This window comes from Novosphingobium sp. ES2-1 (assembly GCF_015169775.1).
In the GTDB taxonomy this organism is placed as follows: domain Bacteria; phylum Pseudomonadota; class Alphaproteobacteria; order Sphingomonadales; family Sphingomonadaceae; genus Novosphingobium; species Novosphingobium subterraneum.
The window spans coordinates 114706-169681 of record NZ_CP063449.1; the positions used below are offsets into that span (position 1 = coordinate 114706).

General features: G+C 63.3%; 62 protein-coding genes and 2 pseudogenes (2 of these 64 running past the window's edge). 24 read left to right on the top strand and 40 right to left on the bottom strand.

Annotated features, from left to right (window positions below; genetic code table 11):
* The 4 genes from ppdK to IM701_RS21205 all read right to left on the bottom strand — a co-directional run.
* On the bottom strand, window positions 1–99 hold the start of the coding sequence (ppdK, locus tag IM701_RS21190) for a pyruvate, phosphate dikinase (RefSeq protein ID WP_193829265.1). Its footprint begins 2568 nt before the window's first position; 99 of the gene's 2667 nt are visible here — the first part of the coding sequence; its start codon is at window positions 97–99; its stop codon lies off the left edge, out of view.
* Window positions 100–171: 72 nt separating this feature from the next.
* The gene (locus IM701_RS21195; RefSeq protein WP_193829260.1) at window positions 172–1269 is read right to left on the bottom strand and encodes an NAD(P)-dependent alcohol dehydrogenase; all 1098 of its coding nucleotides are present in this window, start codon (window positions 1267–1269) and stop codon (window positions 172–174) included.
* A 41-nt stretch (window positions 1270–1310) separates the two neighbouring features.
* Window positions 1311–1835: an aromatic-ring-hydroxylating dioxygenase subunit beta gene (locus IM701_RS21200; RefSeq protein ID WP_066762449.1), complete on the bottom strand. Its 525-nt coding sequence runs from the start codon at window positions 1833–1835 to the stop codon at window positions 1311–1313.
* 25 nt (window positions 1836–1860) lie between these two features.
* Window positions 1861–3240 carry an aromatic ring-hydroxylating dioxygenase subunit alpha gene (locus IM701_RS21205; RefSeq protein ID WP_011906634.1) on the bottom strand — a complete coding sequence of 460 codons (1380 nt, stop codon included), beginning with the start codon at window positions 3238–3240 and terminating at the stop codon, window positions 1861–1863.
* A gap of 137 nt (window positions 3241–3377) precedes the next feature.
* Between IM701_RS21205 and IM701_RS21210 the strand changes: the two genes are divergently transcribed.
* A complete protein-coding gene (locus tag IM701_RS21210; protein WP_010890881.1) occupies window positions 3378–4307 on the top strand; it encodes a DMT family transporter in 930 nt (309 codons plus the stop codon).
* Between the two features lie 62 nt (window positions 4308–4369).
* On the opposite strand, the gene IM701_RS21215 is transcribed toward IM701_RS21210, so the two are convergent.
* The 7 genes and pseudogenes from IM701_RS21215 to IM701_RS21235 form a co-directional block, all read right to left on the bottom strand.
* Entirely contained in the window at window positions 4370–5899 is a 1530-nt protein-coding gene (locus IM701_RS21215; RefSeq protein WP_010890882.1) for a DHA2 family efflux MFS transporter permease subunit, read from the bottom strand.
* A 6-nt stretch (window positions 5900–5905) separates the two neighbouring features.
* Window positions 5906–7051, bottom strand: coding sequence for an EmrA/EmrK family multidrug efflux transporter periplasmic adaptor subunit (locus IM701_RS21220; protein WP_010890883.1), 1146 nt, complete (start codon window positions 7049–7051; stop codon window positions 5906–5908).
* Window positions 7048–8187, bottom strand: a complete 1140-nt coding sequence (locus tag IM701_RS21225; RefSeq protein ID WP_370584393.1) for an efflux transporter outer membrane subunit — start codon at window positions 8185–8187, stop codon at window positions 7048–7050. Before IM701_RS21225 ends, IM701_RS21220 begins: the two co-directional genes overlap by 4 nt.
* The gene (locus IM701_RS22325; RefSeq protein ID WP_370584394.1) at window positions 8171–8407 is read right to left on the bottom strand and encodes a hypothetical protein; all 237 of its coding nucleotides are present in this window, start codon (window positions 8405–8407) and stop codon (window positions 8171–8173) included. Before IM701_RS22325 ends, IM701_RS21225 begins: the two co-directional genes overlap by 17 nt.
* A gap of 82 nt (window positions 8408–8489) precedes the next feature.
* Window positions 8490–8645: a hotdog fold thioesterase gene (locus tag IM701_RS22045; protein ID WP_230487979.1), complete on the bottom strand. Its 156-nt coding sequence runs from the start codon at window positions 8643–8645 to the stop codon at window positions 8490–8492.
* Window positions 8646–8744: 99 nt separating this feature from the next.
* A complete protein-coding gene (locus IM701_RS22050) occupies window positions 8745–8906 on the bottom strand; it encodes a hypothetical protein (protein ID WP_230487980.1) in 162 nt (53 codons plus the stop codon).
* A pseudogene (locus IM701_RS21235) lies at window positions 8903–9794 on the bottom strand (alpha/beta fold hydrolase). The gene IM701_RS22050 and the pseudogene IM701_RS21235 overlap by 4 nt, the downstream one beginning before the upstream one ends.
* Before the next feature lie 246 nt (window positions 9795–10040).
* On the opposite strand from IM701_RS21235, the gene IM701_RS22055 reads away from it, so the two are divergent.
* From IM701_RS22055 to IM701_RS22335, 5 genes and pseudogenes are all read left to right on the top strand, one after another.
* Complete coding sequence (locus tag IM701_RS22055) at window positions 10041–10316, top strand: MarR family transcriptional regulator (RefSeq protein WP_230488005.1); 276 nt, start codon at window positions 10041–10043, stop codon at window positions 10314–10316.
* A 225-nt stretch (window positions 10317–10541) separates the two neighbouring features.
* Window positions 10542–10820, top strand: a complete 279-nt coding sequence (locus IM701_RS22330) for a DUF2062 domain-containing protein (RefSeq protein ID WP_370584398.1) — start codon at window positions 10542–10544, stop codon at window positions 10818–10820.
* Between the two features lie 344 nt (window positions 10821–11164).
* Entirely contained in the window at window positions 11165–11458 is a 294-nt protein-coding gene (locus IM701_RS21250; protein ID WP_011906631.1) for a hypothetical protein, read from the top strand.
* Window positions 11459–11537: 79 nt separating this feature from the next.
* The gene (locus tag IM701_RS21255) at window positions 11538–11906 is read left to right on the top strand and encodes an RNA polymerase sigma factor (protein ID WP_143004974.1); all 369 of its coding nucleotides are present in this window, start codon (window positions 11538–11540) and stop codon (window positions 11904–11906) included.
* A 57-nt stretch (window positions 11907–11963) separates the two neighbouring features.
* A pseudogene (locus IM701_RS22335) lies at window positions 11964–12056 on the top strand (hypothetical protein); the annotation flags it as partial.
* A 159-nt stretch (window positions 12057–12215) separates the two neighbouring features.
* On the opposite strand, the gene IM701_RS21260 reads toward IM701_RS22335, so the two are convergent.
* Complete coding sequence (locus IM701_RS21260; protein WP_039336903.1) at window positions 12216–13103, bottom strand: recombinase family protein; 888 nt, start codon at window positions 13101–13103, stop codon at window positions 12216–12218.
* A 323-nt stretch (window positions 13104–13426) separates the two neighbouring features.
* Here IM701_RS21260 and IM701_RS21265 point away from each other — a divergent pair, with 323 nt between their 5' ends.
* The gene (locus IM701_RS21265) at window positions 13427–14290 is read left to right on the top strand and encodes a hypothetical protein (RefSeq protein ID WP_230487981.1); all 864 of its coding nucleotides are present in this window, start codon (window positions 13427–13429) and stop codon (window positions 14288–14290) included.
* Between the two features lie 6 nt (window positions 14291–14296).
* Here the strand turns inward: IM701_RS21265 and IM701_RS21270 are convergent, their stop codons facing one another.
* The 3 genes from IM701_RS21270 to IM701_RS21280 all read right to left on the bottom strand — a co-directional run bounded on the left by IM701_RS21270 (window position 14297) and on the right by IM701_RS21280 (window position 17123).
* Window positions 14297–14575 carry a WGR domain-containing protein gene (locus IM701_RS21270; protein ID WP_011906627.1) on the bottom strand — a complete coding sequence of 93 codons (279 nt, stop codon included), beginning with the start codon at window positions 14573–14575 and terminating at the stop codon, window positions 14297–14299.
* Between the two features lie 127 nt (window positions 14576–14702).
* Window positions 14703–15686, bottom strand: a complete 984-nt coding sequence (locus tag IM701_RS21275) for a ParB/RepB/Spo0J family partition protein (protein ID WP_010890895.1) — start codon at window positions 15684–15686, stop codon at window positions 14703–14705.
* A gap of 231 nt (window positions 15687–15917) precedes the next feature.
* Window positions 15918–17123 (bottom strand): AAA family ATPase, encoded by a 1206-nt coding sequence (locus IM701_RS21280; protein WP_011906626.1) that lies wholly within the window; start codon window positions 17121–17123, stop codon window positions 15918–15920.
* A 553-nt stretch (window positions 17124–17676) separates the two neighbouring features.
* Here IM701_RS21280 and IM701_RS21285 point away from each other — a divergent pair.
* Window positions 17677–18981 (top strand): replication protein RepA, encoded by a 1305-nt coding sequence (locus tag IM701_RS21285; RefSeq protein ID WP_010890897.1) that lies wholly within the window; start codon window positions 17677–17679, stop codon window positions 18979–18981.
* A gap of 193 nt (window positions 18982–19174) precedes the next feature.
* Here the strand turns inward: IM701_RS21285 and IM701_RS22060 are convergent, their stop codons facing one another.
* Window positions 19175–19318: a hypothetical protein gene (locus IM701_RS22060; RefSeq protein WP_156135851.1), complete on the bottom strand. Its 144-nt coding sequence runs from the start codon at window positions 19316–19318 to the stop codon at window positions 19175–19177.
* A 168-nt stretch (window positions 19319–19486) separates the two neighbouring features.
* On the opposite strand from IM701_RS22060, the gene IM701_RS22065 reads away from it, so the two are divergent.
* From IM701_RS22065 to IM701_RS22070, 3 genes are all read left to right on the top strand, one after another.
* On the top strand, window positions 19487–19897 hold the full coding sequence (locus IM701_RS22065; protein ID WP_230487982.1) for a toprim domain-containing protein: 411 nt from the start codon (window positions 19487–19489) through the stop codon (window positions 19895–19897).
* A 68-nt stretch (window positions 19898–19965) separates the two neighbouring features.
* Window positions 19966–22437 (top strand): strawberry notch-like NTP hydrolase domain-containing protein, encoded by a 2472-nt coding sequence (locus tag IM701_RS21295; protein WP_230487983.1) that lies wholly within the window; start codon window positions 19966–19968, stop codon window positions 22435–22437.
* Complete coding sequence (locus IM701_RS22070) at window positions 22367–23164, top strand: hypothetical protein (protein ID WP_230487984.1); 798 nt, start codon at window positions 22367–22369, stop codon at window positions 23162–23164. Before IM701_RS21295 ends, IM701_RS22070 begins: the two co-directional genes overlap by 71 nt.
* On the opposite strand, the gene IM701_RS21300 is transcribed toward IM701_RS22070, so the two are convergent.
* Window positions 23151–24290, bottom strand: a complete 1140-nt coding sequence (locus tag IM701_RS21300) for a Fic family protein (protein WP_010890900.1) — start codon at window positions 24288–24290, stop codon at window positions 23151–23153. The two genes, IM701_RS22070 and IM701_RS21300, sit on opposite strands and share 14 nt — an antisense overlap.
* A gap of 236 nt (window positions 24291–24526) precedes the next feature.
* Window positions 24527–24955 carry a toll/interleukin-1 receptor domain-containing protein gene (locus tag IM701_RS22075; RefSeq protein WP_230487985.1) on the bottom strand — a complete coding sequence of 143 codons (429 nt, stop codon included), beginning with the start codon at window positions 24953–24955 and terminating at the stop codon, window positions 24527–24529.
* Between the two features lie 219 nt (window positions 24956–25174).
* Here IM701_RS22075 and IM701_RS21315 point away from each other — a divergent pair, with 219 nt between their 5' ends.
* The 6 genes from IM701_RS21315 (at window position 25175) to IM701_RS21340 (ending at window position 29371) form a co-directional block, all read left to right on the top strand.
* The gene (locus IM701_RS21315) at window positions 25175–25588 is read left to right on the top strand and encodes a TIR domain-containing protein (protein WP_193829184.1); all 414 of its coding nucleotides are present in this window, start codon (window positions 25175–25177) and stop codon (window positions 25586–25588) included.
* Window position 25589: 1 nt separating this feature from the next.
* Complete coding sequence (locus IM701_RS21320; RefSeq protein WP_193829185.1) at window positions 25590–26162, top strand: hypothetical protein; 573 nt, start codon at window positions 25590–25592, stop codon at window positions 26160–26162.
* A gap of 11 nt (window positions 26163–26173) precedes the next feature.
* The gene (locus tag IM701_RS21325; protein WP_193829186.1) at window positions 26174–26647 is read left to right on the top strand and encodes a hypothetical protein; all 474 of its coding nucleotides are present in this window, start codon (window positions 26174–26176) and stop codon (window positions 26645–26647) included.
* A 305-nt stretch (window positions 26648–26952) separates the two neighbouring features.
* Window positions 26953–27864, top strand: coding sequence for a HEPN domain-containing protein (locus tag IM701_RS21330; RefSeq protein WP_193829187.1), 912 nt, complete (start codon window positions 26953–26955; stop codon window positions 27862–27864).
* Between the two features lie 282 nt (window positions 27865–28146).
* Window positions 28147–28560, top strand: coding sequence for a single-stranded DNA-binding protein (locus IM701_RS21335; protein ID WP_193829188.1), 414 nt, complete (start codon window positions 28147–28149; stop codon window positions 28558–28560).
* 580 nt (window positions 28561–29140) lie between these two features.
* On the top strand, window positions 29141–29371 hold the full coding sequence (locus tag IM701_RS21340; protein WP_193829189.1) for a hypothetical protein: 231 nt from the start codon (window positions 29141–29143) through the stop codon (window positions 29369–29371).
* Window positions 29372–29553: 182 nt separating this feature from the next.
* Here IM701_RS21340 and IM701_RS21345 read toward each other — a convergent pair whose 3' ends face one another.
* On the bottom strand, window positions 29554–30234 hold the full coding sequence (locus IM701_RS21345; protein WP_193829190.1) for a hypothetical protein: 681 nt from the start codon (window positions 30232–30234) through the stop codon (window positions 29554–29556).
* Window positions 30231–30725 (bottom strand): RNA polymerase sigma factor, encoded by a 495-nt coding sequence (locus IM701_RS21350; RefSeq protein WP_193829191.1) that lies wholly within the window; start codon window positions 30723–30725, stop codon window positions 30231–30233. Before IM701_RS21350 ends, IM701_RS21345 begins: the two co-directional genes overlap by 4 nt.
* A 77-nt stretch (window positions 30726–30802) precedes the next feature.
* Here IM701_RS21350 and IM701_RS21355 point away from each other — a divergent pair, with 77 nt between their 5' ends.
* Both IM701_RS21355 and IM701_RS21360 read left to right on the top strand, forming a co-directional pair.
* Window positions 30803–32023: a S8 family serine peptidase gene (locus tag IM701_RS21355; RefSeq protein WP_193829192.1), complete on the top strand. Its 1221-nt coding sequence runs from the start codon at window positions 30803–30805 to the stop codon at window positions 32021–32023.
* 102 nt (window positions 32024–32125) lie between these two features.
* Window positions 32126–33049, top strand: coding sequence for a hypothetical protein (locus IM701_RS21360; protein ID WP_193829193.1), 924 nt, complete (start codon window positions 32126–32128; stop codon window positions 33047–33049).
* 91 nt (window positions 33050–33140) lie between these two features.
* Here the strand turns inward: IM701_RS21360 and IM701_RS21365 are convergent, their stop codons facing one another.
* Window positions 33141–33365, bottom strand: coding sequence for a hypothetical protein (locus tag IM701_RS21365; RefSeq protein WP_193829194.1), 225 nt, complete (start codon window positions 33363–33365; stop codon window positions 33141–33143).
* A 447-nt stretch (window positions 33366–33812) separates the two neighbouring features.
* On the opposite strand from IM701_RS21365, the gene IM701_RS21370 reads away from it, so the two are divergent.
* Window positions 33813–34082 carry a hypothetical protein gene (locus IM701_RS21370; RefSeq protein ID WP_193829195.1) on the top strand — a complete coding sequence of 90 codons (270 nt, stop codon included), beginning with the start codon at window positions 33813–33815 and terminating at the stop codon, window positions 34080–34082.
* 663 nt (window positions 34083–34745) lie between these two features.
* Here the strand turns inward: IM701_RS21370 and IM701_RS21375 are convergent.
* Together IM701_RS21375 and IM701_RS21380 are read right to left on the bottom strand one after the other, a co-directional pair.
* Entirely contained in the window at window positions 34746–35201 is a 456-nt protein-coding gene (locus IM701_RS21375) for a bacterioferritin (protein WP_193829196.1), read from the bottom strand.
* 256 nt (window positions 35202–35457) lie between these two features.
* Window positions 35458–37584 (bottom strand): TonB-dependent siderophore receptor, encoded by a 2127-nt coding sequence (locus IM701_RS21380; protein ID WP_193829197.1) that lies wholly within the window; start codon window positions 37582–37584, stop codon window positions 35458–35460.
* 108 nt (window positions 37585–37692) lie between these two features.
* On the opposite strand from IM701_RS21380, the gene IM701_RS21385 reads away from it, so the two are divergent.
* From IM701_RS21385 to IM701_RS21395, 3 genes are all read left to right on the top strand, one after another.
* Entirely contained in the window at window positions 37693–38835 is a 1143-nt protein-coding gene (locus IM701_RS21385; protein WP_193829198.1) for a PepSY domain-containing protein, read from the top strand.
* A 427-nt stretch (window positions 38836–39262) separates the two neighbouring features.
* Window positions 39263–39895, top strand: a complete 633-nt coding sequence (locus IM701_RS21390; protein ID WP_193829199.1) for a DUF1326 domain-containing protein — start codon at window positions 39263–39265, stop codon at window positions 39893–39895.
* Window positions 39896–40007: 112 nt separating this feature from the next.
* Window positions 40008–40706: a DUF2182 domain-containing protein gene (locus tag IM701_RS21395; protein ID WP_230487986.1), complete on the top strand. Its 699-nt coding sequence runs from the start codon at window positions 40008–40010 to the stop codon at window positions 40704–40706.
* Here IM701_RS21395 and cobU read toward each other — a convergent pair.
* From cobU to cbiE, 15 genes are read right to left on the bottom strand one after another with little or no spacing between them, the layout of a single operon-like run.
* Window positions 40693–41199, bottom strand: coding sequence for a bifunctional adenosylcobinamide kinase/adenosylcobinamide-phosphate guanylyltransferase (cobU, locus tag IM701_RS21400; protein WP_264424787.1), 507 nt, complete (start codon window positions 41197–41199; stop codon window positions 40693–40695). The genes IM701_RS21395 and cobU overlap by 14 nt on opposite strands.
* Complete coding sequence (locus IM701_RS21405) at window positions 41192–42655, bottom strand: cobyric acid synthase (RefSeq protein ID WP_193829201.1); 1464 nt, start codon at window positions 42653–42655, stop codon at window positions 41192–41194. The genes cobU and IM701_RS21405 overlap by 8 nt, the downstream gene beginning before the upstream one ends.
* Window positions 42655–43596, bottom strand: a complete 942-nt coding sequence (cbiB, locus tag IM701_RS21410) for an adenosylcobinamide-phosphate synthase CbiB (protein ID WP_193829202.1) — start codon at window positions 43594–43596, stop codon at window positions 42655–42657. The genes IM701_RS21405 and cbiB overlap by 1 nt, the downstream gene beginning before the upstream one ends.
* Complete coding sequence (gene cobD, locus IM701_RS21415; protein ID WP_193829203.1) at window positions 43589–44569, bottom strand: threonine-phosphate decarboxylase CobD; 981 nt, start codon at window positions 44567–44569, stop codon at window positions 43589–43591. The genes cbiB and cobD overlap by 8 nt, the downstream gene beginning before the upstream one ends.
* Window positions 44566–45282 (bottom strand): adenosylcobinamide-GDP ribazoletransferase, encoded by a 717-nt coding sequence (cobS, locus tag IM701_RS21420; RefSeq protein WP_193829204.1) that lies wholly within the window; start codon window positions 45280–45282, stop codon window positions 44566–44568. Before cobS ends, cobD begins: the two co-directional genes overlap by 4 nt.
* On the bottom strand, window positions 45279–45845 hold the full coding sequence (locus IM701_RS21425) for a histidine phosphatase family protein (RefSeq protein ID WP_193829205.1): 567 nt from the start codon (window positions 45843–45845) through the stop codon (window positions 45279–45281). The genes cobS and IM701_RS21425 overlap by 4 nt, the downstream gene beginning before the upstream one ends.
* Window positions 45842–46858, bottom strand: coding sequence for a nicotinate-nucleotide--dimethylbenzimidazole phosphoribosyltransferase (gene cobT / locus IM701_RS21430; protein WP_193829206.1), 1017 nt, complete (start codon window positions 46856–46858; stop codon window positions 45842–45844). The genes IM701_RS21425 and cobT overlap by 4 nt, the downstream gene beginning before the upstream one ends.
* Window positions 46855–47262: a DUF1636 domain-containing protein gene (locus tag IM701_RS21435; RefSeq protein WP_193829207.1), complete on the bottom strand. Its 408-nt coding sequence runs from the start codon at window positions 47260–47262 to the stop codon at window positions 46855–46857. Before IM701_RS21435 ends, cobT begins: the two co-directional genes overlap by 4 nt.
* A gap of 25 nt (window positions 47263–47287) precedes the next feature.
* Window positions 47288–47935 (bottom strand): 5,6-dimethylbenzimidazole synthase, encoded by a 648-nt coding sequence (gene bluB / locus IM701_RS21440; RefSeq protein WP_193829208.1) that lies wholly within the window; start codon window positions 47933–47935, stop codon window positions 47288–47290.
* The gene (cobO, locus tag IM701_RS21445) at window positions 47932–48561 is read right to left on the bottom strand and encodes a cob(I)yrinic acid a,c-diamide adenosyltransferase (protein WP_230487987.1); all 630 of its coding nucleotides are present in this window, start codon (window positions 48559–48561) and stop codon (window positions 47932–47934) included. The genes bluB and cobO overlap by 4 nt, the downstream gene beginning before the upstream one ends.
* Window positions 48548–49315: a precorrin-6A synthase (deacetylating) gene (gene cobF, locus IM701_RS21450; protein WP_193829209.1), complete on the bottom strand. Its 768-nt coding sequence runs from the start codon at window positions 49313–49315 to the stop codon at window positions 48548–48550. Before cobF ends, cobO begins: the two co-directional genes overlap by 14 nt.
* Entirely contained in the window at window positions 49312–50637 is a 1326-nt protein-coding gene (locus IM701_RS21455) for a cobyrinate a,c-diamide synthase (RefSeq protein ID WP_193829210.1), read from the bottom strand. The genes cobF and IM701_RS21455 overlap by 4 nt, the downstream gene beginning before the upstream one ends.
* Window positions 50634–51419, bottom strand: a complete 786-nt coding sequence (gene cobM, locus IM701_RS21460) for a precorrin-4 C(11)-methyltransferase (RefSeq protein WP_193829211.1) — start codon at window positions 51417–51419, stop codon at window positions 50634–50636. The genes IM701_RS21455 and cobM overlap by 4 nt, the downstream gene beginning before the upstream one ends.
* Window positions 51416–51781, bottom strand: coding sequence for a cobalamin biosynthesis protein (locus IM701_RS21465; RefSeq protein WP_193829212.1), 366 nt, complete (start codon window positions 51779–51781; stop codon window positions 51416–51418). Before IM701_RS21465 ends, cobM begins: the two co-directional genes overlap by 4 nt.
* Complete coding sequence (gene cbiE / locus IM701_RS21470; protein ID WP_193829213.1) at window positions 51778–52986, bottom strand: precorrin-6y C5,15-methyltransferase (decarboxylating) subunit CbiE; 1209 nt, start codon at window positions 52984–52986, stop codon at window positions 51778–51780. The genes IM701_RS21465 and cbiE overlap by 4 nt, the downstream gene beginning before the upstream one ends.
* Between cbiE and IM701_RS21475 the strand changes: the two genes are divergently transcribed.
* Window positions 52985–53746 (top strand): cobalt-precorrin-6A reductase, encoded by a 762-nt coding sequence (locus IM701_RS21475; RefSeq protein WP_193829214.1) that lies wholly within the window; start codon window positions 52985–52987, stop codon window positions 53744–53746. The two genes, cbiE and IM701_RS21475, sit on opposite strands and share 2 nt — an antisense overlap.
* On the opposite strand, the gene cobJ is transcribed toward IM701_RS21475, so the two are convergent.
* The gene (gene cobJ / locus IM701_RS21480) at window positions 53710–54486 is read right to left on the bottom strand and encodes a precorrin-3B C(17)-methyltransferase (protein WP_230487988.1); all 777 of its coding nucleotides are present in this window, start codon (window positions 54484–54486) and stop codon (window positions 53710–53712) included. The two genes, IM701_RS21475 and cobJ, sit on opposite strands and share 37 nt — an antisense overlap.
* Window positions 54483–54976, bottom strand: the 3' portion of a protein-coding gene (cobI, locus tag IM701_RS21485) for a precorrin-2 C(20)-methyltransferase (RefSeq protein ID WP_193829216.1). 244 nt of this gene lie beyond the right edge of the window; only the last 494 of its 738 coding nucleotides appear in the window; the start codon falls outside the window, past its right edge — the gene reads right to left on this strand; it ends in the stop codon at window positions 54483–54485. Before cobI ends, cobJ begins: the two co-directional genes overlap by 4 nt.

A 54976-nucleotide genomic window follows, 5' to 3' on the forward strand; every position in this document is an offset into this window, starting at 1 on the left:
CTCGGCGAGGTTGGCCCCTTTCCCGCCCAAGACGCGCTTGTCGAGACCAATCTGACCTGCGACCAGAACGCCGGAACCGAAGGAAAACACACTCGACATTGTTAAATTCCTGAGGTCCAAGTGCAGGTCCAAGGCGGCGCAATTCGATTGGTGCGCCGCCCCAAAAGCGATCTACATTTTGAGAATGGCCTTGATCGCCTTGCCGGTCTTTTCGGTATCCTCGACGGCCTGGTTGATCTGGTCGAGATCATAGAAGGTGCAGAGCTTCTCGAACGGGAACAGCCCGGCCTTCTGCATCGCAATCAGTTGCGGGATGAAGACCTGCGGCGTGCTCGATCCTTCGACTACGCCGCGCAACTTGCGGCCAAACAGCATGTTGTTCATGTCTAGCGAAAATTCGGTGCCCAGCTTCGCCCCGCCGACCACTGCGGTTTCACCCATGTTGTGCGTGCTGTCCACCGCCGAGCGCAGCACCGCTGGAATGGCGGTGGTATCCATGGCATAGTCGGCGCCGCCACCGGTCATCGCGACGATCGCTTCCTGAGCGTTAACCGTGTTGGCGTCGATCACATCGGTGGCGCCCAGTTCACGCGCCAGTTCCAAGCGGCCTGCGTTGCGGTCAACCGCGATGATCTTGAGGCAGCCCGAGGCCTTGGCGGCCATCACGGCGCTGAGGCCGACCGACCCGACCCCGAAGATCGCGATCGAGGAGCCAGGTTCGGGACAAAGCGCATTGAGGATGCTGCCCGCCCCGGTCTGGATGCCGCAGCCCAGTGGGCCCAAAAGTTCGATCTGTGCGTCGTCGGCAACCTTGACGCAGTTGTTTTCCGACGCGATCGAATAGGTCGCGAACGAGGATTGCCCGAAGAAGCAGGCGTTGACTTCTTGGCCGTTGCGGGTGATCGGCGTCGAACCATCCAGGCGGCGGCCCATGAAATTGAGCGGGAACAGGCTCGGACAATAGGCCTGATGGCCCTTGAGGCACGATGGACAGGTGCCGCAATAGCTGAAGGAGAGCACGACCTTGTCGCCTGGCTTGACAGTGGTCACGCCGCGGCCGACCTTTTCGACAACGCCCGAACCTTCATGGCCCAGCACCACCGGCAGCGGCGTCGGGTAATATTGATCGCGAACCGTCAGGTCGGTATGACACATGCCAGCTGCGGCAACCTTGACCAGCACTTCGCCGTCGCGCGGATCCTCGATAGAGACGTTATCCAGAACGAATTCGCCGCCCTGACGCTCGATTATTGCCGCGTATGCGTCCATTTTTGCTCTCCCGTTTGCGATTTCCAGTCGATCGAATTTGCTTATACGAAGAAATAGAGATTCTTGTCCTGCACGACGCGCGCGTCGATATTCAGCTTCCTGCTGAATACCTTGAAGCCGCTGTCAGTTTTCCGCAGCTTGTCTTCGCGTCCCAGCGTGTGCACGTAAACTTCGCTCTGTCGGCGATTGCGGTGCACCAGAACATTAGAGAAGACCTCGAATTCAAACGGTGCAATTTCGAATGCTTCGACATTGGTGACGAAATAGCGGATACGTGATGGCGGATCTTCCATCCATACCTGACCCGTCAGCAACCGGTCGACCCGCTGCTGCAGCTCGGCATAGTCATCGTTGTAGATTGCGGCATCCCCCGGGGTTGGATCCGGGCGGCGGTCACGTGCGAACCGCTGTTCGTAAACTGGCATCCAGTAATGGATATCTTCGGCGATTACAGTATCGAACCATTCGCGATATTGCTGGTTTTGCAACATCCGCACCTCGGCGGAATAGTGACTGACGATGGCATGATGCAGTTCCATGCCTACGGGCTTGCGTGTTTCGGTCATCTTGCGGTCCAGATTGCTGTCGGGATCAGTCTTGCGGCTCGGCTTGCTTCGCCGACAGACGTTCAGGCCAGAAATTACGGTTGGTCCACATTGCATCCCAGGTATCGTCATTGGCCCGGATGGCGGCCCAATCTGGCGCATCGAGCATTTCTTGCCAGAAACGATAAAAGCCTCGATACGAGGTTTCGCCGATGAAGCTGACCCCGACAATTCCTGGATAGACGGGGTGCGGCCCTTCGCGGTCCTTGCCCATGCTCGAATTCATCCGCCCCTTGCGGGTGATGATACCGTTGTTGTTGTAGGTGGCCGACGACATGTTTTCGCCATCGTCGCTTTCGAGCGTTCCCGCCGTACCAAATGAACGGATCGCTTCGCGCTGGATCGACCGCTTAGTTTCGGTGTCGGCATTCTTCGGTACCATGGTATAGGTCCAGACCTCGATTTCATGCGGCCCGCGCGGATGCCAGATCTTGAAGGTGTTGGTTCCGTAGAGGAACGAACAGTTTGGGAAGATCGACGTATTCCAGTGACCGACATAGAGCCGTTCGCGCTCCGGCCCGAATTTTTCGCGAATTCCGCCCCGCGTCTCCTCGAGATATTTGACGTACCCGTCGCGCTTGACGTGGATCGCAGTCGCCGCGTTATCGATCAGGCCAAACCCGTGGCCATGCCGCATGGTGAATTGCAGACCAAGGTCGTCAAACGGCATGTCGGCGCGATTGCCCGACAGGCCAGCCAGCTCGCCCCCGATCATCTGGAGAGCGGCGGCATGCGTCCAGCCCACGTGATACCCATCGCCGACGAAGTTCTCGGTCGGGACTTTCCAATTGCAGGCGAGGGTGCTCTTCAACGGCGGCCCGAGCAGTTCCAGACCACCGTCCGGACCGTCCCAGATCGTATCGAGGTACCAGCAGAAGTCCCCCAAATAGTCCTCAAGCGAGGGCGCTTCGGGATCATGGCAGCCGAAGATGAAGCCCTTGTAAGTTTCGACCCGGATCGGCGCGAGCCCCAGCTTGGATTTGTCGAGATCGCTGTGATAGCACCGCTCTTCCATCGGAACATCGACGAGCGAACCATCCTGACCGAAAACCCAACCATGATAATTGCACACGAACGCCTTGGCGCTGCCGCTGTCGGCATGACAGATCTGGTTGCCGCGGTGAGTGCAGGAATTGATGAACGCCTTCAGCGAACCGTCCGGCTGCCGCGACAAGATGACACGGTCTTCTGCCATGTACGTCGTAATGAAGTCGCCCGGTTTGGGAACTAGCGAATCATGTCCGAGCATGAGCCAGCATCGCGAGAATATCCGCTCCAGCTCCAGCTGATAGACGTCCTGATCCCAGAACACCCGGCGAGACTGGCTCGCGTTGGCATTATCGACGAGTGCCGCCGATCCATTCATCGCATCGCTCCCATGCTTTTTGTTCCGAGTGCTGCATAGTCGATTCGTGCTATACATGCAACGCGATGCACCATATGCAAAACCTACCGTTGGCGCAAGGACGATTCTCAAGCCGCGTTTCTGGGGAGAATTTTAGGTTGCAAGATGCCGACCGCAACACGTCCAGCATCCTGGGTCTTGTGTCCAGGCTCTGGCAATCACCAGCCCTGTTGCTGTGTCTGGCCTCGTTCTTTTGGGCCCTGAATCCGATCGTCGGGCGGGCGGCCAAGGACTTGCTCTCACCCGTGACGCTGGCGTTCTGGCGGTGGGTGGTGGCGCTGGTCTTCGTGCTCCCGTTCGCTTGGCGACACCTCCGCGACGACCTGTCCGCCATTGTCGGCGGCTGGCGGTTCCTTGGGCTCCTCGGGGCCTTAGGAGTGGGGCTGTTTTCCTTTCTCGTCTATCAAAGCTTGCAGTTCACCACCGCGACCAACAATCTTCTATTGCAATCGACCATGCCGGTGATGACCCTGCTCATGCCAGTTGTGCTGTTTCGGGAGAGGGTGCACCCGATCCTTCTCGTTTGCGCACTCCTTTCGATCACCGGAATCGCGTGGATCATGACCAAGGGGCATCCCGACTATCTGCGCTGGGATGCGCTGAACCGAGGCGATCTGCTCGCCATCATTGCGGTTTTTCTCTATTCCGCCTATGCTACCTTCCTGCGCCGCGCACCGGCGATGCACCACCTCAGTTTGCTGGTTGTCCTGTTCGGGGTAGGGATCGCGGCTTTGAGTGTGCCCTATGCCTGGCACCTCTGGTGGGCTGGCCTGACCGTGGCTTCACCCGCGGCGCTCGCATCCCTGCTCTATGTCGGGATATTTCCTTCGCTGCTGTCCTACGCGCTGTTCAATCGCGCGGTCGCCTTGGTCGGCTCGGGCCGTGCGGGGGTCTACATGAACCTGCCATCAGTGTTCGGGGTCCTGATGGCCGTACCACTGCTTGGAGAACGGTTCGCAAAATACCACCTGATCGGTTCGCTGTTGGTGGTTGCATCAATCCTGTTGTCGCGTCGGGTCAAGACATAAGGCCAATGAAGTTCTGGAGCCGACAGAGCCAGATCTGCCTCCTGGTTGCCGGTCAGTCTTCTTTAGTGGCCCATCGTAATGCCGCCTGATTTCGACGGTCGTGGGGCAAGCCAGATCAGGGCGGCGGCAAAAAGCAGAACGGCTGTGGTCGCCCAGAAGGTATGAATAAGCGCCAGCGTTGTCGCCTCCAGCTCAACCATGTTGCTGAGCACTTGCCTTATCTGTTCAGAAGGGAAGCCGAGGCTGGAAAGGCTTGCCTGCGCCGCTTCCGGCTGCAGGACCGCCACCGCATCGCTGCGCGCGATGCGCTGAGTATCACCCCAATAAGACAGAGTGATGGAAGTCGCTACGGCGGTGGCGATGGTTCGCATGAAGCTTTGCAGGCCGGCGGCCGATGCCACCTCGTTTTCCTTAACCGTATTGAGCGTCAGGGTCATGAGAGGAAGCATCATGAAGGGAGTGCCCAGCCCCTGAACGAACTGCGGAATGCTGAGGGTCCAGAAATCGGAGTCTGTTGTCCAGGTTGTGCGCACGAGCGTCATCGCCGCAATCCAGGTAACGCCGCACGAAACAAGGAAACGCAGGTCGAGGCGGCTCATCAGGAAAGCCACCAGCGGAACGGTGATCAGTCCGCCCATGGCCGAAAACGAAGAGGACAAGCCGGCTGCTGTCGCAGGAAATCCGAGCCAGGCTTGCTGCCACTGGGGGACAACGACAAACGCCGCGAAGTATCCGGCAAATGCGAGCGACAGAACAGTCAGGCTGACGCTGAAGCCACGGTGCCGCAGAACTCGCAAATCGACGATCGGGTGATCCTCGCCCAACTCCCAGATAATGAAAACGATAAAACCCACAGCAGAGGTGATCGTTAGCGCCACGATCATCGGGTCGGCGAACCAGTCGTGGTTACGGCCAAGGTCAAGCACGATCTGGAGGCAGCCGACCCAAAGCACCAGCAAGGCAAGGCCGACATAGTCGATCGGCAGGATCTGCCGCTCGGTCTCGATCGGCCTGAGCAGCGCGAAACCAACCACGATGCACAGGATGGCGACGGGCACATTGATCAGGAATATCCAATGCCAGGAATAATTTTCTGTGAGATAGCCACCGATCATCGGACCAAGAGCAGGTCCCATCAGCAGTGTAACAGCCCATAGTCCCATCGCCATATTGCGCTTCTCGGGCGGGAACACGCTGAGCAGCAAGGTTTGCGACATGGGCATCAGGAAGGCGCCGAAAATTCCCTGTCCGATACGACTGGCGACCAGCATGCCCATCGTGACTGAGATCCCGCACAGGAATGAGCAGATCCCGAACCCGACCATGCTGAACAGGAAGGTGCGTACCGATCCGAAGCGTCCGGCGACCCATCCGGTCAAGGGAACGCAGATCGCCTCGGCGACCGCGTAGGAGGTGATGACCCATGCGCCTTGTTCAAGCGTGATGCCCAGATTGCCCGCGATATGCGGGATCGAGACATTGGCGATGCTCAGGTCGAGAATGACCATGAAATTGGCAAGGGCAAGCACGAGCCCGGCAACAAGCTGCCGGGACGGGGCTATTCCTGCGCCTGATGAAGCGGTCTCGCTCATCTGGTTTCACTCACCGGAAACATCGATCTCGACTTCCATCGACAGCCCGACGCGCAACGGGTGCTTGCGCAGTTCGGCAGGATCAAGCTCGATCCGCACCGGCAGGCGCTGGACAGTCTTGATCCAGTTGCCGGTGGCGTTCTGGGCGGGGATGATTGCCATCGACGATCCCGTACCGCCGGCCAGCCCGGTGACCTTGCCGTGGTAGACGACATCGCCGCCATAAAGATCCGACTTGAGGGTTACAGCCATGCCAGGACGGACACGGCCGAGTTGGCCTTCCTTGAAGTTGGCATCGACGTAGAGCTTGTCGATCGGGACGATGGTCATGATAGTCTGACCGGGGCTCAGGCGCTGTCCCACCTGAATCTGCAGGCGGCTCACCACCCCGGAAACCGGCGCGCGAATTTCGGTACGCTGGAGGTCGAGCAAGGCGGCATCGAGCCGGGCCTTGGCCGCCTGAACCGCTGGGTCGGTATCTACGCTGGAGCCGCGCACCAGGGCGTCGTTGGCGGCAAGTTGCCCTTGCGCGACCCGTCGGGCCGAAGTGACTTCGGAGATGCCCCCGCGGGCCGCCTCGAGCGCCGCGTTGGCGGAGGCGTAGGCCTTGCGCGCCTGGGTCAGTTCCTCACCCGAGATCGCGCCGCTGGCAATGACGGCCTCACGGCGCCGCAAGTCGATCCGCGCCTTGTCGAACTCGGACTCTGCAGTGCGAAGTCGCGCCCGGGCCTGTACGAGACCGGCGCTTGAGGTGTCGATCTGGGCCGACAGCGCGCTGTTGGTCGCGACAGCCTGCCCGAATTTGCGGCGGGCGGCGGCAAGATCGGCTTCGGCCTGCGCGACGGCGATTTTGGCGTTGGCCTGGTCGAGCCGGACCAGGACATCACCCGCCTTCACCTGCTGCGTATCTTCGACCAGCACCTCGATGGCCGATCCAGCAATCAGCGGCGTGACCTGCGCCATTCGCGCATTTACGTAGGCGTTGTCGGTGCTGACATAGTTGCGGGCGACCAGCACGTACCAGGCACCCCATGCGAGAGCCACCACTGCGAGCACGATGGCCAGGCGCTTGAGCCACATCGTCCGGCGTGCCTTGCGAAAGGCGGACAGTTCCGGATCGACTTCGGCAGCTTGTGTCGCAGTATCGCTCATTGCTCGGTCTGTCCTGATGGTTGGGTAGTGCCCGCGTCGAACCCGCCGCCCAGTGCACGGATCATCGCCAGCGTCGCGCCGCGTTCGTATGTCTCAAGGCCGATGACCGCGACGCGTAGGTCCTGCACACCGCGTTCGCTGGCGAGGACGTCGAGGTAACTGGCAAGCCCGGCCTCGTAGCGTGTGCGCACCAGACCTAGCGCTTCCTCGCTTGCGGCCAGCGCCGTGCGGGTTGCGCCAAGCCGCTTGTCCGCTGCGTCGCGCTGGGTCACCGCGTCGGCAGCCTGCTGGTACGCGGTGACAACGGTCTGGTTGTAGTTTGCGACGGCCTCGTCATAGGCGGCCTCGGCACTGCCATATTGCGCTTTGAGCGCGCCGCCCTGAAAGATCGGCAGGCTGATGGCCGGACCGACGCTTCCGAACAAGGAGCCGGAAGCGACGAGATTGCCGAGACCGAGCGCCTGAAGGCCAAACAGCGCCCTGAGGTTGATCGACGGGAAGAACCCGGCCCGCGCCACTTTGACGCGGCTCGCCGCCGCTTCCACGCGCTCGCGCGCGGCGACGATATCGGGCCGCCTGCCAAGCAGGTCGGTGGTGACACCGGCGGGAACCCCGCCGGGTGTCGAGGGTGCAAGCGGCAGACGGGTAATCGACGTTCCCCGATCCGGGCCAGCACCCAGGAGCGCGGCAAGCTGGTTGCGGCGGATGCCGATGTTCTCATCGACGGCTGCCAGATCCTGCTCCGCCAAGGCAACTTCGGCATCGGCGCGGCGCAGGCTGGCGAGGTTGTCGAGCCCGTTGCGTTGGCGCTGGGCGACAAGATCGCGCATCAAGCGGCGGTTGGCGAGCGTGGCCGCTGCGTTGTCGCGCTCGCGGTAATGGCGCCCGAGCTCTGCGTAGGCGGCGGTTATCGCGACCGACAGCACGAGGCGAGCCTGCGCCGCATCGACCATCGCCGCGCGGGCCTCCGATGTCGCGGCAGCATAGGCCGCGCGGTTGCGACCCCACAGGTCGAGGTCGAAGCCGAAGCTCAGCGAGGTCTGTCCATAGTCCTGCCACCCATCGGGAAGGAACTGTGCGGGGATGCCGTTGTTGCCGCTCTGGCGGCGCAGACCGCCCTCAGCTTCCCGCCCCAATCGTTGGCAACCGCGCGGCCCCGACGCGCTGCGCCTCGGCTTCCGCGCGCCTGACCCGCGCCACCGCCACCGCAACCTGCGGTGCATTGGAAAGGCCCTCCTCGATCAGCGCAGTCAGTTGCGGATCGCCCGCCAGACGCCACCATTGGTCTGGCGGCCAGGTCGTATTGCCGCGCGCGGCCAACGTCTGCGCAGCCTCGATTGTGTCGGCGGTTTCCATGACCGGACGAACTCCGGCGTCGGGAACCGCAACGCAACCCGCCAGCGCAAGTACTGCCAAGGCTCCCGGAGCAGCTAAGAGCTTAGCCGACATAGGCACCCCGTCCGCTGGCCAGCAGCCTGCCCCCGGCATCTTCGATCCGGGTTTCGGCAACGCTCAATTGCTTGCCCAGCTTGACCACCCGCCCGATCGCGCGCAGCGGCCCCGAAGTGGCGGGTCGGTGGAAATCGACCAGCATGTCAGCCGTCGCGCGCGCCGATCCGCCGAGCGCGGTTGATGGTGCAAAGCCCGGTCAGGTCGATCAGCGCCGAGAGGACACCGCCATGGGCCGATCCGATCATCGGGTTGGAGACGATTTTCCTCGCGCCACGGCCATCTCGAGGATCAGCGCCTCGTCTGTCAGTTCGGCGATATCCAGCCCCAGCCATTGGTGGAACGGCGCGATGAGCAGCATCGCACGGAGCTGTTCGAGGTCGACCTTCGCTGCAGGTTCACTCATGCCGCGATCTCCGTTCCGTGTGTCCGCATCAGGAAGTCGAGGATCGCATCGCCAAAGGCGTCGTTCTGGTCGCCGACCACCATATGCGTCGCATCGGCGATGTCCGCTGTAAGCGGCGTGGGGAACCAGCGCGCGGAAATGCGCGACGGCTTCGGGCGAGACCAGATCGCTCGATCCGCCCCGGATCAGGTGGACCGGCAGCGCAAGCCGCGCAGCGGCTTCGCCCAGTTCGCCGCGTCCATAGTCGCTGCCATCGCCGCGCTCGGCGTTGCGGCGCATGATGCCATCGATGAAGGCGGGATCCCAATGCCAGTAGTAAGCGTCCGTCCGGCTTCAACCGCAGGTAATGGGCGAGACCGGACGACGCCTTGCGGCTTGGGCGATGGGGGAGATATTCGGAGATCACCCGCGCCGCCTCGTCGGGCGAGGCAAAGCCTTCGCGCGCGTGCGCCGCCATGGAAACCTACCACGCGCGTTACGCCGCCCGCCTCCATTTGCGGGGTGATGTCCACAAGGGTCAGCGAGGCGAAGCTGCCGGGGGCGACCTCACCTTCGGCCATGATCCCGGCCAGCCCGCCAAGCGATGCTCCGATCAGCGCGGGTTTGCGGTCGAGCGAGACCCGGCGATGGCGACCAGATCGCCAGCGAAATCCACGATGTCATAGGCACCGTCATCGGCCCAGGCGCTGGTCGCCATGACCGCGCAGGTCCAGCGCGATGGCGCGGAACCCATGTCTGGCCAGCATCGGCCGTCACCTGCTTCCACGCCCGCTTGGTCTGCCCTCCACCGTGGGCGAGAAGTACCGGAAATCCTTGCTCAGGTCCTTCGGTGAGTGCGGCTATGGCATGACCGGAATGGCCGGAGAGTGTGACGTGCGGATTCGACATGCTTATATCTTACTATAAGATATTTTACAGTAAAGACTGTCCTTTTGAGCAATCGAAGGCTATGAGCGACGACCATGGCGAAGACGTCCGACGAGCAAAGCTACCTTACCGAAGCCGATGGGCTCGTGTTCCTGATCGAGGAGGTGCCGCGCAAGCTCCGCCGCGTGTTCGAATGCATCGACCGCGAAGTTCGGGCTAACCCGCACCCAATGGCGCGCACTCGCCTATATCTTCAGGACACCCGGTCTGACCCAGACCGAACTCGCCAAATGCCTGGAGCTGGAGCGTGCAAGCGTTGGCCATGTCATAGACCAGCTCGAAAAGGCGGACTATGTCGAGCGCCGCGCTGTCGAAGGCAATCGCCGGGTGTGGACCTTGCATCTGCGCCCAAAAGCCATCGGCATCCTGCCCGCGCTTAGGGCGGAAGCCGATGTGGTCTACGAACGGTTGCTCGCTGGCATATCGGCTAATGACATTGCCACCTTCAAGCGACTCCTGGCCAGTATGTCCGCCAATCTGTAGTCTTGGCACCGATCGCGTCTATCACAACTCGCGAGACAGTGATCAGCCATCGATTGTCAACCGAACAGAGGATTTGCCCTTCCCTGTTGCCTTGGGGCTTTTCGTGGGATTTGTCCTGCCGATCGGGCAGATTGTCGTCGCGGACCTTCTCGCTGCTTCTGCTCGCGGGAACCCCTCGTTGCAGCGCTGGCGACGCTGGTCATAAATCCGTTCACCTTTCCGCCGATCTACTATGCCGCGTTTCGCGTAGGCAACCATTTCCTTGGCTCATCTGGCGGGACCGGCGCAATGCCTGCAGCGGTGAATGACCTGTCGACATCGATGCTCAGCATGGTGATGGGGACCACGCTGCCCATAATCGCCGGTCTCCTCCTGTTTGCGACCGTTTCGGCCGCTGTCGGCTTTGGCGCGGTTCACCTCGCATGGCGGCCGCCGCTGGCGCGCCAATGGCGGTCTCGCCTCCTCCTCAGGCAAGCCGATCACCAATCTCGTAACGATGCATAATCAGGCCACCGACAGTGTCGCGTGATCTCTATTATGACCTTTTTAGGTGCCGCTGGCGCCGAGCTGCGGTAAACAATACATGCTCACGGAGAAAATCGTCCCGGACTCGTTGCCACCCTGCCGAAGCAACGATCAACTCAATTCGATGGTCGGCCTTAGTCTCCCCGGATCCCTTCAGCGAGTGGCGGCCGACCATCGAACTTTGGTCTGGATGGACAACACCCCCGGGGAGAATTGACCATGCGCTGGAGTGGGCCCTTGGGGTCGGCCAGAAGTCAGGCGGGCAATGGCGCAAATGCGAAGACCCCAGCACGGCAGGCTATACGCCGGGAGCGATCGAGCAGATGAAGGACCTCAACGGCGACGGACGCCCGGAGGCAGTCATCACCGAGGGAAGCACCTTCTGTTTCGGGATCACGGGGGTCGTTTTCAATATCGTCAGCAAGCAAGCCAATGGGTCCTGGAGGCTGGTCGCATCGCGCACCGGTATCGCGACATTCCTGGCAACCAAAGGCGCCGGAGGCTGGCCTGACGTCGAAATTGGTGGCCCCGGCATGTGTTTCCCAGTCGAGCGCTGGAATGGGCGCGAATACGTAATTCATCGCCGACAATATGAGGGGCGGCCCTGCCGCCGTTGATACCATCGATCGATCGCCAAAAATGTCGGACCTCTGACAATTGAACCAAATGCGTGATCCAGACCACCTTACCTGCATGATGCATGGTTCGCACGAGAACAGGCCTGATCGCGAAGAGGAAGTTCGCATCGCGCAACGCGCGATTGACGGCTGCCACACGTCCTTCGAAAGACTGGCGCGGCAGTGGCACCCCAAACTGGTTGCGCACGCCTGCCGTCTGCTTGGCCACCGTGAACAAGCCAGGGACGCAGCACAATCCGCGTGGGTCAAGATCGCAAAAGGTATCCGAACCCTGCGCGATGCGCGTGCGTTCCCGGCGTGGTCGTATCGGATCGTGACGCGACGCTGCGCCAGTCTCATCGCGAGCAATCAAACGGACCGCGCTCTTGCCTCCAATCTGCGGGATGATGCGGTCACGTGCGCAGGCACCGAGCAAGAACCTCCGTAATTGTCTCAACTTATCGGAATCTTCTCGGGCCGCACCGGTTGGGTAAGCATGATGATGATGACCGCGCAACTCGTCCTCTTCGGTGCCGGTGTCTGGGCCGCAATTGGTTTCTTCGCCGCTGCCGATGCCCTTACTGCTGTGAAGTGGGGAATCCCTGCCGCGGTGCTCCTCATCATGTCCTTGATGATCAAGCTCGCGCTGTGGGCCCGTCATCCACGTGAACAGGATGCTCGCACAGCTCCACCGGCTCGAACTCTCGGTTTTGCGCGACACAGGCCACTCTTGAATCGCCCGGTAGTATGGCAAGGATTAAGCAACGAGATGCAAGGCTCGCGCTTGCGAGATGACTCGACGAACGCTCTCGGGTGTCCAGCAAAGGCCATCTCGGGGTGTCGGTTCCCTCAAGTCCCGAGAAAGCCAAGTGGCGATGTCGCGCAGAGTTGCATCGGGATGTGTGTTGAGACGGTCGGCAACAAGGCGGGCCACCCGTGTATCGGGCGGCAATCGCGGTGACTTCTGCAGAATCGCGGGGTTGGCAACGCTTGCACGCACCAAATTACGGCACGCCTTAACCAGAGTTCGCTCGCTGAACGAACGGACCGGTGGCGTGATCGCCAGCACCTGACGCAGAACCAATGCCCATGGCAAATGTGGGCGGAGGCGTTCGACTGTCGGCAGCCAGCGATGCCTGCCATCAAGCAGTTCGTTCAGATGTCGCTCGTTGTGGCTGACGCGAATATTCGAGATCGCCACGGGATCACGTTCCCGCATTCTCGGGTTGCCAGGCTTCGCTCCCCTGGCGACGGCAGCCTTGATGCCTGCCCGCGTCCGTTCCCGGATAAGGGCTCGTTCAAACTCGGCAAACGCACCAAGCATCTGGGTCATAAGCATGCCCTGCGCGCTCGACGTGTCGATCGGGTCGTGGATCGAACGGAAGTATGCGCCCTTTCCTCGCAGGGTCTCGACGATCTCCAGCAGATGCGACAGCGAACGAGCCAAGCGGTCAATCCTTACGACCAGCAGGGTATCGCCCTGCCCCGCCCGTCCGAGTGCACGTGCTAAGTTTGGACGTTCCTTGCTGGCACCGCTCGCCTTGTCCTCGAAGATCTCCACGCAACCTTGCACGCGCAAGGCATCCTGCTGGGCGACCGTATCCTGCTCATCCGTGGAAACGCGGGCGTAGCCGATCAATGCTATTTGTCACATTCCATTTAATGGTCCCATCAGAACGGTTGCCCCCGTTAGATATAATCTTCTGTCGCTCTTGGCTAGTGCCGAGCAACCACGTGATTCCGCGGCTTTCCGCCGGTATTGGGACCAACGAGCAGGGAAAATCACGCCGGCGCAGGTATCCGTGATGGGCCGTTATCGGACAGTGGAAGGGGCCAGAATAAGGCCTCAATGCAGAGTATACTTTTCGATCCATTCCTATATTATTGGCAGTGATGGCACCCTCCCCTCCCCCGTGGCAACTGGCGCTCGCACGGCTCGAGGGGGCGCTGCCGTTCCTGGGCGCGGAGGTGGGGCAAGGGTTGGCGCTGGCTTCGCTCAGGCGGTTGTGGCGCGTCCATGTCCGCGATTTTCCTCAGGAAAACCAAGGCCCTGAGCACAATCCCGGGCTCGAGGCGGCCGAGCTGACCCGCTCGTGGTACGCGAACGAACGGCGCGATTTCCTGTCGTGGATCGGAAGGCGCGGGTCCCCTCCCCTCGCCCGCGCAGCGCGCCTCGCGCTCGCCGCCAAAGGTACGACCGAGAGCTTCACCAGCGCGTGCGATCCGGCAGATCGGGCGCTGGCGCGGCTTGATGCGCTGCTGCCGGCACGCGATCCGCTGGCGACGCTGGAAGAATGGCTCGAGCAACTGCGCGACGATGAGATCGACTTCCTCGAACTGGGCAGCGAGGAGGTGGTGATCGAGGGCAAGGTGTTCCAGCGGTTTGCGGCGCGGGGCAGCGCCTGGGCGGCCTCGCTCGCCGCGGCGATGCGCCCGCATGTGTTCGGGCTTGGCGCCGCACCGTTGGCCTTGGCCGGTCTCGCCCCGCGCAGCCTATTCAAGGCGGACCTGGAAAGGCCCCTTTCCGCCTTGCTGACCTCCGCGATCGATGCGGCCGCGACCGATGTGGCAACCGACCTGGCCGCAGTGCGTACAGCGCTTGCGCTGGGCGACGAACGATTGGCGGGGCTCTACGCCTCATCGCAGGCGCCGGCGGTGTGGCAGCTGATCCTGAGCCTGGGACCCCTCACCCGCGCCGAACTGGCCCGCGCGCTTGATGTGACCCGCCGAACGGCCTCGCAGGCCGCCGCAGCGCTCGACAGGGCCGATCTGGCCACCCTGCGCCCCGGTGACCATGCCCTGGCCCCCATTGCGGCTCCCAGGGCCTCCTGAGGCGCGTTACGGCGCCAACGACACCTCGCGGTAGGGCACGCCAATCCTTTTGGGGGCTGACGCCCGGCGCTTGAGCAACTGGCGGGCAAAGCGTGCGGCTTCGTTTTCGTCGGCAAACGAGACCGCCCTCCCCTGCCCTTTAGTGCCGATCCGCCCCCAGGCGAACTCGACGATCGAGGCCCCGAACAGGTCGCGGCTCACCGCGACGGTATAGCGCCGGGCGACATTGCGCTCTGCGCAGACGGCTTCGAGCCAAATGAAGCTGCCGTGGGTCGGGGTGTCCATGCGCGCATAAATGCCGCACGAGGATTCATGCAATCCAACGGGAATTTTGAATCAGTCGAGTCTCAGTGATTCACGCAGGCGATTTATCTCGGGCACCGCCCCCAAGCGGTCAGGATGGGCATTTGGATCAGCTTTTCTGCAAGACGGACTCGATCGCCTTCAGAACCTCAGCCGTTGATGCACCGCTTCGAGCAGGAACCTTGAACGTGTGCCCTCCCCTCGCCGAATGCGCATAGCGCAAGATCACCTTGCCATTCGCCCCCCTCACTTCGGCATCGGAGTTCGATGACTTCACTGGAGCGACCGTTGCGCGGATGAGGCGCTTCGCAATCTCTGGAGCGGGAAGCGCAGTTCCAAGATCATCGCGCTCAGCCACGATCGCACGGCTTTCGGCGATCATGAGATCCAGTGCGCGCCTGTCAGAAGTCAGTGGCTTGATGTCTCGCGCCACCCGCACGGTAATGCCATGGGTGTCCGGGAAAGCAGCAACGATCTCTGATGGTAGCCGCGCCACGTCCAGCAGGCGGCTGAGCCACGACTTCGATATCTTCAGATGCTCGGCCATCTCACTTTGGTTTGAGTTGTAAAACTCGTCGAGCGCGCGGGAATATTCCTTCGCGCGCTCCCAGTCGGAGATATCCTTCCGAGACCTATTCTCAATGTCGGAAACCCGAAATGCCTCTTCGTCGGAGACGTTCTGGATCGTTACGAGATATTCGAATTCGGGATGGTGGTGGGTACGCAGCCACTGAACCGTCCACCAACGACGAACGCCCGCAATGATCTCGAAGTCGTGATCAGGGTCGTCCTTGAGGCGACGGACGATTGCCGGGATTCGCTGCTTCTTAGCGGAGAGAAATGCGTCGATTAGATCGCGGCAGCTATCTTCGGAAAGATGGTCGAGGTCGCGGTTATGAAGGCGCCAAGGTCGGCAGCGCGCGGGATCAACCCACTCCGTCCGGTCGGTCACGACTTTGCCTGCCGCGATCCTTGCCAAACTCTGACTGCGGCTTGCCATAATGCTTTCGGAGGGAGCCGGCGCGCCAACCTCGATATCGTCATCCAGCCCTTCCGTCAGGCTGCTTCCGAAGCCCCGATTTCCCTTGGCCATATCGTATCCCGAACCTCTCTTCTTTATTCGCCGGAGGCATAGTTGCCACGTGGCAACTGCCCTCCATGAGCCGCTGTGAGGCCGCCAGATTTGGTAAGTTGCCACGTGGCAACATTCCCAAGAAACTGCCTCAATCCCACGCCTCAAGCCTCATACCAACCAATCAAATTTCACTGACATGACGTTGATAATATGCGGTTTTATGCCCGAGTTGCCACGTGGCAACTTTGACTAAACCGCCTCCCCTGCCCTGCTCGCCCAAGTGCGCAGGACGTCAGTCTCAATCTCTCTGCAGACGTCGCTCAGATGCTTCATGCAACGGTTGTGAACTTCATGCGAGGTCACTGGCCTGTCGAGCTCAAAAACGGTCTTCATGCGTGAGCTGGCGTTGTCGATTTCCGCGCTGGTTTTCAGAACAGATGTCGCCATTGAACCGCCAAAGACCTGCCGCATCATCGACAGGATTTCCCGGTGCATAGACTTGCTTTCATCCACTCTGCTCCCAACCAGGCGGATGAAGTTGTAAGCTGGCTTCACCCTGCCCGCGATTTGCTCAAGCTGCTTCATCGTGGTGCGAGCCATGTCGATAAAGGACACGGTAGACGCGAAGTCGATCACACTCGGCGGTACGGGAATGACCATCGCATTGGCTGCTTGAAGTACCGCCATGGAGACCATGCCGAGAGCCGGCGGCGGATCCATGACAACGACGTCATAGTCGTCGACCACCGTATCGATAGCTTCGGCGATCAGATCGATGATGTCGAAGTTCTGATTCTGCGCCAGGTAGCCCGCGATCTCGTATTCGAGATTGTAGAGTTTGAGGTTGGCTGGGATCAGGTCGAGGCCAAAGAAGTGAGTCTTGCGGATGATGGACCGCACCCCGAGGAGTTCGGGATTATGAAAATGCCCGTAGAGAGTGTCGTCTTCGGTCAGATCCACGTCGGGCCGATATCCGAACATCATCGTCGAGCTGGCTTGGCTGTCGCAGTCGATGAACAGAACGCGGTAACCGTGAATGGCGAAATGCTGAGCGAGATGCAGCGCGACTGTCGATTTCCCAACACCACCTTTGAAATTGGACACGGAGATAACCGCGGGCGTGTCGGTTGGTTCTCGCCAGGGGCGAGTTCCGAAAACGGCGCGCATTTGATCGAGCTCTTCCAAGGTGTACTGGACCCGATGGCCGGACGCAGTTCGATCGCGTTGCGGCAGTCGCCCATCGCGCTCGGCCTCACGGATTGCAGAGGCAGTTCGGCCGACGAGCGCGGCCGCCTTCGAGATTGAGTAGCACGGCCCGACCTTTTGGCCGGTCTCCGGATCCAGGGCTCCATCGCGAATACGCTTAAGGATGGTGAGGGCCTTTCGATGTAAGGTCCCCAAGCCGTCTTCCAGGAGTTCATCGGTTTGTGCGTCGAGCGCTGCTTCGCTGGCCATGGTCACCGCTTTGTGAGATTGAGCGGGCGAATTAGCACTCTTGGCAGTTTTGAGCAAACTTTGGCCACCAATCTTACAAAGTGACCGATGATCTCCGTGCTCTTTTCAGGCTAGCGCCGAATCAGAGGGGTAGGACGGATCGAAAAGTCACTGGTCGCCAGGGAGCAGGGAGTTCAATCTTGTGACGCGCATCGGCGGTCGCACAAGGACGTGTGTGCCTAGTTTGGCCCCCTGTGGACAATCACCGATGATCTCGGTGCAAACCGATGAATTCAGTGCATTTAAGCGATGATCTCGGTTCTCTTGAGACCGATGATCTCGGAGCCCATACCTACTAAAGGAATCTCCTAAGAAAATCCGATTCGCGAATCGTTTTTGAATTTTGGTCATTGGATTTTGTTGTGCGCCGACAAACCGCTCCGAGATCATCGGCGTGTTTGGAGGTTTCAGGCCCGGAAATCCGTCAAAACTGCCAATGGCCTTGCTTTCGAAGATCAAACCTGTTGATTAACGACCAACCCGGGGCTCCAATGAGTCGGGAAGGGACGGTTCAATGAGCGGAGACACACTGCGTCCAATCGGACATCAATACGCTCTAGCAATGCTAGGCGGTGGTGAAGAGCGAGTCAGGTCACTAGCGCAGTCTGCCGGCACTCAGCTGACCATGGATGCGTTTCTCAGGGTTCAGGATGAAGAGCCCGTACCGGCATTTCTGCATTCAGCGCTTTGCGCGATGTCCCTGCCCACGAAGCGGCCGAAGGATGATACGCAACCCATCCTTCGCGAAGACGGAAAGTATGCGCTGGCGATCAACCCCAGGCCCATATTGCAAACCGTCGATGGCAAGCCGACACTTCGAAGCCTCGGAGTACCGTATGGGGCCTATCCGCGCGTCGCGCTGATCTATCTGCTGTCGCAAGCAGTCACGAAGCGTTCGCGCGACGTCTACTTGGGTCGCAATTTCACTGAGTGGATGCGCCGTCTTGGCTATCAGACAGTTTCCTATGGACCTCGCGGTACCGCCAATTTGATGAGGGAGCAGGTGGACCGGCTGCTTGCCTGCGAATGGCAAATCCGCTGGGAGGGTAACGAGGGTGGGGACAACGCATTCGCTGTTCGGGATGTGAAGATTTCCAACGAGTACGCCGGATCGCTTGAGAAAAACGGCGCATTTGCGCGTGAAATTCGGATGTCAGAGGCATTCTACAGCCACCTGCTTGATCATGCCGTACCGCTTAACGAGGTCGCTATTCGAGAGCTCAAGGGCACCCCAACTGCGCTCGACCTCTATACCTACCTTGCGTATCGACTGCCACGGATCGGCAGTGACCGGGGGCAAGTAATCTCCTGGGATCAACTGGCCAAGCACTTGGGCAATGACGCCGACAGCAAGCGTTTCCGGCAAACCGTGCGAGAGACCATGCAGTTGGTTTCGGCGGTGTATCCCAACGCAGATGTCGATTTCAGCGGTCGCAAGGTGGTGTTGCGACCTTCGCCAGCCCCATTGGAGCGAAAGCTCGTCGGTCCGCACCTGCGTGTCATTGGTGCACCAGCGTTGGAAACCGCACCGAGATCATCGGTCCCGAAGATGGCTCGCACGCCCCTTCGCGAAACGAAGACCACCGAACCTCTGCAGCATTTTCCGGGCGGTAGCCTGACATACGGCGACCGAGAGACGAAGTTTCGGGCGATCGGTCTCGATAAAGGTAAGCCGTGGTGTGTTGATACCATGGCAAACGCTTTTCGTGCGGGCTTCCCTGGCATCAAGCAAGCGCGCACTGATGCCGAGTGGCTCAGGGTCTGGGAGGCCTTCGTTATCAAATATGCTGACCGGCGCGCTCAGGCAGGCGCAAACTGACCGATGATTTCCGAGCACATCGCCGACGGCTGATTCGCGTCGGGGGAGGGGAGTAGGGCTGAGCTGGGCGGTTATGCCCCTCATCAGCAATCACCCTACATCGGATCTCCGAACCCTCGTCGCCCGCCTAGGTGGCAAGTGGACGGGCAACACCGCGATGTGTCGTTGCCCGTCCCATGCAGACCGAACGCCGTCACTGGCGATCAGGCAAGGCGATCGCAGCATCCTCGTGACCTGCCATGCCGGTTGTGATGCTACCGATGTTCTTCGAGCGCTTCGCAGGATCGCCGACCTGCCAAGCGTTGGCCCCGCTGAGGTAGTTGGCAGACAGGCTCACCAGCCATCAGCCTTTCTTGCGATTTGGCAGGCAGCTCGTCAGATCGAGGGCACGCTGGCCGAGCGCTATGTCCGCGAAGTCCGCAACGTCTGGGCACCGCTTGAAGACCTGCGATTTCATCCGCGCTGTCCGAAAGGGCAGGGGAGGCTCGTTCAGTTTGAGCCAGCCTTGCTGGTCGCGATGCGCAAGGCGGGCGAGATCGTCGCGATCCAGCGGATATTCCTCGATCCAACGACGGCCCACTACACCGAGAAGCTCGTCCTCGGGCGAGCGATCGGCGCTGCCTGGACCAACGGACCACCGGGCAAAACGATTGGCCTCTGCGAGGGCTTCGAGACTGCCGCGGCATACACCTCACTGACCGGCATCCAGGCATGGGCCACCATGGGCGCCAAGCGCTTCCACCAGGTCGAGATCCCGGCCAGCGTTGAGCGCGTGTTCCTGCTTGCTGACAACGACCCTGAAGGCCGCCGCGCCGAAGCCCGTGCGCGGCAAGCATTGGCCCGACCGGGCCTTGCGATCAACACCGAGTGGCCACCGGGACGCATGAACGACTGGGCGCAGCTCCTGAAGCGCTGAGGGGAGGGGGGCTGCAGGGGATGTGCCGCCGGTCGGCAGCAGACCTCACAATTCTCCCGGAGACCTCCATGACCGCTACGATCTCAGGCAGCAGCGCCATTCTCGGCGCTGCGCGAACGCTTGCTGCCAAGCTCCTGCTCGCCATTCCCATCGATCGAGCGGCTCTCACGGAGGCCATGACCGAGAGCTCGGGCGGCAACGATGCTGCGGGAGCCTGGACCCAGCGCGAGAGTTTCGAGGCGCTTGAGGTGGCGCTGGCCATGGCAATTCCGGAACTGGTCGGCCGAATGGACGCCGGTGCTGCCATCGGCACGCTCGAGGCGCTTGCTCGGGAATTACCGACCCACACGGTGCGCAGCGAAGACCAGATCGCTTTCCAGCAGTTTTCTACCCCGCCGGCGCTGGCGTGCCTTGCCGTCCATCTCGCGCGCCTCGGGTCCGAAGATATCTTCCTCGAACCGAGCGCCGGCACCGGGATCATCGCTGCGCTGGCAAGAGGCGCGGTGAAGCAGTTCCTTCTCAACGAACTCGAACCTACCCGCGCTGAGCTGCTCGAAGGCCTATTTCCGGGCTCTTCAGTCTATCGCCACGACGGCGCCAAGATTGCCGCGCTGCTCGCCGGGACCGCTCGGCCGAGCGTGATCGTGATGAACCCTCCGTTCTCGGTGTCGCAGTCGCGCGGCGAAGATCAGAACACAGCGGCACGGCACCTGCGCGCAGCACTCGACCATCTGTTGCCCGGCGGACGGGTGGTGGCGATCATGCCGGACTGGTTTGCTGAATCCGCACGAGGTGGCGAAGTCTATCGCCGTACTCTGGAAGGCGCACGGGTCGTCATGTCGCTGCGGCTCGACAAGGGCGGCTACGCCAAGCACGGCACCGGCATTGCGGTGCGGTTGCTGGTAATCGACAAGGTTCCGGGCGAGACCTCGGTTTCGACGATCAATCGAGCGTCCGTAAGCGAGCTGTTCGCGGCGCTAGGACCTATTCCTCCACGCGCTGCGCTGCGCGTGGCCAGTCCGGCTGCCGTGGTTCGGCCCAAACTCAGCTTGTTCCGATCGGTGAAAAGCGGCCCGGCGCGTCCGGTGATCGTGCGGGCACCGCAGACCAACGAGGTCAGGCCTGTCGCCTACCAAGTGCTCGAGGAGGCCGCGGCAATGGGCGAACAACGCGGGGTCTATGCCGACTATCGCCCCTCGCGCGTCGTCATCCCCGAAGCAGGTGAGCATCCGTCCCATCTGGTCGAATCCGCCGCCATGGCGTCAATCGCCGCGCCCAAGCCCGGCTACATTCCGTGCCTGCCCGAGCGGACGGTGACCGCGCGGTTGCTCTCGGCGGCCCAGCTCGAGACCGTGATCTACGCGGGCGAAGCCTGGAGCCGCGATCTCCACGGCCGCTTCAGCCAAACTGCTGGCGAGGTGGCGCTCAAGGAAGACCCCGAGGGTCAGCTCTACCGCACCGGCTTCTTCCTAGGCGACGGGACCGGAGCGGGGAAGGGGAGGCAGGCGGCGGCCTGCATTCTCGACCAATGGCTGAAGGGCAATCGTCGGCACATCTGGATCTCGAAGAACGCACCGTTGCTCGAGGATGCGCAGCGCGACTGGACCGCGATCGGCGGGCTGCCATCGGACATCATTGATCTCGCGCGCTGGAAGATCGGCGAGGAAATCACCGCGCCCGAGGGCATCCTGTTCGTCCCCTATGGAACCCTTCGCTCTGCCCGTGTCGAGGATACCCGGCTCGACCAGATTGTGCGCTGGGCCAGTCCCGCATTCGAAGGCGTGATCGTGTTCGACGAAGCCCATGAAATGGGCGGTGTCGCTGGCGGGGAGGGGGCTCTCGGTCAGAAACAGGGTTCGCTCCAGGGGATCGCTGGAGTGCTGCTGCAGAACACCCTGCCGCGCGCCCGCGTGCTTTACGCCTCGGCCACCGGTGCTTCGGACGTCAACAACCTCGCCTATGCGGTGCGGCTTGGCCTGTGGGGACCGGGCACGGCCTTTGCGAACCGCGAGCAGTTCATCTCCGAAATCCGCGACGGCGGCATTGCGGCGATGGAACTGGTGGCGCGCGACCTCAAGGCGTCGGGGCTCTATCTCGCCCGCGCGCTCAGCTTCGCCGGGATCGAGTACGACATCCTGCGCCACGACCTCAGCATCGACCAGATCGCGATCTATGACACCTATTGCGAGGCCTGGACGATCATCCACCAGAACCTTGAAGCCGCGCTTGAACTGACGGGCGTGGTCGACGGCCTCGAGAACCGCACGCTCAACAGCGGCGCCAAGGCGGCGGCGCGCAGTCGGTTCGAAGGCACCAAGCAGCGCTTCTTCGCGCAGGTGCTGCTCTCACTGAAGCTGCCTTCGATCTTCCCGGCGATCGACGAACACCTCGGCGGCCAAGGAGGCCGGGACTTTCGATATCGGCGTCGAGACCGTCGCGGCCGAGACCTGCGAGGTGCTCTCCGACACGGTGATCCGTACCGATCCGGTGACGGGGGCGACCTCGCACCTCCTCGAACTGTCGCTGACCCAGCGGCGTAAGCTGCTCGCGCTCGAGCGCGTGCTGAAAATGGCCTCATACGAGAACAAGCCGCTGTTTCTGCGCAACGCCAAGTCGGGCAAGGTCGCGCTCGCGATCCCTGCGCCGTCGCACATGGACGAGGAGGGCGAGCTTATCCGCCGGTTCGAACTCGTCCGCCCGTTGCGCAGCGAATACATCCTTGCGGGCAGGCTGGACGAGACCGCCTGGGAGCCTGTCGCCCAGACCAAGTTCAGCGCGCTGTGGGAAGCAGAATACGCCGCTGACGAGAACCAGCTGGTGACCGAGACGGTGTTTCTTGCGACCGGGCTATTGCTGCCGATCTGGGGCGCGCTTCCTAAAGAGGACCTGACGGTCAACCGCATCGTCGACAAGTCCGGCGCCTCGTGGCTCGGTCGGCACGTCCATGACCTCTACGTCGATGCGACGCTCGAGAAGCTTGGCGTCTCGCGCAAAGCGCAGACTGACCCGGCCAAGATCGCCCAAGCCATTCTCGGTGGTGGCACGTGGAAGGCGCCGCATCCGCTGAACTTCACCGTTCGCACGTCCCGGGTGAACGGGGCGCGCCGGATCGAGATCGTCGGCGCCGAGGCGGCCCGCATCCCCGAGCTCAAGGCTATGGGCTGCTTCACCGAGATCATCGCCTACAAAACCCGGGTGTTCGTGCCAACCGACAAGGCCGAGGCCATTCTGCAGGCGATGACGGGCCCTGCGACTACGCCTGATTGACCGGCGGGTTTGTCCCGGCAACAGCATCGAGGATCAGGTGGTAACGGGTGGCCTTGAGCGTTCCCGTTTGCCCCATCGCGCCGAGCGCGACCAGCTCCTGAAGATCGCGGGTTGCCGTGGCCCGCGAGGTGTCGGCGATCGTGATGTAGTTGGCAGCACTGAGCCCGCCCTTGAACCCGTCGAGCCCCTCACGGAACATGCGCGCAATGACCTTCTCCTGCCGCGGGTTGAGCTTCCCCCGGTACCGGTCGTGGAACCGGGTCTTCTCCAGCAGGAAGTCGATCAGCGCCAGGCTGTGGGTCTGCGCATCAAGGACAGTCTCAGCCCAATAGGCGAGCCAGTCGGAGATCTCGTTGGACTTGTTCGCCGCTTCGAGTGCGTCGTAATAGGCCGAGCGCCGCCGCTGGATGGTCTGCGACAGCGCGATCAGGCTTGGCTGCCCGATTGCCTGCGACAGTGCCTTCTCCGCGATCGCGCGCCCGATACGGCCATTGCCGTCTTCGAACGGGTGAATGGTCACGAAGTAGAGGTGCGCGAGGCCAGACCGGGTTAGGCCGGGTAGGGGCGTAGCGCCGCCAGGGCCGGTAGCCGCGAACCATTCGAGAAACCGCGCCATTTCCGCCGCCATTTCGCGCGACGGTGGTGCCTCGAAATGGACGGTGGGCTTGTGCAAGGCTCCCGAGACGACCTGCATCGCATCTTCGTGCTCACGGTAACGGCCAACGACGTCGATGTCGCTGCGCCCACTCAGGACCAGGCGATGCCAGTCGCCCAAGACCTCTTCGGTCAGTGGAGCGGCGAAGTCCCGGAAGAGCGCCATCATCATTTCCGCGATGCCGCGTTCGGCAGGCGGGATCCGGCGGGCTTCGGTTTCGAGACCGAACTCGCGGCGCAGCGAAGACTGGACACTGTCGCGATTGAGCAGTTCGCCTTCGATCTGCGAGGTCTTCATCGCTTCGTCGGTCATGACGTCGAGCACGACGCTGGTGCGGTCCTCATCGCCGAGGTGCTTCACCACGCCGATCATGATCCCGGATTGCTGCAGGAAACGGGCCTCGTGCACGGCCAGGGCTTCGCTATTCCAGCGAAAATCAGGCCAGTCCGGCTGCTGCCAATTCCACTTCATGAGGCATTCGTTCCCGCTTTATAACTCACTCGATAGCTCATTATGAGGCATAAAGCCATGATTTATGCCTCACGGGGCGCTTGCCGCCGATTTCCGAGCGCAAGTGCTGGGGGCGCTTCACCGAGGCCTTGATCGGCGCAGGGGTGCCTTGAGCGCATTTAACATCAGCGATGTTAAATAGGACTGTGCTGTTAGACCGGCCTACCTCACGTCAGCGATCGAGACGCGAATGGACCTCAGATGGATTCGATGTGGTTGTTGAGCAGTGAGGCAGTGACGAATAGCCCATGCGCCTCTAGCGACCTCAGGTAGCCCTCTGCAGACATTTCCGGTCGCGTAAGCCGAGTGCGCAATGTTCGGATCGCGGCAACCGCCTTGCCTTCATCAAGAGCAATGGTGTCGGCGATGAACTCATCTGCAGTTCGTGCTTCGATGTTGAGCGGCGTCAGGACTGCCTCGGGGAAATCCGCGTTGTTCTCCGTGACCACCGCTTGGGCCTGTTCGAGCTTGCGCTGCCAATCATCGCCGCCCTTGAGGCGCAGGACGTCAGCCCAGACCTCATAGCCCATCGCCGCCAGCTTGGCGCCGAGCCAGAGCGTGAACATGTTCTGCTCCGGGCTTGCATGGCTGATGAAGATCGCTTCGCGTGGTTCCTCTTGGTCCAATGCGGCTCCTCGCACCTGTTTTGTTCTCCACTCATACCTTTTCTGGACGCATGACGCGACCGCCAATTGAGCTGTGTTCCGTGAGAACCGAGGCTACGAAAATGTGTTGGCTCGTCCTAGCGCAAAGATCGATCTTGAAAAACTTCACTCTCGATTTGTTGTCATTGCGCTGGTCAAGCAACCGAGCCAAACTCATGATTGCAAACCCGGGAGGTATCAATGGCGGAGCCACGCGCGTTCATCAGCTTTGACGTCGACAATAACAGTAACGAGAAAATGCTCTTCGCAGGACAGGCCTGGCATTCAAAGACACCGTTTAGTCACGAGGATTGGTCAGCGAAGGAGCCAATGGCTCAGTCGCAGTGGGAAAATCTCGTAAAGGCGAAAATCAATAAAACTCACTTGATGATTGTCCTTGTCGGGAAGCACATGAGCACAGCCACAGGCGTCGTGAAAGAGATTGCGATGGCGAAAGCTCAAGACGTTCCATATTTTGGCGTGTATGTCGGTGGTGCTGATGCAAATAGCACGCTTCCGGTCGGATTGGCGCGGAATCGGACGATCCCTTGGACTTGGGATGGCGTCGCTGCTGCGGTCACTCAGATGATGGGTGAAGGTAAGAACAAGAAATGAGATGCTGGCTGCGGGAACGGTGGGTAGCGACGCTGCCCCAGCAGGATTGCCTCTGGTGAAAGGCCAACAGTATCTTCAAGGCCAATCTGTCACTGGTCGGCGCAAAGTCGAGCAAGCTGAGCGCTTAGAACAATACAAGTTGATGGTCGAAATGGCGGATAGGGTTAGCCAACGGCGGCAGGTGGCTAACTCGTTCTACCTTTCGATAAACACGATTCTGGTAGGCGGATCAGCCTATTTTGGAGGCGGCACCCCTCCGCTTAAAACAGCGTTATTGGTGTCGCTGGCTGGCGTGCTGGTTTGCCGATATTGGAGCCGATCTATCCTCAGCTACAAAACGCTCAATACGGCCAAGTTTGGTGTGATCAACGACATGGAACGGAAGCTAGTCGAGCAACCTTTCACGGAAGAATGGGCAAGGCTCGATCCAGACGGTGACGGCAAGAAGCACAATTCCTTCTACGAGACTGAGAAGTTCGTGCCGCGCGTGTTCGTTGGAATCTACGGCTTTCAGGCTGTGACGGCGATCCCTTGGCAATCGCTATGGCAACGTTTGCTCGCGTTTGCCTGTTAGAAGGGTACGAAATGAAAATCGGTGTAACTGGCCATCAACAGCGTGAGGGCATCGACTGGCGGTGGGTTAGGTCACGCATCGACCGCTATCTAGCGGGCAAATCGATCATTTTCGGCTATTCCAGCTTGGCGGCAGGCGCCGATCAAATCTTTGCAGACGCTGTGCTTGATGCTGGCGGTACGTTGATAGCTGTCGTTCCTATGGAGGACTATCCCAGCCAGTTTAAGGATGAGCCGCTCAGGGAATATAGCCGGCTGCTCGCAAAGGCGCAGATTGTCCAATTGCGATCGAGAAAGCCCGACGAGGGCGCCTTCCTCGATGCGGGAAAATGGATCGCCAGGAACGTGGATTGCTTAGTTACGGTTTGGGATGGTGAGGATGCGGCCGGACGGGGCGGCACTGCTGACATTGTTGTATATGCAATGGCCTTGGGGCGGCAGGTCCATCACATCGATCCCATCAAGCGAAAGACCGCAGATATTTAGCGCGCAACGTCGCATCGCACCGGCGCCTTACGTCTCCCCTGAACCCAGGGGCAGCTTGCGCCGATCAACCGGCCCTAAGCGGACTTTCGGGACGTCCAAGCAGCTCTAGGAGAAAAAGATTAGGTTTATCTAGAACGCCCGTTGTCATAACCGGACGTTCCCAATAGCGCACCGGCAGGAACGTCCCGTCGCTCGACATCAAGCCACGCCCTTCCGTATCGCAAGCTCATCTCGTGCTACGAGTGCCGCAGGTCGATTACACTTTTTCCTTGGCAGAAGATGCAAAACCACCGATTCCGCATTTGATGAAATCCGGCCTCGATCATCTCCCCGAAGGCAAGCGGCGCGAACTTGCCCACGTCGTCGAGACGGTGCGCGCCGGCTTTGCCGAGGCAATCGCGCATCGTACGCAGCCACGCTATCGTGCAGGCAAGCTGCTGAAGATCGTGCTGTTCGGCTCCTATGCACGCGGAGATTGGGTCGAAGACCCGGTCGGCCGCTACTTTTCCGATTACGACCTGTTGGTGGTCGTGAACCACGACGATCTCACCGACATCGCCGAGTTCTGGGAAGCGACCGAAAGCAGGCTGCTTGCCGATTTGTCGGCGGGTAAAGTGCTGCGCACACCGGTCAGCCTGATCTATCACAGCCTTGACGATGTGAACGAGAAGCTCCGGCTTGGCCGCTACTTTTTCATGGACATCCTCAAGGATGGCGTCGTGCTTTTCGAGGAGGTAGATTCCGCGTTCGTTGAGCCCATGCCCCTGTCACGCGAGCAGGCTCTTCAGGAGACGCAGGACTACTTCGATGACTGGTTCGAGAGCGCCGGTCAGTTCTACCGCCAGTACGAACATGCGGTCGCGGATGGTGCCCCCAAGATTGCAGTGTTCGACCTGCATCAGGCAGTGGAACGGCTCTATCACTGCCTCTTCCTCGTGCGCAAATTGTGGTCGCCCAAGTCGCACAACCTCAACCGCCTGCGGGACATGGCCGAGGAACTTGAGCCAGCGCTAAAGGATGTCTGGCCGCGCACCGGGCGCTTCGAGAAGCGGTGCTATGCCCTGCTGCGCGATGCCTATGTAAAGGCAAGGTACGCGCCATCTTACCGCATTTCGGCAGACGAACTCGCTTGGATTGCCGGGCGGGTGGAGGTGCTCCAAGGGCTGGTGAAGAGCGCCTGCGAGGCGCGCATCGAGGATCTTGCCAAGGCTGCCTGAGGCAGGATTGGTTCTTTATGACCCGGCGTGGTGAACGCTCGCACGCGTCCAGAGAACATCCCCTTCCAAGACTGAAACACGCCCCTGTCCGAAGCCGGACAGGACACGCAACCCGCACCGGTGCGGACCGTGTTGCCGCGCCAAGCGCGGCTGCCCGCACCACTCCTTCCGGCGGGGTTTCCTCGCGTCGCTCGTGCGGTCCTCTCCACCCCCGGACCTTTCGGGGCTCAGTCGAAGGGATGGTCCCTTGGACACTCTGAAGAGCTTCAAAGGGAATCCGCCATGAAGAACACCGTCATCCTCGCAGGCTTCGTCGGCAACACCCCGGAAGTCCGCAACCTCCAGAACGGCGCCTCGGTCACCAGCCTCTCCCTCGCCACCACGCGCCACTACAAGGACGGCGAGGGACATCGTCAGACCGAGACCGAATGGCATCGCGTCACTTGCTTCAACGGTGTCGGCAAGCAGGTCGCAGAGCACGTCGCCAAGGGTGCCCTGGTCATGGTCACCGGCCGCATCCACTACACGCGCTGGACCGACAAGGACGGCCAGGTCCGCTATGGCTGCGAGATCATCGCCGAGCAGGTCGACTTCCTCGCGAAGGCCAAGGAAAAGGCAGCAGGCGATGCCGAGCTCCCGCTGGATGAGACCGTAGTCCCGGCTCCTGCTAAGGCCACCCGGCGGCGCTCAAAGTAGCGCCGCCTATCATCACCGGGATCACCCCCGATAAGGCCTCTGCGGACGATCCGCAGGGGCCTTTTGTCGTCTGGTTTCGCACTCATCAGGACGCTCATAGGCCGAGCCGTCGAAGACCAGCTACATTGCCAAAATGGTCGTTCGGAAGGGTCGGGCAGTTTGGGTAGAGCTGATGGCTATTTGTACCCGCAAACGAAACAAATAGAGAATTTCGTCGCTATCGCTTCGACGCGGTCGAAGCCACCGCATTGGTCCGAACGGGCCGCAATCCCACAGGAATCAGAGAGAAACCAGAGATTCTGATCAAGCCGCCAGTACCGGTCCAAGGGGCCTGAATCCTGCCTATTGACAGGCACACCGTACGTAGTCTGGGGTAGCCGTTCGATGCATACGGACGCCAACCGAATTGGGAGAAGGCGTGGGGATCATATCCTGGTGCAGAAATGCATGGGCTACGGCCAGGGCAGCTATTGCCACAATTACCGCAAACGATAGCGTGCCTGCAAGCGGACAGGCAGAACTACGCCCGCCGCGAGTTCGGGAGGTCCGGCTGCCGACATTCGCCGAGCGGTTGACTCACTTGTTCGATCAGTACCGCCTAGGGCACATCAATCTCGGTGAATATGCTTCCAGGGTGCAGGAGGAGCAGGATGATTGCCTCGAGGCGGTCCTGTTCTTTCGGCAAAGTATCTCTGAGTTGGCCACCGCCCAATACGAGGCAGAACTGGAAGAGTTGGAGGAGAACCTCGAAGAGTGCCTTTGGCGACTGGAATGGATTGCCGTGCAACAGCGCAAGGCAGGTATCGATTGAGGTGGTTTTCCGCAGAGTTCATTGCGAATTGCCTTGGTTTGTTGCTCGCAGCGGACATCGGGCGGCAGTAAGCCGCCGGACGCGTGGCTTCCGACACTGATTTTGGCACCTCGACGAGATGTTGCCTAAAGCTGGACGACGAGGTGTTGGCCCGAGCGATATTGGCCAGCCGCTTTCCTGCTTCAGCGCGGGGCGCGCCAACCTGATTTCCGCGCCACTTGTTCATCCTTGGGGTCGAGCGCGGGACCAATGGCCATATCCTGCGCCTGTTGCATGATCGTCGCCACGCTCCCCGCCTGCCGGTATTCGTTGGCTTCGTGCGAGGCGGCGCCTACGCTTTCGATCTTCCATCCGCGGTCATCATGACACGCAATTCCGCTGGCGCCGGGGGAGCTGTAGGCCCGGCAGAATCGGCCATCGCGCGATTGGAAGCTCAGCAGCACCCGCTGGGAAGCGCCAGCATCCTGTTCCGCCACCAACTGCCGGTCGAGCATTCCGGCAAGTTGGGGCTGCGCATACCCTTCGGGAAGCGCAGCGGGCCTCAGCAGAACCACCAGAGCGGTCGATGCGGCCAGCGCCGGGGCGGCCACCCACGTCCAGCGGCGCTTGCGTATGGCCCGGACGCTGGCCAGATCGACGACGGTATCGTCCTTCGGGTGCAAGAGACGAAGGTGCGCTGCGCTGACCTCTTCTTCCAGCACCGGCGCGAAGTGGGCGGACAGACGGGCGCGCAAGGCCCGATGCGCTGCGACTTGCGCCTGAAGCGCGGGGGACTGCGCAACCGCATCTTCGACCTGCGCAGCTTGCTCGCCTTCGAGCTGCCCGTCGGCAAAGGCGGCGATCTGTTCGGGTGTTGGCGTCATGCCGCTTCTCCCAATCGGGCGAGCAGCGCATCGCGCCCGCGCACCAGCCGCGAATTCAGCGTGCCCACCGGGCACCCCACGATTTCCGCCGCTTCCTTGTAGGAATAGCCTTCGACCATGACGAGGATCACCGCTTCGCGCTGTTCGTCGGGCAGGGTGGCCAGAGCGCGATCGACATCGCCCAGCATCACGCCGGCCTCCTGCCCGCCATCGCTGCCGATGTCACTGCCGAGTTCCTCGGCGATGAAGGTCTGGCCTCGCCGGGTTCTGGCCCGCACTTCGTCTATCCACATATTCCGCATCATCCGGTAGATCCAGCTGTCGAGCCGGGTGCCGTCCTGCCATCGTGTGCGATTGCGCAAGGCCCGCTCGATCGTCGCCTGGCACAAGTCGTCCGCTTCCGAGCGATCGCGCGACAGGCCTGCCGCAAAGCGCCTGAGGCGCGGCAGCAGATCGAGCAGGGCACTGGCAAACGGGTCTGACAGGGGCATCGGCCTTTCTGCTGGATGCAACGGATGGGGTCGTCCGTTTCATCCATGGGCAATACGATTTATGAGAACAGCCACCAATGCACAAACGCTTGATCCCTGTCGGAGCGCTACTTGCGCTGGTTTGCCCCCCGCTCGCGGCGCAAGTCGCCGTGCCGGGGCTGCGTGACACCGTGGGAACGGTGGCCCGACTGGCCACCGATGCAATCGATCCCGCGATCGATACAGTGGCTGATCTGCCCGATCGCGCACAGAGCCTTGCCCAGCGGCGGATCGAGCGGCTTAGCCGTCTCGTCCGGCAGCAGCGGGCGTTGGTGGACATGGACCGCGACGGCCAGCCCGCTCGCAAGGGGGTGCTGCTGATCTCCGATCCGCCCGCCGACCTAGCGCAACGCCTCGAAGGCTCCGGCTTCCGCGAAATCGGGCGTGAACGACTGGCGGACATCGATGTGGAGGTCGTGCAGGTTGCGGTTCCGCCGGGCATGGGGCTGTCGCGCGCGCAGGATATGTTGCGCGATCGACTGCCGGGTGTCGAGGTGGGGGCGGACAACCTGCTGTTTCCCGGCGGCTCCGTCAGTACAGACAGGCGCGCCGGCGCGCGACCTGTCACCGCCTACGGAACAATCGCCGGCCCTGTTGGGGTGATCGATGGTGGGGCGGCGGGCGCAGTCGAGGCGCAACGCGGCTTTGCCACCGGCGCGCCGGTCGCAGGCAACCATGGCAGTGCCGTCGTATCACTGTTGCACGGCGCAGGCGTTCGGCGCGTGCTTGTCGCGGACGTCTATGGGTCCGATCCCGCAGGCGGAAATGCGCTGGCCATCGCGCGGGCGTTCGACTGGCTGGTGGGGCAGGGGGTGCGGGTCGTCAGCATCAGCCTGGTCGGGCCGGCCAATCCGCTGCTGGCGCGCGCTATTGCTGGCGCGCAGCGGCGCGGAACGACCATCGTGGCGCCGGTCGGCAACGATGGCCCTGCGGCGCCTCCCGCCTATCCGGCCTCGTTTCCGGGGGTCCTCGCCGTAACGGGCGTTGACGGGCGCAACCGCCCATTGATCGAGGCAGGCCGGGCGTTGCATCTCGATTATGCTGCACCCGCGGCGGATATGCGCGCGCTCGACATGCGGGGGCGCCGCGTTCCGGTGCGCGGCACATCTTTCGCCGTGCCTCTGGTGGCCGCACGCACCGCGGCGGCGGGACACGCCAACGTACGCGATGCGCTTGACCGGGAGGCGGTCGATCTTGGACCACGCGGCCCTGACGCCACCTATGGTCGAGGCCTGATTTGCGGCCCATGTCGGGGCTGATGAAAAAAATCGCGTGACGATGAATTAAGCGGGCGTCGGCATCCGTTTCCCCTGTCGAAGGACGCACAGGATGCGCCTCCCATGCGACGAAAGGAATTTGCGATGCGTACCATTCTTGCAGCCTCTGCGGCGATGCTGATCGTGGTGACTCCGGCTCATGCGCAACTGCTCGGCGGCGGTGGACTGGGGGGCGGTCTTGGCGGCAGCCTCGGTGGAAGCCTTGGCGGGACGCTGGGGGGCACGCTCAATGGTGGTACGCTCGGCTCGACCATGGATTCGGTGGACGGCGCCGCATCGGGCGCTGCGCGCGGATCGGGTTCGGCGAGCGCCCACAAGTCGGTCGATCGCAAGAGCGGCAAGGTCCACGCCGATGGCAACGCGGACGGTTCGCTCACCGGCGCGGCGACGGGCAATCTCGCCAGCGCCACCGGCCCGCTCACTGCGGCCACGGGTACCAATGGCAGCGGGAGCGCCGCGGGCCACGGCTCGGCGCAGGCCAACGGGCAGTTGATCGGGACCGATGCGCTTCACGCAGCGGCAGGGTCGGCGGCTAGTTCCGCGCGCGCAGCGGGCACTGGCGCAGGCAATGCGGCCTTCTCCGGCGCGCGAACGGCGACCGGATCGGTGGCCGGCAACGCCAGCGGCGCGGGTAGTACAGCCGGCTCCGCCATGGGCGGTGCGGCGGGCAACCTTGCCCTTGCCGGCAGCGTGGCCTCGTCGGCTGAAGGGGCGGTTTCGGTGAGCAAGGGCATGAGCGTCCTTTCGCCGGACGCCTCCACCCAGCTTGGCACCGTCCGCAAGGTCGTCACCGATGCGCGTGGCGAGGTGAAGGCGCTGGTGGTCAATGTGCAGGGCGAGACTGCAACGCTGCCCGCAGCCAACTTCACGGCGAGCGGCAATGCGTTAGTGTCCGCCATGGGGGCGAGCCAGATCAAGCAGGCTAGCAGCACCCCGTCGGCTCCGGCCAAGGCCCAGACCGCCAGCAAGTCGACCCGTGCCAACAAGGAAAACACGCGCCAGCAGTAATACGTCCATCAAACGGGCCGTGATTTTCCTTGCCGGAAATCACGGCCGCCTTTTTGTGGGCGTCGATGCAATCTGCCCCGCGGACATTGGTTCAATCCTTCCGCGCCAACCGGTAGATCGGCTCGGTGCCATAAGACTTGGCAAGGGCGATCCGGCCGACATAGTGGCAGGCGAAGCGATCCGGGGCCGCCATCGCCACCGCTGCGGCCATCGGTTCGGTGACCCAGACCTGTCCGGGGGGCGTGACCGGCTCGACACGGGCCGCGCGGCTGATCTGATTCCAGAAAACTGAATCGCTGGCGCCCGAGTTTTTCACCGTAATCTCCTCTGGCTGGAGTCGTGTTGCCTGACGTGACGTCAATCATACCGAGTTGACAGCGGCAGCTTTTTTGAGCCTCCATTCTTTGAGATGCCAACTGCGTTCGCGGCGACTTTTGCCCGCTCATACAATAAGCGGTGCAGCCGCGTGCCTTTTGCAACGGTCGGTCGGTTGGTCTGCTCGGCCACGCCTTGCCGGCGAGATGATTGCCAAGGCGGCGCGGCGGGTATCCTTGGGAATGCGACCAGGACGCGCTTTACGCTTCGCGAAACCGTCGCTGGTGCATTCAGAGAGGTTGGATTGGACCGCGCTTGCGGCTGCGTCACCGGGCAGGACTCGTGCCATCACATGGTTTGCAGGCGTGCGCGGCGTCGGCATCCGTCACTACCAGAGTGGTCGCAAGGTCTACGTCGTGCAGACCGGCATGAGGGGTGGACGCGCACCGTGACCATCGAGGCTGGGCAGGTGCTGACGTATCACAAGGCCATTACGGTTGGTCGCCGCGCCCTGGTCCATGCCCAGTTTGGACATGGCTCCACCGAGGTGCACCAGCCTGCAAGCACCGCGTCTCGTATCGACGACTTTACCGCCGAATTGCGAACGGCGCGCTCCCGATTGAGAGACTTCGACGCTGGAGGCAATGACGGGCTATCGGCGCTCGCACGTCGACGCTGCATTTCCAGACGCATGCGTCAATACATTGGACGAGCCTGAAACTGCCTATGGTTTGCCGCGCTGACCGGCAGGTTAGTTCCAGCGGCCGCCAACCGCTGCTTTGAGATTCTGCGTGCTGCGCTGAACAAGGCTGAGGCTTGGGGCTATCGACCCGACAACACAAATCCGTGCTGGTCCATCCGGCAAAGCAGGCGTGTGCATCGCAAGCGCTTCTTGTCGGACGATGAACTGGCGCGTTTGGCCTCGTCCTCATTCCCGCCGTGCTTGGCCTAGGCGGGCTTTTTGTTGCGCATATTCCGCAAGGCTGGTCCCACAAGGGGCAGCGCGTGGCTGGACTGGCGCTGAGCGTTGCGCTGATGGTCCTCGCCCGCAGCGGATATAGGCTTCATTATGCAGGTGACGAAGGAATCCGGACCTACGCCAGCGTGTCGCACTGGCTGGTTGGACTTGCGATGCCCGTCATATTTACCTGGCATTACGTGAGCGGCTTGAGGATGCGCCGCCGAGTCAGGACGAAGCCTTCAGCGCCGACAGCCGTTGACGGTGAGGTGATGGGCCCGCTGATCCAGACACCGTTTCTGTAATGGACAGACAACTGGACGCCTCCCAAAATTGAGAGCATCCAGCCGCCAAAAGCGCTCGCGTCCACAGCTATGGTGCGCTCGGCGGAACGTCGGCGCATGCCTTCCAAACGGTAAGAAATTATTCTTGGAACGCCTGCACGTCGCCCGGCTTGCGCAGCATTTTGTTGACCTCATCGAGGTGTAATTCCTCAAGCATGATCATCTCTCGCGCGTACTCTTCCAGCAGCACGGATCGGTCGCCCGATGCTTTGAGAAGCTCGTAGTAAAGGCCCAAAGTCATCCTCTCGTGCTCGAGGCTCTCGCGCAGGATGTCGCCTATGTCGTGCCGGGCGGTTTCCAGAAGCGGGCCGATCTGCAGTGACGGGTGCCCGCCCAACAGCGTCACCAGTTCGCCGGCCTTTCGTGCATGCGCCAGGCCTTCCGCAGCGTTGCCTTCCAGCCACGAGACGATCGGGATGCGGTTATATCCGTACACCATCAACGAATAGTGGGTGTAGCGGACGACGCCGGCCAACTCGGCCTCCATGATCCGGTTCAGAACTCCAATGGCGGACTTCTTGTCGTCTTCGGTCATGACAGTCTCTCCTGCATTTGCCGAGGCAATGCCATACTCGCATCACGGCCCTGGCGATGGCAACCGCAATGGCAATTTTACGCAATTTTTCCGACGAACGCCATCGTCTTCCAGAGTGCCATGAAGTGTCGGGCTGAACTGGAAGTGCCCGCCACGATCAAAACTTGCGACTGGTTGGTTCGCGAAGTCGTGCATGGCGGGCACTGGCTGCGGCATGTGTATCAGGTCTAGGAGCGGGTGCCAGTCCCGAGCCGTGTCACAGTTCGAAGCGCACCGTTCCCATGACCGTACGCGGCGCGCCGGGCAGGTTGAGGTTGGGCGACGTGCCGTGTCCCGACACGATGTAGCGGCGGTCGAACAAATTGTAGGCGTTGACTTGCAGCCGCGCATTGCCGAGCCTGACCCAGGCCAGCGCATCGACGGTGACATAAGCCGGCAAAGTCACTGTGTTGCCGGGGTTCGCAAACCTGTCACCCACGTAGTTGCCGCCAAGGCCGAGCCCGTAGCGATCCTCGAACGTCTTGGTGACGAACAGGTTGGCGCTGTGCCGCGGAGTGATCGTGGCGCGCTTGCCCTGGACCGGCTGGCCGTCGTCGATGGCGATCGAGCGGATCACCCTGGCATCGAGATACGAATATCCCGCCACCGCCCGCCAGCCGGACGCCAGGTCGAGATTGGCTGACAATTCGACGCCGCGCGTGCGCTGGGTTCCGATCGGGATCAGCGTTGTGGTCCCCGGCACCGCCGACTTGATCCCGGTGCGCTCCAGCTCGAATAAGGAAACCGTCGTGTTCAGCCTTCCGCCGAGGAAAGTGTACTTGGCGCCGACTTCCTTGTTCGACGTCCGTTCGGGCTCGATCCCGGCATTGTTGACGGCCAGCGCGAAGCCTTCGCCGGAGGGCTGGAAGGAGCGGCTCCACGAGGCATAGTAGCTCTGCGTCGCATCGGGCTGGAAGACCAGGCCCGCGCGCGGGCTCCATTCGCTATCCTTGCGCGCAAGGTTGGGTAGCGCAAGATGCTGGATCGTGCGCTGTTCGAACCAGTCATGGCGAATACCCACCAGGGCCTTGATGCCCGAGCCAAAGTCGATCAGATCCTGCGCATAAAGCCCTTCGTTCCGGAAACGGCCTTCGTTGTCGGTCGCAGGATTGCCGCCAAGATCCACCGGCACGACAGGCAGTACCGGCGCGAACAGGTCGACCGTCGCAAAACCATTGCGCGAATAGAGCAATTGCCGCTTGGTCTGGCGGCCGATCTCGAAACCGTAAAGCACCGTGTGGCGAATGCCACTGGTGGCGAAGATGTGGGTCAGTTCGAGCTGGTTTGACCAGCCATCTTCGTTGCGGAAGAAGTTGGAACGGTTGAGCGAGGCCAGCGGGCGGGGCCGGGTATCGCTGACCGGGAGCACCGCGCCAGTCAGGGTGTTGCGGCGATCGAGGTCATAGTTGTAGCGGCGAAAGCCGTTGCGCAGGGTCAGGTCGTCCGAGAAATGATGGACGATGCTGATCGCCTGGGAGGAAACCTTTGACCGGCTGGTGTCGGCATCGCGGGCGTTCGCCGCTCCATAGTAGGTTCCCGGTGCCACATCCACCGGTCGGCCTTGGTAGGCGGGAATACCGAAATCAGTGATGCGCTTGTCGCGCAGATAATCGGCCTGGAATAAAATTTCGGTTTGCGGGCCGGGACGCAGCAGCAGTGACGGCGCAATCCCTTCGCGGTCGAGGAACTGGTACTGCCGGAAGCTGCCGCTGCGCTCGAGCGCGCCGGTAAGCCGCAAGGCGACCTTTCCGTCATCGAAGACCTGGCCGAAATCGAACTCGCCGCGCTTGGTTTCCCAAGAGCCTGCGGTGAGCGTCAGCGCCGAAACGTTCTCGCCCGGCTTGCGGGTGACCCGGTTGATAAGGCCGCCTGACGAACCTCGCCCATAGAGTACAGCCGCCGGCCCCTTGATCACCTCGATCCGCTCGACGTTGGAAAGGTCGCGGAAGTAGAGCGCGTCATCGCGGAATCCGTCAACGAATTGGTCGGAAATCGCGCTGAAGCCGCGGATTGTCACCTGGTCGCGCTGGCCATCGCCGTGGCTGAGGCCAACACCCGGCACGTTCTTCAGCGCATCCTGGATCGACAACGCGCGCTGATCCCGCAATATCTCCTCCGGCACGACATCTACTGTCTGCGGAATGTCACGGAGTTCGGCCGGGATTTTGATCGCTGCCGTGGCGGCTGGCGCATAACCTGCCTCGCGCGCGCCGGTGACCACAATGCCGCGGCCACGTCCCTCGCTATCAGCGGCACTGCTTTCGGCTTCGTTCGCGTGAGCGCCCGCGCTCAAAGCGCAAGCCAAGGCAATGGCGGCGGTGGAAGATGGCATTCTGATGTGCATGACGGTCCCTCCTGATATCAGGGCCATTAACGAGAATGCGAGTGACTCGCAATAGCGTTTTATTTTTCCTGGAATGGGTTAAAATGGGTCATCTGGGAGGAACAATGCATGGCGTCGACAGCATTTCGAGAAGGCGGTAAGGCAAAGGTCATTTTGAGCCGCGTGCACCTGTGGCTGGGTCTCACCCTCGGCTTGTTGTGGGCGCTGCAAGGGTTCACCGGCGCGATCCTGGTGTTTCATCGCGAACTGGACCGAAGCGCCTTACCGTCTCCTCAGCGCTCCAAGCCACTTTCGCTGGACGTACTGCTTGGGACCGCGCGCTTGCCAGTTGCGATGCGTGCCGACAGCATCGGACGTGTTGATCAGGACCCGTCGATATTCATTATCAATTATACCGACCTTGACGGACGCAAGCGGGGCCATCTCATCGACACCGCGACAGGGGCCAAGCTTGGTGAACGTGACTGGCGACCGCCTTCTCCATTTGAAGGCAGTGCGACGCGGTGGCTTTATGATTTGCACCATCGCTTGTTGCTGGGTGAAATGGGCGGACTCTTGCTTGGTGCATCCGGCCTGTTTCTGCTGGCCAGCGCATTGAGTGGCCTGTGGCTGGCATGGCCGCGCCGCAACGCCTGGCGCGCCATCCTCGGCATCCGTCGGTGGCATTCGCGTGCCCAGCGCCTTTTTGGCTGGCATCGACTGACCGGGCTATGCGCCGCTGCGGCCCTTGTGCTCCTCGCAATTACGGGGGCGACGATGGACTTCGGCAAACAGTTGCGCAGTTTCAGCGAGAGCCATTTGCCATATCGGTCTCCCTTTGCTCTGCAGTCTGGTCCACCGCAGCAACGTATTGTAACTGCCGATCAAGCACTGGCGGCCGCTCAGGCCACGCTTCCGCGCGCCGCCTTCGTCTCGCTCACCCTGCCGAGCCCTGCACTGCCCGCATATCAAGTCAGGCTTCGTCAGCCTGGGGAATGGCGGATCTGGTCAGGCACGAGCATGGTCACAGTCGATCCGGTGGATGGCCGGGTACTGGACGTTTACGATGCCGAAAAGGCACCGCTGACCAATCGCCTGCTTGAGAGCGCCTTTGCCTTCCACAGCGGTGAGGCAGCCGGGTTGGCGGGGCGGATTGCCGTACTCCTTGCCGGATTGGCGCTACCCGTGATGTACACGACCGGAGTATGGATTTGGTTTCGCAGGCATCGGCGCAGGCGAGTACAGGGGGGCGGGCCAATTATTCCAAGATAATGCGCGTGGGCGGTCCGTCCAATCCTATTGACCCGCAGAAAACCATTTGCTTACCGCTGTTTTAGCTTAGCCAGCAGCCGCCTTCATTTCGCATCATGTTTCCGTTCCTCCAGTCGATGTTCGCGCGGGTGCTCGAGACCCGGACGGTGGTGAAGCCGTTCCTGCTGTCAAGGCGTCATCCAATATTGGTGGGTTTTAGCGCGCCGTGCGTTTAGCCAGTCATGCGCGTCGTCGTGCTGATCATCAGGGCCATCATCAAGATCACCGTTCGCATCGTGCCTGCCTTGATATCACTGCAAGCTCGGTCGTCCTCGTGGTCGGAACGGTTCACCAATTGGGATTCTGATGCCTGACAAAGCAGTGTAGATGTGGTATCGTTTGTTATTACGAGCGGGATGGACGGTGCTTCTCACCATGGAGGTGCAGGATGGCATACTGGAATCTCAAGGGCCGCGAACTGGTGAACTGCAACTGCGATTTCGGCTGCAACTGCCAGTTCGGTGGGTTGCCCGACAAGGGGCATTGCCAGGCGGTATTCGGGATGGCGATAGATGTCGGCAGGCACGGTGACACCGATCTTTCGGGGCTGAACATCGCAGCTGTGTTCCGCTGGCCGGGGCCAATTCACGAAGGGCACGGGGAATGTGCCGCATTCGTCGATGAACGGGCCAGCGCCCAACAGCGCAACGCTTTGCTGACCATCATGACTGGAGGCGACACGGACCCCTTTGCGACGGTTTTCGCAGTGTTCGCATCGACAATCGAGACGATGCACGAACCTCGTTTCCAGCCGATCGCCTTCGACGTGGACGTAGAAGCGCGCCGCGGTCGTCTACGCATTGCCGATCACGTGGAAATGCGCGGCGAACCGATCCGCAGCCCGGTGGATGGCAAGGAAATCCGTGCGCAGATACGGCTGCCGGAAGGCTTTGAGTACGAGGTGGCGGAAGTGGGATCTGGCACCAGTCGGTCGTTCGCCCCGATGAAGCTGGACCATGCGCAAAGCTATGGGCAGTTTGCCAATATTCATCTCGACAGCCATGGTGTTGTCCGGTCCTGATCCGCAACGGTGGCGTCGTGCGCTAGCCCGGCCCGCGCGGGTAAGTGCGGCCCTGCTGGTCCTGCTTTGCGTCATGGTATGGGTTTGGGTGCTGTCGGGGGCCGGAACCGGCATGGCGATTTCCGGCAGTCTGTGGCCGCGCGATGCCACCCCGTCTGCAATGGATGCGATGCGAATGGACGTGGCGCCGCTGCGCTGCGTAATCCTGTTTGCGATGTGGTGGGTGATGATGGCTGCGATGATGCTTCCAGCGGCCACGCCCACCATCCTTTTGTTTGATCGCGTGGCGACGCATGCCCCCGGTCGCGGAAAGAACGAATGGCCGGAAACCGGCCTTTTCCTTGTGGGTTACCTGCTGTTGTGGGGCGCTTTTTCTCTGGCAATTGCCGTGTTGCAATCCTTCCTCGCGCGGAAAGGCTTGATCGAACCAGGGACAATGGCGCTGACCAGTTCCCGGACGGCCGGAAGCCTTCTTTTCTGTGCCGGTATCTACCAGCTTTCGCCAGCGAAGAACGCATGCCTTCGCCGGTGCCGCAATCCGGCCGAATTCTTGAGCCGGTACTACCGTCCCAGGCGCATGGGGGCGTTGCGGATGGGGATGATGCACGGCGCTATCTGCGTGGGCTGTTGCTGGTTGCTGATGGCGCTACTGTTCGTGGGCGGGGTCATGAATGTATTGTGGATCGCCCTTTTGAGCGTGCTTGTCGCTTTTGAAAGAGTGAGCCGGTTTGGAAACAGCATCGCCGTTTTCGTTGGCGTTTGCATGATAGGGCTGTCGGTATTGGTCTGGGCGGGGGCTATTTCATCCTGAGATTCAGTCCCGCAGCCACGAACTGGACCTCTCCCACCGCGGCTGCAACCACCTGGTTGACTCTGCCGGCTTCGTCGCGAAACCGGCGCGCGAGGGCGTTTTCGGGGACGATGCCAAGGCCGACTTCGTTGCTGACGAGAACGACGTTACCTCTGGCACAGGCGATCGCCTTCGTCAGGTCGGTGGTGGCCGCCGGGATGTCGCGATCGGACAGCAGCAGGTTGGTGACCCACAAGGTCAGGCAGTCGACCAGCACCACCGCGTCTGGCGCATTGTGCGCGCGAATTGCCTCTGCCAGCGCAAGCGGCGCTTCCACGGTTGACCAGGCGGGGCCGCGATCCTGCTGGTGCAGGCGTATGCGGTCGCGCATTTCGTCGTCCCACGCCTGAGCGGTGGCAATGTAAACCGGCGAAAGGCCGGTGGCTTCGGCACGGTGCTGCGCATAGCGGCTCTTGCCCGAACGGGCGCCGCCCAGAACGAACAGGCTAGGCATCGCCATCTCCCTGCGCGAGCGCCAGCAGGGCCTCGACGTCGAGGTGGGTTTCGAGATCGTCGGCAATCGAATCGAGCGCGGCGTCCACCGCGGCGGCGTGGTCGACACCATCGGACTGGACGCCGAGCGCGGCGAGCAGTGCCGTGCGCAAGGGCGTGCTGGCCAGCGCACGGTGGACATAGCTGCCCATGACCTGTCCATTGGGGCTGATGGCGCCATCTGGGCGGTTGCCGTCGAGCACGGCGAAGGGACGCTGGCATCCCGCACCGATAGTTTCGCCCATGTGCATCTCGAAGCCTTCGAACGGCTGGTCCAACGCCGTCCCCCGCACGCGCCGCAACGCCTTGTGCGGGGTAAGCACGGTTTCGACATCGAGCAGGCCCAGCCCGTCGATTTCCGCTAGCGGGCCTTCGATGCCATGCGGATCGCGGATGCGGCGACCCAGCATCTGATAGCCGCCGCAGATGCCGAGTACGCGTCCCCCGCGCCGGTGATGGGCGAGGATGTCGATGTCCCATCCCTGTTCGCGCAGTGCGACCATGTCCGCGATGGTCGCCTTCGAGCCTGGCAGCACGATCAGCGCGCAATCGGCGGGGATGGGATGGCCGGGCGGTACCATGACGACCGTGACCCCGCTTTCGGCCTTCAGGGGATCGAGATCGTCGAAATTGGCGATGCGCGGCAGGATCGGGCAGGCAATCTTCAGCGTGCCCATGCCATCGCGCGTATGGCGTTCGAGCACGACGGCATCTTCGCTGGGCAGGCGCGCGCTGGCGGCGAGCCACGGAACCACGCCATAGCCGCGCCAGCCCGAAAGTTCCTCGATCTGGCGATAGCCGTCCGTGAACAGCGCGGGATCGCCCCGAAACTTGTTGATGATGAAGCCCCGGATCATCGCTGCATCGGCAGGATCGATCACGGTGCGGGTGCCGACCACCGCCGCGATCACCCCGCCACGGTCGATATCGCCCACCAGCACCACCGGCACGCCTGCCGCGCGCGCAAAGCCCATGTTGGCGATATCGCCTGCGCGCAGGTTGATCTCGGCCGGGGATCCTGCGCCTTCGACGACCACAAGATCGCATTGCGAGCGCAGGCGTTGCCAGCTTTCCAGCACATCGGGCAGGAGCGCGGCGCGCGCGGTGCGGAAATTCCCGCCGCCCATCGTTCCGCGCACTCGCCCATGCACCACGAGTTGCGAGGTGTGGTCTGCCTGCGGCTTGAGCAGGACGGGATTCATGTCCGTATGCGGCTCAACCCGGCAGGCCATGGCCTGCAAGGCCTGCGCTCGCCCGATCTCTCCGCCGTCGACCGTGACGGCAGCATTGTTCGACATGTTCTGCGGCTTGAACGGGCGCACGGAAAGACCGCGATTGGCAAACGCGCGGCACAGCCCGGCGACCAGCACCGATTTGCCGACATCGGACCCGGTACCTTGCAGCATCAGTGCGCCCATCACCATCCTCTCCATGCAAACGCGGTAGCCGTTACGCCCAGCAGGAGGCAGGCGCGAACGTAGATTACGAGCGCGCGGCGGATATCCGCCGCCGTCGCGTCGGGCGGGCCTTCGCCGATCCACGGCTTCGCATGGGCCACTCCATCGTAGACGACCGGTCCAGCCAGCCGCACGTGCAGGGCGCCGGCCATGGCCGCTTCGGTCCAGCCAGCGTTGGGCGAGGAATGACGGCCATGATCGCGCCACATCGTCGACCATCCGCCGCGTCCTGCAAGGCAGAGGATCACGGCGCCGATCCGCGCGGGCAACAGGTTCGCCAGGTCGTCGGTGCGTGCGGCGGCCCAACCGAAGGCGCGCCAGCGCTCCTCGCGATGGCCAATCAGGCTGTCGGCGGTGTTGATCGCCTTGTAGGCCCAAATCCCCGGCACGCCGCCCGCGACCAGCCAGAACAGCGGTGCGGCAATCCCGTCGCAAAAGCTTTCGGCAAGGCTTTCGATCGCGGCCCGCGCCACGCCCGCTGCATCGAGTTCGGCGGTATCACGCCCGACGATCATGGCAACGGCCCGGCGGGCCGCGAGAAGGTCGCCTGCCTCAAGGGCCACGACCACCGGGCGGACATGATCGAACAAGCTGCGCTGCGCCAGCGCGGGCCAGGCGAGCACGGCCTCGGCGATCCATGCAAACGACCCGAAAATCTTGAGCAAAAGCGCCTGTACCGCGAGCGCCATCCCGACCGGAATGGCGATGAGGATCACCACCGTCAGCACCCCGAGCAATCGCCGTAGCGGCGGGGGCAACGCCGAGCGGTTCCAGACGCGCTCGCAACTCTGGATGATCCGGGCAAAACCGCCGACCGGGTGACCCAGCCGTCGATAGAGCCGATCAGGCCAGCCAATCGCCGCATCGAGGGCAAGGGCAAGAAGAACGACAGCTTCAGCCATCAGGCAGGGCGGAGATGAAGCGGGCAAGTCCCTCTTCGCTGCCCGGCAGCCCCACCCGCAACCACTGGGGTTGGTGGGCAAAGGGGCGGGTGAGAATGGCCCGCCGGGCCAGATGGTCGAACAGGGCCGCGCCATCGGCACATTCGATCAGGCGGAACAGCGGGCAGGCGCCGATCACGCGATAGCCGCGCCTATGCAGTGCTGCGTCCAGTCGCGCTGCATCGGCCTCCAGCCTGCGGCGCATCATGGCCGTCCACGCATGATCGCCGTAAGCAGCCGTGCCGATCGCGATGGCGGCGGCGGAGACGGGCCAAGCTCCCAGCCGCCTGCGCAGGTCGTCGATGATCTGGCGCGGCCCGATCACGAAGCCGAGCCGCACGCCGGCCAGCCCGAAGAACTTGCCGAACGAGCGGAAGACGATCAGGCGCCGCTCGTCGCTGACCCGGTCGGCGACGGTGTGGTTGGGGTGGCAATCGGCAAAGGCTTCATCCAGCACGAGCCAGCCGCTTGCGCCGCGCCGTGCCAGCAGATCGTCGATTTGGTCACGGCTGAGCAGACGCCCATCGGGGTTGTTCGGGTTGGCGAGGATCAGCGTTGCGCCGTCTGCCTGATCGAGCGTGTCGATAGCGATGGGCCAGCTGCCTGCCACCATCTCGGTATGCGTGCGATAGGTGGGGGTGACGTGGCAGGCGCGGCCATTAAGCAGTTCGCCTGCAAGGCGCAGGCCCACTTCGGTTCCCGGGACGGCGCAGACGCTGCCTGCATCGCAGCCGAAGTGGGCGGCCGCCGCGCGTTCCAGCGCCGCCACGTCGTCTTCGCCCGGCAGCGCGCGCCAATCGACGGGCACGGCGTTGGCGTGCGGCCAGGCGTGCGGGTTGATGCCGGTGGAAAGGTCCAGCCAATCCTCCCCACCGAAGTGCTGCCGGGCCGCATCGATGCCGCCGCCATGCCATGTCCAACGGGGTGATGTCACAGCGCTGCCTCCACGCAAAGGCCCAGCAACAGCGCGGTTTCGATCAGTTCGATTCCCGCGCCATGGCCGTCCCCGGAAATGCCGCCGATACGCCGGGCGATCCAGCGGCCCCACTGTACGATGACAGGAACGGTGGCCAGCAGGGCCGGGTGGAACCACGCGGTTGCCAGCAACGCGAGCGTCCAGAAGGCAAGGTCTGCCGGGCGGATGGCCCCAGCAAAGCGTGCCCCAAGCCCCTGATGCAACGGAGCGATCCAGCGGGTCCAGAACAACGGGGCGATGCGTGCGGCGAAAGGCACCAGCACGACCGCAGCGATCTGGCGTTGGTCGATCAGCGCGTGCAGCAGCACCAGCTTGGCCAGCAATTGCAGCGTGATGGCGGTCACGCCGAAGCTGCCCACATGGGGATCGGCCAGCACGGCACGGAGCCGCTCGCGATCCTTGTGCGCGGCACCGCTGGCATCGGCCATGTCGCCCAGCCCGTCCAGGTGCAGCGCGCCTGTGACCAGCACCCATGCCGCAAGCGCGGCCAGCGCGCCGGTCCAGCTGTCGACATGCGCCCCGGCCCATCCCGCCGCGGCAACAATCCCGCCGACGATCAACCCGACCACCGGGAACCACCGCATCGATGCGCCGAACGCGTCGTTCGAGACAGACACTGACGGCGCGGGCAGGCGGGTAAGGAACTGCACCGCGATGCAAAGGCCCTTCATGGCCACAGCCCCACGATCTGCGCAGTGCGCGGCGTGCCCGGCCACAGGCGCAGGCTGACGACGCAGGTATAGGGCAGGTCGAATGCCCAGAGATGGCGCTGCTCGAAGCCGAACAGGCAAGCCAGCGCCGCGCGGATAGCGCCGCCGTGCGTGACGACCAGCGTATCGCCCGCGATACTGCCGAGCGCGGCATCGACGCGGGCGACCAGCGAGGACCAGCGTTCGCCGCCCGGTGGCGGATCGGCTTCGGGATCGTTCCAGAATCTGGCGAGCGCTGTGCTGTCCACGTGCGCCGGGTTCAGCCCGTCCCAGGCCCCGAAATGCAGCTCGCGCCAGCGTGGATCGCGCGTGACCGGCAAGCCGCGCGAACCGGCGATCCCGTCCGCCGTTACCGCGCAGCGTTGCAGGTCGGACGCGATCACGGTGCCGAAGGAGAGGTCGGCGACTTGCTGCACGCAGGCCGCAATACCGGCCGGGGTGCTGGGCATATCGGTACGGCCCAGCAGGAGTCCGGGCGTTTCAGGGGCGCCATGCCGCATCAGGTGGAGGTGAAACGCGCTCACAGGCTGTCGGCCACGCCCGCTTCGGCAAAGGTGGCCATCTGCGCGTGCGTGGCAAGCGCTGCGCGGATCACCGACACGGCGAGCGCTGCGCCGCTGCCTTCGCCGAGCCGCATCCCAAGGCTCAGCAAGGGAGACAGGCCAAGGTGGCGAAGCAGGCGGACATGGCCGGGTTCGGCCGAGCAATGCCCGGCAAGGCAATGATCGGTGATCGCCGGAACCTTGGCGGCCAGCGGCGCAATCGCCGCACAGGTGATGAAGCCATCAAGCACCACGGGGATGCGCAACTGGCGCGCCTTCAGCACCGCACCTGCAATGGCCGCGATCTCCCGCCCGCCAAGCCTGCGCAGCGTTTCGAACGGCGAGGCAGGCGCGGAATCATGCAGGGCAAGCGCCTGTCCGATCACGGCAACCTTTCGGGCAATGCCGGCACTGTCGACACCCGTGCCGGGGCCGACCCATTCGGCCACGCTGCCGCCAAAGCTGCGGGCGGAAAGCGCCGCGGCGGCCGTGGTATTGCCGATGCCCATTTCCCCCATGGTGACGATATGGAGATCGGGCGTCACGACGCTCGCCCCCGCCGACAGTGCGGCAAGGCATTCGTCCTCGTCCATCGCGGGGGCAGTGGTGAAATCGGCGGTGGGGCGATCAAGGTCGAGCGCGACGATCCTGAGATCCAGCCCGGCTGCGCCAGCCAGCGCGTTGATCGCCGCGCCGCCCGCCTCGAAATTGGCGACCATGGCCGCAGTCACGCTGGCGGGAAAGGCGCTGACGCCGTGGGCCACGAAGCCATGATTGCCGGCAAAGATCGCGGTGCGACCACGTTCGATCACCGGGCGGGCCGTGCCCTGCCAGCCGGCCATGAACACGGCGATGTCTTCCAGCCGCCCCAGCGATCCCGGTGGCTTGGTCAACTGGCCCTGCCGGGCGCGGGCGGCCGCAATGGCGTTCGCATCTGGGGAGGGCAGACTGGCCAGAGCGGCCTCGAATGCGGCGGGGGAGGCAAACCCGATCATTGCGCCACAAACCCTGCGGGCGGGGTGCGGCAGATGAAGTGGCCCTTCACGCCCTTTGGCCATTCCTTGAACGGCACGCGACCGTGTTCACTGGCCGCATGGAGCAGGGCATAGTCGAGCAGGGCAGTGGCGGCCTCCTCGTCCGGGGTGAAGCGGCCGAGCACATACCCGAGTTTGCCCGGAGCGCGGACGTGGACCGAGCAGAACTCGGTGCAGGAAAACAGGCACGGCATTTCCTGCACTGCGATGCCGGCATAGCGCGGATCGCCTTGCTGCACGGCGCGCAGTGCGGCGACCAGCAGGGCACCGCCGCGCTGACCGTCCACGCCGTTCTGGGCATCCTTGGAATGGCGGCAGGTGTTGCAGGCCACGATGGCCGGGCCATCATCGGCGGGGATCAGCATCGCATTGCGCTCCTTCGGGCAAGGGTCATCTCTCGAACACGCGGTCGGCCAGCGGCTCACGCGATTGCCAACCGCGTTGTTCGAGTTCGGGGGTTTCTGAAGATTGCTCGGGATAGCCGATGCACAGCAGTGCGATCAGCGACCACCGTGGCGGCACGTCCAGCATGGCGCTCACCACCTGCGGATCGAGGATCGAGACCCAGCCGAGGCCTATCCCGCGAATGCGCGCGGCCAGCCATAGCGTCTGGATGGCCGCGACGCAGGAATAGCGCAGCATTTCGGGCATGGTGGCGATGCCAAGGCGGTGGCCCGCCTGCGCCTGTTCGTCGCAGAACAGGGCCACGATCTCGGGTGCTTCGCGCAAGCCGTGCAGCTTGAGCGCGCGATAGGCATCGTGGCGCGCCTGGTCGGCGTAGCCACGTGCGGCCAACGCGTTCTGGTCATCGACATGGACGGCCAGCGCCTCGCGCAAGGCAGGCGTGCGCACGCGCACGAAGCGCCAGGGTTGGGCGTTGCCGACCGAGGGAGCCAGCGTCGCCAGCGCCAGCAGTTCGGCCATGTCCTGTTCGGTCACCGGCTGCGATGCGAAATGGCGCACATCGCGCCGCCAGTGCAGCAGCGTTTCGAACGCCTGTGCGAATTCGGCATCGAACTGGGGAGCGGGCTGGCTCAAAACTCGATTCCCGCCTGCGCCTTGACGCCTGATCGGAACGGGTGCTTCACCATGGTCATCTCGGTGACGAGATCGGCGGCCTCCATCAGCGCATCGGGTGCATTCCGGCCGGTGACGATCACGTGCTTCATCTCTGGCTTGGCGGTCAGGACTTCGAGCACTTCGTCGAGCGGCAGATAATCGTAGCGCAGCACGATGTTCAGCTCGTCGGCCAGCACCATGTGATAGGCCGGGTCCGCGATCATGCGCTTCACTTCGTCCCAGGCGGTGCGGGCAGAGGCTATGTCGCGCGCACGATCCTGCGTGTTCCAGGTAAAGCCTTCGCCCATGGGCTTGAACTCGACATTGTCGGGAAAGGCGTCGAACACCGCCTTTTCGCCCGTGACCATCGCGCCTTTCACGAACTGGACCACGCCCACTTTCATGCCGTGGCCGATGGCGCGCACCACCATGCCCAGCGCGGCGCTGGTCTTGCCCTTGCCCTTGCCCGTGTGAACGATCAGCAGGCCCTTTTCGCGCGTCTTGTTGGCCATGATCGTGTCGCGTGCGGCCTGCTTCTTGCGCATCTTGTCGGCGTGGCGGGCATCGGCGGCTTCTCCCGCCATCGGTGCGTCAGCGGCTTCCATCGACCTGTTCCTTTCGCATCAGATAGACATCCATGATCCAGCCGTGGCGGGCGCGAAGGGCCGCCCGGCGTGCGGCGATCCGCGGGGCCGCTTCGGCCAGCGGCCCCTGTTCCAGCGCCTGATGGTCCATGCCCAGATAGGCCCCCCACCAGATCGTGATGCCGCGCGGATCAAGCACGTCGAAGGCGCAGCCGCTGTCGAGCATGACGACGATCGTATCGGCATCGACCGGCCAGCCGTGGGTGCGCAGCGCACGCCCGGTGGTGATGGTAACGGGACCGGCCAGTGGGTTGAGCGGAATGGCATGGGCGGAGGTCAGCGCCTGGATGCTGGTGATGCCGGCGACAACCTTGACGGCAACTTCCAGCCCGGCACGCTGCAACCGCTCGGCAATGCGCAGCGTGCTGTCGTAGAGCGAAGGATCGCCCCAGACCAGCAGCGCGAGCCGCCCGCCCCTGGGCAAGTGCGCGGCGATCTGTTCGCGCCAGATGGCCGCGATGGCATCGTGCCAGTCGTTGACGGCGCGCGCATAGTCGCCATCATCTGCCCGCACCGGCATGTCGAATTCGACGATCGGCACCGGGCGGGTCAGCACGTTCGCGCAGATCGTGCGGCGCAGATCTGCAAGGTCCGACTTCGCACTGCCCTTGCGCGGCAGCAGGATGAGGTCCGCCGCGTTCATGGCGCGGGTTGCTTGCGTGGTGAGGTGATCGGGGTTGCCGGTGCCGATGCCGATCAGGTGAAGCTCGATCACGCGTTTACGCCTCGGTCGGAGGGGGCAATCATGTGAAAGAAGGTGCCGGTCACCCGGCCCCGGCGCGATCCGGTTTCGGCCACCGGATCGCCGTTGGCATCGGTGACGCGGGCCAGCGGCGCATCGTGCTGCGCGAGGATGGTGGAATAATGGAACTCGTGCCCGCGCAGGCAGGTGCCCGCCGCAATACCCGCGACAGGCGCAAGCAGTTCGGCATGGCGATAGCCAAGGTGCATCCGGCGCTGGGCATAACTGGTTTCCAGCCCGAGCAGGCCGGCCATGCGGTGGCATGTCCCTGCCTTGTCCACCAGCGTTTCGCCCAGCACCATGTATCCGCCGCATTCGCCATGGATGGGCCGCGTTTCGGCATGGCGGTGCAAGCCTTCGAGGAAGGTGGAAGCGGCCGCGATCGTTCCGGCATGCAGTTCGGGATAGCCGCCCGGAAGCCATACGAGATCGGCATCGGCGGCCGGTGCTTCGTCGGCCAGCGGGGAGAACGGCGTGATCTGCGCACCTGCACGCCGCCAGCCTTCCAGAAGGTGCGGATAGAGGAAGGAAAACGCTGCATCGCGTGCGACCGCGATGCGCTGTGCCGGGGGAGGGGGCAGGTGGCTGGGCCGAGATACGGGGGGCCTGGCTAGTGCTGCGGCGCGGAGAGCGGCGAGATCGACATGGCCGCGCAGGAACGCGGCGTAATCGACGACCGCGCGTTCCAGATCGGGGTGTTCCATCGCCTGCACCAGCCCGAGATGGCGTTCTGGCAAGGCCAGATCGGTGCGCCGGGGCAGCGCGCCGAGCACGGGCATGTCGATGGACTCCAGCCCCTTGCGCAGCAGGCTTTCGTGGCGGGGGCTGGCCACGCGATTGAGGATCACTGCGGCTATGCGCAGCGCGGGATCGAAGCTGCGAAAGCCGAGCGCGGTGGCGGCGACGGACTGCGCCTGTCCCGATGCGTCCAGCACCAGCACCACCGGCCAGCCCATGCGCTTGGCAACGTCGGCGCTGGCGCCATTGCCGGTAGCGCCCCGGCAGGCCACGCCGTCGAACAGGCCCATGGAGCCTTCGGCAAGGATCATGTCCGCGCCCATCGCCTGCGCGGTGATGGCGTCGATCAGCGCCGGTTCCATCGCCCAGCTGTCAAGGTTGAACGAGGCGCGTCCGCAGGCGGCGCGGTGGAACGCGGGGTCGATGTAATCCGGCCCGCTCTTGAACGGCTGCACGGCAAGGCCATCCTGCATCAACGCGCGCAGCAGCCCGAGCATGACCGTGGTCTTGCCGGTGCCCGACGCGGGCGCCGCGATCATCAGGCCGGGAACGCTCATTCGGTGACGCCGATGAAGCGCGAGGTGGCATCCTGCGGGCGGAAGCGGCGGTCGTAATCGGCGGCATAAAGGCTGCTTTCGGCAAACCCTTCGGCAGCCAGCACGCGGCCGACGAGGATCAGCGCAGTGCGCTCCATGCTGCCCGCCACGGCCTGTTCCACCGTGCCCAGCGTGGCGCGGACCACGCGCTGGTCGGGCCAGCTGGCGCGCCACACCACGGCGACCGGGCAATCCTGACCATAGGCGGGGGCAAGATCGGCCACCACCGTGGCCAGATTGTGGATCGACAGGTGAATGGCGAGCGTCGCGCCGGTCACCGCGAAGTTGGCGAGGCTTTCGCGCGGCGGCATCGTGCTGGCGCGGCCGGGCGTGCGCGTGAGGACCAGCGACTGGCCGAGTTCGGGCAGAGTCAGTTCCGCCTCAAGCGTTGCGGCGGCGGCGGCAAAGGCGGGGACGCCGGGCGTGACGGTGAAGGGAATGTCCAGCGCGCGCAGCCGGCGCAACTGTTCGCCCATCGCCGACCAGACCGACAGGTCGCCCGAATGCAGCCGCGCGACGTCATGCCCGGCGGCATGGGCCGCGGCGATCTCGGCCACGATATCGTCCAGTGCCATGGGCGCGGTGTTCACGATGCGCGCGTTCGGCGGGCAATGGGCCAGCATGGCGGCCGGAATCAGCGATCCGGCATAAAGGCAGACGAGGCTCGCTGCGATCAGGTCGCGCCCGCGCAGGGTCAGCAGATCGGGCGCGCCAGGGCCGGCGCCAATGAAATGGACGGTCATTCAGGTATTCCTTGGGCAATGGCGCAAGTGGCCATGCGATCGGGGGAAATCTGCCGGCGGCGCAACAGTCGTGCCCCCGACCCTGCGGCGGCGAGCGCGGCGGATTCCGCCACGCTGCCAGTGCCGTGTGCCTTGCGGCTGGCGGCGGATTCGGTGTGCGTACGGCGGGCGGCCAGCGCGTCGGCGGTCACTTCGGCCAGCGGCAGGCCCAGCGCCTGTGCCAGCGGGGCGAGCGTTGCGGCCTTGGCCTGCGCGGTGGCGAGGCGCGTGACCGTGGGCGCGCCCTGTTGCGCCAGCGCCAGCGCCGCGCGTAGCGATTCAAGGCTGGCGCTGGCGCGGAACCCGAAGCCGGCGACGATCATAGCGTGATGCTCCACTGCACCACCGGATAGCGGGCCTTCCAGCCGTGACGGTTGCCAATGGGGGCGGCATCGGCCAGTTCGACGCGCAGCAGCGCGCCGCCTTTCGCGCCATGCCAGTGTGCCAGCACGGCTTCCGATTCCAGCGTGACCGCGTTGGCAACCAGCCGGGTTCCGGCGGGAAGGCGGTGCCACAGGGCTTCCAGCAGGGCGTAGGACAGCCCGCCGCCGATAAACACCGCATCAGGCGCCGGGCCATCGGGCAGGTCGGTGGGAGCGCGGCCTTCGATCACGCACAGATGGTCAGCGCCCAGCGCGGCGGCATTGGCCCGCGCGCGGGCAGCCCGCACCGGATCGGCTTCCAGCGCGATGGCATGGTTGGCGGGGTGCGACAGCAGCCATTCGATCCCGATCGAGCCGGAGCCTGCGCCGATGTCCCACAGCGTTTCGCCCGCGCGCGGCGCCAGCGCCGACAAGGTCAGCGCACGCACCGGCCGCTTGGTAATCTGGCCATCGGACGCGAACAGATCGTCGGGCAGGCCGGAGGTCGTGGGCACCGCGTGGCCTTCGCCCGCCGTAGCGATACCGACGGCGACAGGATGGGCAATCTCGCCGAGCACCACCTGGTCGGCCACCACGTGGCGCACCCGTGCCCGAGGACCGCCCAGCGCCTCCATGACGTGAAGCGTGGACGCCCCGAAGCCAAGGCTGGCGCAATAGGCCGCCAGTACATGCACCGCATGGCCATCACGCAGCAGGACGATGATCCGCCGACCCGGTGCCAGATGCGGGCGCAGGCGTTGCAGCGGCGCGGCGTGCAGGCCGAGGCAGACCGTATCCTGCACGGCCCATCCCAACTGGCTTGCGGCCAACGAGAACGTCGACGGGGCCGGGTGCGCGATCCATTCATCGCGATCGAGATGGCGCGTCACGCTTTTTCCGGCGCCGAACCAGAAGGGATCTCCTGACGCCAGCATGACCACGCGGCGCCCGCGATGCTCCAGCAGGCGCGCCACGCCATCGGCGAAAGGCACTGGCCATGCGATGGCCGGGCAGGTAAGCGCTGGCAGCAACGACAGGTGGCGCGGCGGCCCCATCACCAGTTCGGCACCGGCCAGCGCCGCGCGGCTGGCGGCGGACAGGCCATCGAAACCATCTTCGCCGACGCCGATGATCGTCAACCAGCCAGCGGGATCCCGATCAGCCATGCCAAACGTCCTTGTGCTGGGCGGCACCACCGAAGCCAGCGCGCTGGCGCGCCTGCTTGCAGGGCGCGGCATCACGGCCAGGCTGAGCTATGCCGGTCGCACCGAAAACCCGCGCCCCCAGCCCGTGCCGGTGCGCATCGGCGGTTTCGGCGGCGCGGCAGGTCTGGCGGAGCTTTTGCGCGAAACGGGTGTCACGCACCTGGTGGACGCCACCCATCCCTTCGCCGCGACGATGAGCGCGAATGCCGTGGCGGCCGCACGAGAGGCGGGCGTTCCGCACATCGCGCTGACCCGGCCCGCCTGGCAGCCGGTCGGCGGCGATCAGTGGCATCACGTGGCCGACATCGCTGCCGCCGTCGCCGCGCTGGCGGGGCCGACCCGCCGCGTTCTGCTGGCCCTGGGACGGATGCATGTGGACGCTTTCGCCGCGCAGCCGCAGCACCACTACCTGCTGCGCTTCGTCGATGCGCCCGCCATGCCGCCCGGGCTGCCCGATCATGGCCTCGTCGTCGATCGCGGGCCGTTCACCGTGGCGGGCGACCGCGCGCTGTTGCAGGAACACGGCATCGATCTTGTCGTCAGCAAGAACGCTGGCGGCACGGGCGCGGAGGCAAAGCTGATCGCCGCGCGCGAACTGGGTTTGCCCGTGCTGATGATCGACCGTCCGGCCATGCCCGAACGGCTCGAAGTGCATCGGCCGGAAGATGTGATCGCCTGGCTGGGTCACGCCACAGCTTTCGGCGCGGAACGCGGGGTATAGAGCACGGGGCCTGCGGGGCGTTCGATGATCCGCGTCTGGCTGGACCCTACGATCACCATCGTGCGCATGTCGGCCATGTCGGGCTGGGCCTTGTCGAGCGGCACGATGCGCAGCACTTCGTCTGCCGTCGATACCGCGCGGGCGAACAGCACCGGGCGGTCGTCGCCGCAGGCTTCCTGCAACACCGCCAGTGCGCGGGCGAAGCCTTGGGGCCGCGATTTGGAGCGCGGGTTGTAGAACGCCATCGCGAAATCGGCTTCGGCCGCCAGCCGCAGGCGCTTTGCGATCAGCGACCACGGTTTCAGGTTGTCCGACAGGTTGATCGCGCAGAAATCATGGCCGAGCGGGGCACCGGCGCGCGCGCTGGCCGCCAGCATCGCGGTGATGCCGGGCAGGACGCGGATGTCGATGTCCTGCCATGCGGGCGTGCCCGCCTCCAACGCTTCGAACACGGCGGCGGCCATGGCGAAGACGCCGGGATCGCCCGACGAGACGACCACCACGTTGCGACCCTGCGCCGCAAGGTCCAGCGCCAGTTTCGCCCGGTCCAGTTCCACGCGATTGTCGGACGGATGCAGCACCAGCCCTTCGCGTGGGGCAATCCGCGCGACATAGGGGAAATAGCCGATCACGTCGGTGGCTGCGGCCAGCGCATCGCTGACTTCGGGCGTGACTAGAGCCTGATCGCCCGGCCCCAGTCCGGCGACGGCCAGCCAGCCGCCTTGCGCGGGCACGCTCACGGTCTGCGCCCCTGTCCGTGGATCAGCAGGATCGAGAAATAGGGCGTCACGTCGGTCGCTTCTGCCAGTGGCGTCACGCGTTGCGCAGGCATGGCAGCGTATTCTACCAGCCATGCCGCCTGTTCTCGCCCGGCGGCTTTGACCGCGCGACGCAGCTTGGGCAGGTTGCGGCCGATCTTCATCACCACCAGCGCATCGGTATCGCGGATGCGGCGGGCCAGTTCCTCCTCGGGCAGGGTGGCCGTGGCCACCGTCAGCACGTCGTCGCCCCAGGTGATCGGAAGTCCCGTGGCGTTCCATGCGCCCGCCATGCCGGTGATGCCGGGCACGACCTCGACCGGCGTCAGGCCGGCAAGCCGCGAATGTAGATGCATGAACGAGCCGTAGAAGAACGGATCGCCTTCACACAGGACCACCACATCGTCGCCCGCGCGGGCCAGCGTGGCGAGCCGTTCGGTGCACTCGGCATAGAAAGCCGAAAGACAGGCGT

Bases quoted from the DNA above. Each gene is read 5' to 3' on its own strand.
- IM701_RS21375 (WP_193829196.1), bottom strand. From the start codon at position 35,201: ATGACCGAAGACGACAAGAAGTCCGCCATTGGAGTTCTGAACCGGATC.
- cobM (WP_193829211.1), bottom strand. From the start codon at position 51,419: ATGACCGTCCATTTCATTGGCGCCGGCCCTGGCGCGCCCGATCTGCTG.
- IM701_RS21350 (WP_193829191.1), bottom strand. From the start codon at position 30,725: ATGCCCCTGTCAGACCCGTTTGCCAGTGCCCTGCTCGATCTGCTGCCG.
- IM701_RS21195 (WP_193829260.1), bottom strand. From the start codon at position 1,269: ATGGACGCATACGCGGCAATAATCGAGCGTCAGGGCGGCGAATTCGTT.
- cbiB (WP_193829202.1), bottom strand. From the start codon at position 43,596: ATGGCTGAAGCTGTCGTTCTTCTTGCCCTTGCCCTCGATGCGGCGATT.
- cobO (WP_230487987.1), bottom strand. From the start codon at position 48,561: ATGGAAGCCGCTGACGCACCGATGGCGGGAGAAGCCGCCGATGCCCGC.
- IM701_RS21280 (WP_011906626.1), bottom strand. From the start codon at position 17,123: ATGGCCAGCGAAGCAGCGCTCGACGCACAAACCGATGAACTCCTGGAA.
- IM701_RS21285 (WP_010890897.1), top strand. From the start codon at position 17,677: ATGAGCGGAGACACACTGCGTCCAATCGGACATCAATACGCTCTAGCA.
- IM701_RS21215 (WP_010890882.1), bottom strand. From the start codon at position 5,899: ATGAGCGAGACCGCTTCATCAGGCGCAGGAATAGCCCCGTCCCGGCAG.
- IM701_RS21295 (WP_230487983.1), top strand. From the start codon at position 19,966: ATGACCGCTACGATCTCAGGCAGCAGCGCCATTCTCGGCGCTGCGCGA.
- IM701_RS21385 (WP_193829198.1), top strand. From the start codon at position 37,693: ATGGCGTCGACAGCATTTCGAGAAGGCGGTAAGGCAAAGGTCATTTTG.
- IM701_RS21275 (WP_010890895.1), bottom strand. From the start codon at position 15,686: ATGGCCAAGGGAAATCGGGGCTTCGGAAGCAGCCTGACGGAAGGGCTG.
- IM701_RS21330 (WP_193829187.1), top strand. From the start codon at position 26,953: ATGAAATCCGGCCTCGATCATCTCCCCGAAGGCAAGCGGCGCGAACTT.
- IM701_RS21455 (WP_193829210.1), bottom strand. From the start codon at position 50,637: ATGAGCGTTCCCGGCCTGATGATCGCGGCGCCCGCGTCGGGCACCGGC.
- cobU (WP_264424787.1), bottom strand. From the start codon at position 41,199: ATGCCTAGCCTGTTCGTTCTGGGCGGCGCCCGTTCGGGCAAGAGCCGC.
- IM701_RS21405 (WP_193829201.1), bottom strand. From the start codon at position 42,655: ATGGGCGCACTGATGCTGCAAGGTACCGGGTCCGATGTCGGCAAATCG.
- IM701_RS21335 (WP_193829188.1), top strand. From the start codon at position 28,147: ATGAAGAACACCGTCATCCTCGCAGGCTTCGTCGGCAACACCCCGGAA.
- IM701_RS21270 (WP_011906627.1), bottom strand. From the start codon at position 14,575: ATGGACACCCCGACCCACGGCAGCTTCATTTGGCTCGAAGCCGTCTGC.
- IM701_RS21205 (WP_011906634.1), bottom strand. From the start codon at position 3,240: ATGAATGGATCGGCGGCACTCGTCGATAATGCCAACGCGAGCCAGTCT.
- IM701_RS21220 (WP_010890883.1), bottom strand. From the start codon at position 7,051: ATGAGCGATACTGCGACACAAGCTGCCGAAGTCGATCCGGAACTGTCC.
- IM701_RS21465 (WP_193829212.1), bottom strand. From the start codon at position 51,781: ATGATCGTCGCCGGCTTCGGGTTCCGCGCCAGCGCCAGCCTTGAATCG.
- IM701_RS21320 (WP_193829185.1), top strand. From the start codon at position 25,590: ATGCTGGCTGCGGGAACGGTGGGTAGCGACGCTGCCCCAGCAGGATTG.
- IM701_RS21345 (WP_193829190.1), bottom strand. From the start codon at position 30,234: ATGACGCCAACACCCGAACAGATCGCCGCCTTTGCCGACGGGCAGCTC.
- cobT (WP_193829206.1), bottom strand. From the start codon at position 46,858: ATGATCGGGTTTGCCTCCCCCGCCGCATTCGAGGCCGCTCTGGCCAGT.
- IM701_RS21395 (WP_230487986.1), top strand. From the start codon at position 40,008: ATGGCGATTTCCGGCAGTCTGTGGCCGCGCGATGCCACCCCGTCTGCA.
- IM701_RS21315 (WP_193829184.1), top strand. From the start codon at position 25,175: ATGGCGGAGCCACGCGCGTTCATCAGCTTTGACGTCGACAATAACAGT.
- IM701_RS21255 (WP_143004974.1), top strand. From the start codon at position 11,538: ATGCATGGTTCGCACGAGAACAGGCCTGATCGCGAAGAGGAAGTTCGC.
- IM701_RS21360 (WP_193829193.1), top strand. From the start codon at position 32,126: ATGCGTACCATTCTTGCAGCCTCTGCGGCGATGCTGATCGTGGTGACT.
- IM701_RS21475 (WP_193829214.1), top strand. From the start codon at position 52,985: ATGCCAAACGTCCTTGTGCTGGGCGGCACCACCGAAGCCAGCGCGCTG.
- IM701_RS21355 (WP_193829192.1), top strand. From the start codon at position 30,803: ATGCACAAACGCTTGATCCCTGTCGGAGCGCTACTTGCGCTGGTTTGC.
- IM701_RS22050 (WP_230487980.1), bottom strand. From the start codon at position 8,906: ATGAGTGAACCTGCAGCGAAGGTCGACCTCGAACAGCTCCGTGCGATG.
- IM701_RS21250 (WP_011906631.1), top strand. From the start codon at position 11,165: ATGAAGGACCTCAACGGCGACGGACGCCCGGAGGCAGTCATCACCGAG.
- cbiE (WP_193829213.1), bottom strand. From the start codon at position 52,986: ATGGCTGATCGGGATCCCGCTGGCTGGTTGACGATCATCGGCGTCGGC.
- IM701_RS21300 (WP_010890900.1), bottom strand. From the start codon at position 24,290: ATGAAGTGGAATTGGCAGCAGCCGGACTGGCCTGATTTTCGCTGGAAT.
- IM701_RS22045 (WP_230487979.1), bottom strand. From the start codon at position 8,645: ATGCTGGTCGATTTCCACCGACCCGCCACTTCGGGGCCGCTGCGCGCG.
- IM701_RS21380 (WP_193829197.1), bottom strand. From the start codon at position 37,584: ATGCACATCAGAATGCCATCTTCCACCGCCGCCATTGCCTTGGCTTGC.
- IM701_RS22325 (WP_370584394.1), bottom strand. From the start codon at position 8,407: ATGGAAACCGCCGACACAATCGAGGCTGCGCAGACGTTGGCCGCGCGC.
- cobS (WP_193829204.1), bottom strand. From the start codon at position 45,282: ATGAAGGGCCTTTGCATCGCGGTGCAGTTCCTTACCCGCCTGCCCGCG.
- IM701_RS21200 (WP_066762449.1), bottom strand. From the start codon at position 1,835: ATGACCGAAACACGCAAGCCCGTAGGCATGGAACTGCATCATGCCATC.
- IM701_RS21325 (WP_193829186.1), top strand. From the start codon at position 26,174: ATGAAAATCGGTGTAACTGGCCATCAACAGCGTGAGGGCATCGACTGG.
- IM701_RS21390 (WP_193829199.1), top strand. From the start codon at position 39,263: ATGGCATACTGGAATCTCAAGGGCCGCGAACTGGTGAACTGCAACTGC.
- IM701_RS21435 (WP_193829207.1), bottom strand. From the start codon at position 47,262: ATGCTGATCCCCGCCGATGATGGCCCGGCCATCGTGGCCTGCAACACC.